The sequence below is a fragment of the Kribbella sp. NPDC002412 genome, from assembly GCF_053592935.1.
Window position 1 is genome coordinate 56,511 of the sequence record NZ_JBSFBL010000023.1, and the last position, 54,460, is coordinate 110,970.

The 54,460-nt window shown below is 69.5% G+C and carries 57 protein-coding genes, 1 tRNA gene and 1 pseudogene (2 of these 59 only partly in view); 25 read left to right on the forward strand and 34 right to left on the reverse strand.

Annotated features, from left to right (window positions below; translation table 11 throughout):
• Positions 1-783, forward strand: partial view of a hypothetical protein gene (locus ACWCOV_RS19885; protein ID WP_449830752.1) — the 3' portion only. 120 nt of this gene lie to the left of the window's left edge; 783 of the gene's 903 nt are visible here — the last part of the coding sequence; the start codon falls outside the window, past its left edge; its stop codon occupies positions 781-783.
• 25 nt (positions 784-808) lie between these two features.
• Here ACWCOV_RS19885 and ACWCOV_RS19890 read toward each other — a convergent pair whose 3' ends face one another.
• Positions 809-1,636 (reverse strand): helix-turn-helix transcriptional regulator, encoded by an 828-nt coding sequence (locus ACWCOV_RS19890; protein WP_449830753.1) that lies wholly within the window; start codon positions 1,634-1,636, stop codon positions 809-811.
• 100 nt (positions 1,637-1,736) lie between these two features.
• Here ACWCOV_RS19890 and ACWCOV_RS19895 point away from each other — a divergent pair, with 100 nt between their 5' ends.
• Complete coding sequence (locus tag ACWCOV_RS19895) at positions 1,737-2,486, forward strand: SDR family oxidoreductase (protein ID WP_449830754.1); 750 nt, start codon at positions 1,737-1,739, stop codon at positions 2,484-2,486.
• A 35-nt stretch (positions 2,487-2,521) separates the two neighbouring features.
• On the opposite strand, the gene ACWCOV_RS19900 is transcribed toward ACWCOV_RS19895, so the two are convergent.
• Both ACWCOV_RS19900 and ACWCOV_RS19905 read right to left on the reverse strand, forming a co-directional pair.
• Positions 2,522-3,397: a hypothetical protein gene (locus ACWCOV_RS19900; protein WP_449830755.1), complete on the reverse strand. Its 876-nt coding sequence runs from the start codon at positions 3,395-3,397 to the stop codon at positions 2,522-2,524.
• 1 nt (position 3,398) lies between these two features.
• Positions 3,399-4,397 (reverse strand): SPFH domain-containing protein, encoded by a 999-nt coding sequence (locus ACWCOV_RS19905; protein ID WP_449830756.1) that lies wholly within the window; start codon positions 4,395-4,397, stop codon positions 3,399-3,401.
• Between the two features lie 80 nt (positions 4,398-4,477).
• Between ACWCOV_RS19905 and ACWCOV_RS19910 the strand changes: the two genes are divergently transcribed.
• Together ACWCOV_RS19910 and ACWCOV_RS19915 are read left to right on the forward strand one after the other, a co-directional pair.
• Positions 4,478-5,161: an NUDIX hydrolase gene (locus tag ACWCOV_RS19910; protein ID WP_449830757.1), complete on the forward strand. Its 684-nt coding sequence runs from the start codon at positions 4,478-4,480 to the stop codon at positions 5,159-5,161.
• A gap of 34 nt (positions 5,162-5,195) precedes the next feature.
• Positions 5,196-5,876: an SDR family NAD(P)-dependent oxidoreductase gene (locus tag ACWCOV_RS19915; protein WP_449830758.1), complete on the forward strand. Its 681-nt coding sequence runs from the start codon at positions 5,196-5,198 to the stop codon at positions 5,874-5,876.
• Here the strand turns inward: ACWCOV_RS19915 and ACWCOV_RS19920 are convergent.
• The 10 genes from ACWCOV_RS19920 to ACWCOV_RS19965 form a co-directional block, all read right to left on the reverse strand.
• Positions 5,833-6,726, reverse strand: a complete 894-nt coding sequence (locus ACWCOV_RS19920; RefSeq protein ID WP_449830759.1) for a carbohydrate kinase family protein — start codon at positions 6,724-6,726, stop codon at positions 5,833-5,835. The two genes, ACWCOV_RS19915 and ACWCOV_RS19920, sit on opposite strands and share 44 nt — an antisense overlap.
• A 109-nt stretch (positions 6,727-6,835) precedes the next feature.
• Positions 6,836-8,791: a CocE/NonD family hydrolase gene (locus ACWCOV_RS19925; RefSeq protein ID WP_449830760.1), complete on the reverse strand. Its 1,956-nt coding sequence runs from the start codon at positions 8,789-8,791 to the stop codon at positions 6,836-6,838.
• A gap of 97 nt (positions 8,792-8,888) precedes the next feature.
• A complete protein-coding gene (locus ACWCOV_RS19930; protein WP_449830761.1) occupies positions 8,889-9,518 on the reverse strand; it encodes a CoA transferase subunit B in 630 nt (209 codons plus the stop codon).
• Position 9,519: 1 nt separating this feature from the next.
• Entirely contained in the window at positions 9,520-10,308 is a 789-nt protein-coding gene (locus ACWCOV_RS19935) for a CoA transferase subunit A (protein ID WP_360519017.1), read from the reverse strand.
• 134 nt (positions 10,309-10,442) lie between these two features.
• Positions 10,443-11,369 carry a tetratricopeptide repeat protein gene (locus ACWCOV_RS19940; protein ID WP_449830762.1) on the reverse strand — a complete coding sequence of 309 codons (927 nt, stop codon included), beginning with the start codon at positions 11,367-11,369 and terminating at the stop codon, positions 10,443-10,445.
• A 43-nt stretch (positions 11,370-11,412) separates the two neighbouring features.
• Positions 11,413-12,114, reverse strand: a complete 702-nt coding sequence (locus tag ACWCOV_RS19945; RefSeq protein WP_449830763.1) for a carbohydrate-binding family 9-like protein — start codon at positions 12,112-12,114, stop codon at positions 11,413-11,415.
• Entirely contained in the window at positions 12,107-12,523 is a 417-nt protein-coding gene (locus ACWCOV_RS19950) for a hypothetical protein (protein WP_449830764.1), read from the reverse strand. The genes ACWCOV_RS19945 and ACWCOV_RS19950 overlap by 8 nt, the downstream gene beginning before the upstream one ends.
• Before the next feature lie 9 nt (positions 12,524-12,532).
• Positions 12,533-13,162 (reverse strand): lipoyl(octanoyl) transferase LipB, encoded by a 630-nt coding sequence (gene lipB / locus ACWCOV_RS19955; RefSeq protein ID WP_449830765.1) that lies wholly within the window; start codon positions 13,160-13,162, stop codon positions 12,533-12,535.
• Positions 13,163-13,214: 52 nt separating this feature from the next.
• Positions 13,215-13,291, reverse strand: a tRNA-Pro gene (locus ACWCOV_RS19960).
• Positions 13,292-13,315: 24 nt separating this feature from the next.
• Positions 13,316-14,260, reverse strand: coding sequence for a metallophosphoesterase (locus ACWCOV_RS19965; RefSeq protein ID WP_449830766.1), 945 nt, complete (start codon positions 14,258-14,260; stop codon positions 13,316-13,318).
• A gap of 26 nt (positions 14,261-14,286) precedes the next feature.
• On the opposite strand from ACWCOV_RS19965, the gene ACWCOV_RS19970 reads away from it, so the two are divergent.
• A complete protein-coding gene (locus ACWCOV_RS19970; protein WP_449830767.1) occupies positions 14,287-14,754 on the forward strand; it encodes a GatB/YqeY domain-containing protein in 468 nt (155 codons plus the stop codon).
• A gap of 51 nt (positions 14,755-14,805) precedes the next feature.
• On the opposite strand, the gene ACWCOV_RS19975 is transcribed toward ACWCOV_RS19970, so the two are convergent.
• From ACWCOV_RS19975 to ACWCOV_RS19990, 4 genes are all read right to left on the reverse strand, one after another.
• Positions 14,806-17,208: a penicillin-binding protein gene (locus ACWCOV_RS19975; protein ID WP_449830768.1), complete on the reverse strand. Its 2,403-nt coding sequence runs from the start codon at positions 17,206-17,208 to the stop codon at positions 14,806-14,808.
• A gap of 142 nt (positions 17,209-17,350) precedes the next feature.
• The gene (gene lon / locus ACWCOV_RS19980) at positions 17,351-19,702 is read right to left on the reverse strand and encodes an endopeptidase La (RefSeq protein WP_449830769.1); all 2,352 of its coding nucleotides are present in this window, start codon (positions 19,700-19,702) and stop codon (positions 17,351-17,353) included.
• 87 nt (positions 19,703-19,789) lie between these two features.
• Positions 19,790-20,911 carry an ArsA family ATPase gene (locus ACWCOV_RS19985; protein ID WP_449830770.1) on the reverse strand — a complete coding sequence of 374 codons (1,122 nt, stop codon included), beginning with the start codon at positions 20,909-20,911 and terminating at the stop codon, positions 19,790-19,792.
• The gene (locus ACWCOV_RS19990; protein WP_449830771.1) at positions 20,908-21,858 is read right to left on the reverse strand and encodes an ArsA-related P-loop ATPase; all 951 of its coding nucleotides are present in this window, start codon (positions 21,856-21,858) and stop codon (positions 20,908-20,910) included. Before ACWCOV_RS19990 ends, ACWCOV_RS19985 begins: the two co-directional genes overlap by 4 nt.
• Positions 21,859-21,920: 62 nt before the next feature.
• Between ACWCOV_RS19990 and ACWCOV_RS19995 the strand changes: the two genes are divergently transcribed.
• The 5 genes from ACWCOV_RS19995 to ACWCOV_RS20015 all read left to right on the forward strand — a co-directional run bounded on the left by ACWCOV_RS19995 (position 21,921) and on the right by ACWCOV_RS20015 (position 25,218).
• The gene (locus tag ACWCOV_RS19995) at positions 21,921-22,082 is read left to right on the forward strand and encodes a hypothetical protein (RefSeq protein WP_170284624.1); all 162 of its coding nucleotides are present in this window, start codon (positions 21,921-21,923) and stop codon (positions 22,080-22,082) included.
• A complete protein-coding gene (locus ACWCOV_RS20000) occupies positions 22,079-22,540 on the forward strand; it encodes a RidA family protein (RefSeq protein ID WP_449830772.1) in 462 nt (153 codons plus the stop codon). The genes ACWCOV_RS19995 and ACWCOV_RS20000 overlap by 4 nt, the downstream gene beginning before the upstream one ends.
• 7 nt (positions 22,541-22,547) lie before the next feature.
• Positions 22,548-23,378 (forward strand): NUDIX hydrolase, encoded by an 831-nt coding sequence (locus ACWCOV_RS20005; RefSeq protein ID WP_449830773.1) that lies wholly within the window; start codon positions 22,548-22,550, stop codon positions 23,376-23,378.
• Complete coding sequence (locus tag ACWCOV_RS20010; protein WP_449830774.1) at positions 23,375-24,136, forward strand: MBL fold metallo-hydrolase; 762 nt, start codon at positions 23,375-23,377, stop codon at positions 24,134-24,136. The genes ACWCOV_RS20005 and ACWCOV_RS20010 overlap by 4 nt, the downstream gene beginning before the upstream one ends.
• Positions 24,137-24,279: 143 nt before the next feature.
• Positions 24,280-25,218: a type IV toxin-antitoxin system AbiEi family antitoxin domain-containing protein gene (locus tag ACWCOV_RS20015; RefSeq protein WP_449830775.1), complete on the forward strand. Its 939-nt coding sequence runs from the start codon at positions 24,280-24,282 to the stop codon at positions 25,216-25,218.
• Between the two features lie 171 nt (positions 25,219-25,389).
• On the opposite strand, the gene ACWCOV_RS20020 is transcribed toward ACWCOV_RS20015, so the two are convergent.
• Entirely contained in the window at positions 25,390-26,067 is a 678-nt protein-coding gene (locus ACWCOV_RS20020; RefSeq protein ID WP_360537801.1) for a Crp/Fnr family transcriptional regulator, read from the reverse strand.
• 133 nt (positions 26,068-26,200) lie between these two features.
• On the opposite strand from ACWCOV_RS20020, the gene nth reads away from it, so the two are divergent.
• Genes nth through ACWCOV_RS20050 form a run of 6 tightly spaced genes read left to right on the forward strand, consistent with a single transcriptional unit; the run spans position 26,201 to position 30,757 of the window.
• A complete protein-coding gene (gene nth / locus ACWCOV_RS20025; protein WP_449830776.1) occupies positions 26,201-26,965 on the forward strand; it encodes an endonuclease III in 765 nt (254 codons plus the stop codon).
• A complete protein-coding gene (locus ACWCOV_RS20030) occupies positions 26,962-27,537 on the forward strand; it encodes a TlpA family protein disulfide reductase (RefSeq protein ID WP_449830777.1) in 576 nt (191 codons plus the stop codon). Before nth ends, ACWCOV_RS20030 begins: the two co-directional genes overlap by 4 nt.
• Complete coding sequence (locus tag ACWCOV_RS20035; RefSeq protein WP_449830778.1) at positions 27,534-28,304, forward strand: NUDIX hydrolase; 771 nt, start codon at positions 27,534-27,536, stop codon at positions 28,302-28,304. Before ACWCOV_RS20030 ends, ACWCOV_RS20035 begins: the two co-directional genes overlap by 4 nt.
• The gene (locus tag ACWCOV_RS20040; RefSeq protein ID WP_449830779.1) at positions 28,301-29,473 is read left to right on the forward strand and encodes a MarP family serine protease; all 1,173 of its coding nucleotides are present in this window, start codon (positions 28,301-28,303) and stop codon (positions 29,471-29,473) included. Before ACWCOV_RS20035 ends, ACWCOV_RS20040 begins: the two co-directional genes overlap by 4 nt.
• Positions 29,474-29,522: 49 nt before the next feature.
• Entirely contained in the window at positions 29,523-30,029 is a 507-nt protein-coding gene (locus tag ACWCOV_RS20045) for a SigE family RNA polymerase sigma factor (RefSeq protein ID WP_449830780.1), read from the forward strand.
• Positions 30,029-30,757, forward strand: a complete 729-nt coding sequence (locus ACWCOV_RS20050) for a hypothetical protein (protein ID WP_449830781.1) — start codon at positions 30,029-30,031, stop codon at positions 30,755-30,757. Before ACWCOV_RS20045 ends, ACWCOV_RS20050 begins: the two co-directional genes overlap by 1 nt.
• Here the strand turns inward: ACWCOV_RS20050 and ACWCOV_RS20055 are convergent.
• From ACWCOV_RS20055 to ACWCOV_RS20070, 4 genes are all read right to left on the reverse strand, one after another.
• A complete protein-coding gene (locus tag ACWCOV_RS20055) occupies positions 30,714-31,565 on the reverse strand; it encodes an alpha/beta fold hydrolase (RefSeq protein WP_449830782.1) in 852 nt (283 codons plus the stop codon). The two genes, ACWCOV_RS20050 and ACWCOV_RS20055, sit on opposite strands and share 44 nt — an antisense overlap.
• 53 nt (positions 31,566-31,618) lie before the next feature.
• Positions 31,619-32,047, reverse strand: coding sequence for a phage holin family protein (locus ACWCOV_RS20060; protein ID WP_449830783.1), 429 nt, complete (start codon positions 32,045-32,047; stop codon positions 31,619-31,621).
• 74 nt (positions 32,048-32,121) lie between these two features.
• On the reverse strand, positions 32,122-33,336 hold the full coding sequence (gene nhaA, locus ACWCOV_RS20065; RefSeq protein ID WP_449830784.1) for a Na+/H+ antiporter NhaA: 1,215 nt from the start codon (positions 33,334-33,336) through the stop codon (positions 32,122-32,124).
• Positions 33,337-33,423: 87 nt separating this feature from the next.
• Positions 33,424-34,380, reverse strand: coding sequence for a glutathione S-transferase family protein (locus tag ACWCOV_RS20070; protein ID WP_449830785.1), 957 nt, complete (start codon positions 34,378-34,380; stop codon positions 33,424-33,426).
• Positions 34,381-34,588: 208 nt separating this feature from the next.
• Between ACWCOV_RS20070 and ACWCOV_RS20075 the strand changes: the two genes are divergently transcribed.
• On the forward strand, positions 34,589-35,347 hold the full coding sequence (locus ACWCOV_RS20075; protein WP_449830786.1) for a GntR family transcriptional regulator: 759 nt from the start codon (positions 34,589-34,591) through the stop codon (positions 35,345-35,347).
• A gap of 19 nt (positions 35,348-35,366) precedes the next feature.
• Here ACWCOV_RS20075 and ACWCOV_RS20080 read toward each other — a convergent pair whose 3' ends face one another.
• Positions 35,367-36,029: a sugar isomerase domain-containing protein gene (locus ACWCOV_RS20080; protein WP_449830787.1), complete on the reverse strand. Its 663-nt coding sequence runs from the start codon at positions 36,027-36,029 to the stop codon at positions 35,367-35,369.
• A gap of 44 nt (positions 36,030-36,073) precedes the next feature.
• Positions 36,074-36,670: an NAD(P)-dependent oxidoreductase gene (locus ACWCOV_RS20085; RefSeq protein ID WP_449830788.1), complete on the reverse strand. Its 597-nt coding sequence runs from the start codon at positions 36,668-36,670 to the stop codon at positions 36,074-36,076.
• A 77-nt stretch (positions 36,671-36,747) separates the two neighbouring features.
• Here ACWCOV_RS20085 and ACWCOV_RS20090 point away from each other — a divergent pair, with 77 nt between their 5' ends.
• Together ACWCOV_RS20090 and ACWCOV_RS20095 are read left to right on the forward strand one after the other, a co-directional pair.
• Complete coding sequence (locus ACWCOV_RS20090; RefSeq protein ID WP_449830789.1) at positions 36,748-37,101, forward strand: winged helix-turn-helix transcriptional regulator; 354 nt, start codon at positions 36,748-36,750, stop codon at positions 37,099-37,101.
• A gap of 44 nt (positions 37,102-37,145) precedes the next feature.
• Positions 37,146-37,592: a MarR family winged helix-turn-helix transcriptional regulator gene (locus ACWCOV_RS20095; RefSeq protein WP_449830790.1), complete on the forward strand. Its 447-nt coding sequence runs from the start codon at positions 37,146-37,148 to the stop codon at positions 37,590-37,592.
• A gap of 22 nt (positions 37,593-37,614) precedes the next feature.
• Here the strand turns inward: ACWCOV_RS20095 and ACWCOV_RS20100 are convergent, their stop codons facing one another.
• Entirely contained in the window at positions 37,615-37,758 is a 144-nt protein-coding gene (locus ACWCOV_RS20100; protein ID WP_449830791.1) for a hypothetical protein, read from the reverse strand.
• A 248-nt stretch (positions 37,759-38,006) separates the two neighbouring features.
• Between ACWCOV_RS20100 and acs the strand changes: the two genes are divergently transcribed.
• The 5 genes and pseudogenes from acs (at position 38,007) to ACWCOV_RS20125 (ending at position 43,385) form a co-directional block, all read left to right on the forward strand.
• The gene (acs, locus tag ACWCOV_RS20105) at positions 38,007-39,941 is read left to right on the forward strand and encodes an acetate--CoA ligase (RefSeq protein ID WP_449830811.1); all 1,935 of its coding nucleotides are present in this window, start codon (positions 38,007-38,009) and stop codon (positions 39,939-39,941) included.
• Between the two features lie 559 nt (positions 39,942-40,500).
• The gene (locus ACWCOV_RS20110; RefSeq protein WP_449830792.1) at positions 40,501-40,941 is read left to right on the forward strand and encodes a hypothetical protein; all 441 of its coding nucleotides are present in this window, start codon (positions 40,501-40,503) and stop codon (positions 40,939-40,941) included.
• Positions 40,942-41,104: 163 nt separating this feature from the next.
• Positions 41,105-41,482 (forward strand): annotated as a pseudogene (locus tag ACWCOV_RS20115) (asparagine synthase (glutamine-hydrolyzing)); the annotation flags it as partial.
• A 331-nt stretch (positions 41,483-41,813) separates the two neighbouring features.
• Positions 41,814-42,863 (forward strand): asparagine synthetase B family protein, encoded by a 1,050-nt coding sequence (locus ACWCOV_RS20120; RefSeq protein ID WP_449830793.1) that lies wholly within the window; start codon positions 41,814-41,816, stop codon positions 42,861-42,863.
• Positions 42,864-42,968: 105 nt separating this feature from the next.
• The gene (locus tag ACWCOV_RS20125; RefSeq protein ID WP_360527035.1) at positions 42,969-43,385 is read left to right on the forward strand and encodes a MarR family winged helix-turn-helix transcriptional regulator; all 417 of its coding nucleotides are present in this window, start codon (positions 42,969-42,971) and stop codon (positions 43,383-43,385) included.
• Positions 43,386-43,413: 28 nt separating this feature from the next.
• Here ACWCOV_RS20125 and ACWCOV_RS20130 read toward each other — a convergent pair whose 3' ends face one another.
• Complete coding sequence (locus tag ACWCOV_RS20130; protein WP_449830794.1) at positions 43,414-44,328, reverse strand: superoxide dismutase; 915 nt, start codon at positions 44,326-44,328, stop codon at positions 43,414-43,416.
• Between the two features lie 97 nt (positions 44,329-44,425).
• On the opposite strand from ACWCOV_RS20130, the gene ACWCOV_RS20135 reads away from it, so the two are divergent.
• Positions 44,426-45,490: an ArsR/SmtB family transcription factor gene (locus ACWCOV_RS20135; protein WP_449830795.1), complete on the forward strand. Its 1,065-nt coding sequence runs from the start codon at positions 44,426-44,428 to the stop codon at positions 45,488-45,490.
• A gap of 83 nt (positions 45,491-45,573) precedes the next feature.
• Here ACWCOV_RS20135 and ACWCOV_RS20140 read toward each other — a convergent pair whose 3' ends face one another.
• The 8 genes from ACWCOV_RS20140 to ACWCOV_RS20175 all read right to left on the reverse strand — a co-directional run.
• Complete coding sequence (locus ACWCOV_RS20140; RefSeq protein ID WP_449830796.1) at positions 45,574-45,981, reverse strand: hypothetical protein; 408 nt, start codon at positions 45,979-45,981, stop codon at positions 45,574-45,576.
• Between the two features lie 144 nt (positions 45,982-46,125).
• Positions 46,126-49,731, reverse strand: coding sequence for a galactose-binding domain-containing protein (locus ACWCOV_RS20145; protein ID WP_449830797.1), 3,606 nt, complete (start codon positions 49,729-49,731; stop codon positions 46,126-46,128).
• Positions 49,732-49,895: 164 nt separating this feature from the next.
• Positions 49,896-51,539, reverse strand: coding sequence for a solute symporter family protein (locus ACWCOV_RS20150; RefSeq protein ID WP_449830812.1), 1,644 nt, complete (start codon positions 51,537-51,539; stop codon positions 49,896-49,898).
• 5 nt (positions 51,540-51,544) lie between these two features.
• The gene (locus ACWCOV_RS20155) at positions 51,545-51,886 is read right to left on the reverse strand and encodes a DUF485 domain-containing protein (RefSeq protein WP_449830798.1); all 342 of its coding nucleotides are present in this window, start codon (positions 51,884-51,886) and stop codon (positions 51,545-51,547) included.
• A gap of 98 nt (positions 51,887-51,984) precedes the next feature.
• On the reverse strand, positions 51,985-52,848 hold the full coding sequence (locus tag ACWCOV_RS20160) for a class I SAM-dependent methyltransferase (RefSeq protein WP_449830799.1): 864 nt from the start codon (positions 52,846-52,848) through the stop codon (positions 51,985-51,987).
• A gap of 38 nt (positions 52,849-52,886) precedes the next feature.
• Complete coding sequence (locus ACWCOV_RS20165; protein ID WP_449830800.1) at positions 52,887-53,642, reverse strand: cytidylyltransferase domain-containing protein; 756 nt, start codon at positions 53,640-53,642, stop codon at positions 52,887-52,889.
• Entirely contained in the window at positions 53,633-54,445 is an 813-nt protein-coding gene (locus ACWCOV_RS20170) for a hypothetical protein (protein WP_449830801.1), read from the reverse strand. The genes ACWCOV_RS20165 and ACWCOV_RS20170 overlap by 10 nt, the downstream gene beginning before the upstream one ends.
• A protein-coding gene (locus ACWCOV_RS20175; protein WP_449830802.1) for a hypothetical protein crosses the window boundary here: on the reverse strand, positions 54,445-54,460 show its end. It continues 1,364 nt past the right edge of the window; 16 of the gene's 1,380 nt are visible here — the last part of the coding sequence; its start codon lies beyond the right edge, outside the window; its stop codon occupies positions 54,445-54,447. Before ACWCOV_RS20175 ends, ACWCOV_RS20170 begins: the two co-directional genes overlap by 1 nt.

Sequence of the window (54,460 nt, forward strand, 5' to 3'; positions counted from 1 at the left end):
GCGGGAGCGCATACCTTCAAGGTCGTCGCCACGACGACGCCGCCCTCGCTCACTCGGTCCAGCACGACGACGGGGGTGTACTCAGCTGGCCAGGTACGGACGGCGAGTCACTTCGAGGACTACCCGAAGTCTGGCGCGGGCAGCGTGCGGTTCGGGTACGTCGTCATCGGGGACGCGTTGTACGGCAGCTCCTACGCGGTCGACGGCAACGAGGAAGTCGAGCCGCCGGGGCCGAACCTGCAACGGATCGGCGGTGGCTGGTCGAACTTCAGCCTGGTCGAGTGGTCGGCGTACAACGCCGGTGCGGTCGGGCCGCGGACCGAGCTGTACGGGCTGCGGAAGGACGGCGTTCTGTTCCGCTGGCATCGGCAGGACAACGTGTGGCGCAGCACCGGCTCGTACCCGGGATTCGGCGCGGTCAAGACGATGACGCTGATCAGCAAGCAGCCGACGTACGACACCTTCCTGGCGAACACCAAGGGCGGCGCGCTCTACAGCGTCCGGATCCCGGTGAGCTCGCCGATGAAGCCGGTGGTGACGCCGGTCCGGACGCGCACCTGGCAGGCGTTCGAGACCCTCACGGCGAGCAAGTGCGGCCAGTACGGCACGTTGCTGCTCGGCATCGACAAGGACACCAAGACGGGCTTCCTGTACGCCGTCGGTCACGCGAACGGGACCGCGACGGTCATCAAGGGCCTCGGTCAGGTCGCGACGACGTTCCCCGACCCCGTCGACTTCCGCTGGGCGCCGGTCTCCTTCGCCGACGATCTCAACGGCGACTGACCGCTCACGCCGCCCCGCCCCCCTCCTACGACCCCCTCAACGGGGACTGAGTGGTGAGGAGGGTTTCGAGGGCGGCTTGGGTGGTGGGGTTGGTGGGGGTGTAGGTGAGGACGTACTGGGGGTTGTCGCCGGGGACCTGGAGGGATTCCAGGGAGAAGGTCAGTTGGCCGGCGGTGGGGTGGTTGAGGGTTTTGGGGCAGTGGGTGCGGGCTGCCACGTCCTGGGACGTCCAGAAGCGGTCGAAGTCGGGGCTCGCGGTGCGTAGCTCGTCGACGAGTGCGGTCAGCTCGGGGTCGGCGGCGTACTCGGCCGAGGTACGCCGGAGGAGTGCGACGGCGTCCCGCGCGACGGTCTCCCAGTCGGCGTAGAACTCGCGGGCGTGCGGGTCCAGGAAGTAGAGCCGGGCCAGGTTCCGGTTCTGCGGGTCGTCGAAGTCCGCGATCACCGCGGTGGCGCCGCGGTTCCACGCCAGCACGGTGCTCAGCCGGTCGACCACGATCGCCGGTACGTCGCGCATCGCCTGGATCATCGCCTTCAGCTGCGGCCGTACGGCGGCCCGCGGCGGCACCGCCGGCGGCGTGCTGCACGCCAGCGTCCGCAGGTGCTCGCGCTCGGCCGGACTCAGCCGCAACGCATCCGCGACCGCGCTCAGCACCCCCACGGACGGGTTCTCAGCCCGCCCCTGCTCGAGGCGGATGTAGTAGTCCACGCTGACGTTGGCCAGCAGCGCGACCTCCTCGCGGCGGAGGCCGGCGACGCGGCGGTCGTGCCCGGGTGGCAGGCCGATGTCCTCCGGCCGCACTCGAGCCCGGCGGGTCTGCAGGAACTCTCCCAGCTCTGGTCGCGCGCTCACCCGACCAGTATTCCTGGCACCTCAACGACCTGGGTGGTACTGCCAGACCTAGGCTGAAGCGACCCTTCTGAGCTCAGGCCGCCCGCCGGAAGGTGGGCGCATGACAAACACTTCGCGCATCGCGCTCGTCACCGGGGCCGCCAGCGGGATCGGCGCCGCCATCGCTACACGCCTAGCCGCGGACGGCGCGTCCGTCGCGCTGCTCGCTCGCCGTCGCGACCGCCTGGAGAAGGTGGCCGCCCAGATCGCCGAGTCCGGCGGTACGGCGCTCGTCGTACCGGCCGACGTGACCGACGCCGACTCGGTGGCGGCGGCCGCGGAGCTTGTGCAGGAACGCTTCGGCGATCTCGATCTGCTGGTGAACAACGCCGGGTTGATGAACGTGGTCCCGTTCGCCGACGGGCCGGCCGACGACTGGCGTCGTACGGTCGACGTCAATCTGTCGGGCGTCATCACCGTCACGCATGCGTTCCTGCCTGCGTTGAGGCGGTCGGCCGCGACCAGGACCACCGATCTGATCAACGTGTCGTCGCTCGCCGCGGACCGCTTCCAGCCGGGCATGGCGGCGTACGGCGCATCGAAGGCCGGCGTCAGTTACCTCACCCGGGCGCTGCGCACCGAGCTGGCCGCCGAGGGGATCCGAGTCACCAACCTCGAACCCGGCATGATCGACGGCACCGAGCTGGCCGACGGCTTCCCGCCTGAGCTGCGCACCATGGTCGACGACCTCCGCGCCACGCTTCCCGCGGTCCCGGTCAGCGAGGTCGCCGAGCTGGTCGCGTACGTCGTCAGCCGGCCCCGGGAGGTGAATCTCCCGGAGCTGATCATCCAGCCGTCGAAGGAGCTCTAGCGTGACCCGGCCGGATCCGACCGGTCGACCGAACGTCACACGACCAAGTGCAGCTTGACCGGGGCGATGCCGACCTCGACGCGTTGACCCCAGCCGACGGCGAGCGTGTCCGACTCCATGCCGTCGCCGAAGACCACGAGGTCCGACTCGGCGGCGATGGTCAGTACGTCGGGCGCCTTCACCAAGCCCTCGGTGTTGTCCGTCCCGGTCGCCGGCGACGGCCAGGCCTCGCGGACGAACCAGCACAGCGTCGGGTCGGTCGGCGACGGCAGCGCCAGCGGGCTGCGCCGTTCCTGCCAGGCCGATCGGCACCAGCCGGTCGACCCGGTGCCCGTGCCGACCAGGATCCCGGACGAGGACTGCCGCTCCGGCAGGCTGTCCGGCGAGGACAAGCGGTAGCGCGCGGACTGATGCGTCCGGTGCCCGATGTACACCTCGTTCAGCGCGATCAGCTGCTGCCCGTCATCGGTGCTTGCAGCAACCATGGTGCGTTCGACGACCTGACGCTCGTGCAGCAGTACGGCGATCGCGGCCGGCTCGTGCGGCACGAGTACGCCGGGATTGCGGGCCGGCTCGGGGTTGATCCCGATCACCGGCTGGCCGTCCAGGTACTTCGCCACGTTCGCGACCAGGCCGTCCTGGCCGACCGCGATCACCACGTCCTCCGGGCCGAACCCGAACCGGTCGAGGTCGTCGCGCTCGGCCACAGCACGCCGCCAGTCCAGCGGGATCGCGGCCGACACCGTCGCGAGCGCTTCCTGCTGAGCCTGGTGCCGGGCGTCGAGCTCGGCCAGGTCCCGGCCGCGGCCGGCCAGGAAGAAGCCGGCCTGCTGACGGGTCCCGTGCCGGGCAACCAGCTCCGTCAGCTCGGTTGCCCGGTGCACCAGCACTGCCCTGGGTGGGAGGCTCATCTCAGGCCCGCTCTCCCGCGGTCAGCTTGGCCAGCAGCGGGGTCAGCAGGTCCGGAGTGAGGTTCAGCGTCCCGATGTCGGGCAGCGAGCCCTGCTTGATCGCCATCGCCAGGATCGTCCCCTGGTCCAGCTCGGCGTACGCGTCCAGCATCGCCTTCTCCGCGGCGGCTTCGGCGGCGCCGATCACCCGCTTGGCATCCGCCTCGGCCTCGCTCAGCGCCCGCTTGCGACCCGCGGCGGCCGTGGTCTCGATCTGCCCGGCCGCGGCCGCCTCGGTCGCCCGGCGCCGCTCGTTCTGACCGCGCTGGTTGACCAGCTGCTCCTCGCGCCGGGCAAGCTCGATCTGGTTCTGCAGCTCGTTCTCCGCGATCGAGCGCTCCCGCTCGACGGCCATCGCCCGGCGCTCGTACGTCGCCTTGTCCGCGGCCTGCTGCACCATCTCCCGGGTGGGCGTCTGCAGGGCCTTCTCGACGTCCCGCTCAGCCCGTACGGCGACCACGCGGACGTCCTCGATGCCGATCCCGAGGCCGGTGAGGCGCTGGTCCTCGCGCAACCCGGTGCTCATCGCCCGGCGGAGCCCGGTCATGCCCTCGGAAAGCGCCTCGGTGAGGCTCATCCGGGCCAGCAGGTCGAGCGCGGTCTGCTGCGCCAGCTCGGTCAGCAGGCCGCCGAGCTGCTCCAGCGGCGTCGACCGCCACAGCCCGGTGTCCGGGTCGATGCCGAAGTCCAGCCGGACGGCGGCCAGGCCCGGGTCGGTGACCCGGTAGGTCACGGTCGCCTGCACGGCCACGTCCTGGAAGTCCTGCGTCCGGCCGTGGAACAGCAGCGGCTGCTCGCGGTCGTCGACCGGGATCTCGCTCAGCGACGAGTTCAGCGCGCGGAACCAGAACGCCTGGCCGGCGCCGTCGTGCACCAGCTTGCCGTTGCGCAGGTGCCGCACGTGGGTGGTCGGGTTGGCCCGCAGGTGGCTGATGAAGCGGAACCGGGTGATGTCTGCCATCTCGTCTCTCTCCTTGTCGTCAATCTGACGATAAGGGGTTGAGTGATTTTTCGTCAAGATGACGATTAGAGTATGTTGCCATGGACTTCGTACCGCTCGGCGTGGCCGCCGACCTGGTCATCCTGACCGTCCGCGACGGTGCCCTGCAGGTGCTGCTGATCCGGCGCGGGATCGCGCCGTACCGGGGTCGCTGGGCGTTGCCGGGTGGGTTCGTGCGGCCGGACGAGGACCTCGAGCAGACCGCCCGCCGCGAGCTCGCGGAGGAGACCGGCCTGTTCTCGGACCGCATCCACCTCGAGCAGGTCGCGACGTACGGCGCTCCGGGTCGAGACCCACGCGGTCGGGTCATCAGTGTCGCCTACCTGGCGCTGGTGCCCGATCTGCCCGCGCCGGTCGCCGGGACGGACGCCGCGTCGGCGAGTTGGGTCGGTGTTGCCGAGGTGCTGGACGATCCGGGGCGGCTGGCGTTCGACCACCACCGGATCCTCACCGACGGGGTCGAGCGTGCCCGCGCCAAGCTCGAGTACTCCCCGCTGGCGACCGCGTTCTGCCCGCCCGAGTTCACCATCTCCGAGCTCCGCGGCGTCTACGAAGCGGTCTGGGGCACCCCGCTCGACCCCCGAAACTTCCACCGCAAGGTCACCAAGACCCCGGATTTCGTCGAACCGTCCGGCGGCACTACCAGCCGCGACGGCGGCCGCCCCGCCCAACTCTTCCGCCGCGGCAGCGCAACCACCCTGCACCCCCCGATGACCCGCGGTTGACTTCTAGTCGGGTTGAACTGGTTGCATCCGGCGCATGGACTTTGGCGGACTGGATGTTCTGGTGACCGGGGCCGGTCGGGATACCGGGCGGAAGCTGGCGCTCGCCTTTGCCGATCGTGGGGCTCATGTGCTTGCGACCGCGCGGACCCGGGCCGCGGCCGAGGAGACCGTCGCCTTGATCGAGGCAGCCGGCGGCAACGCGACACCTGGCGTCTTGGACCTCGCCGACCCGGAGTCGGTCGAGCGACTGACCGTCGATCGCCTCGACGTTCTCGTGAACAGCGGTGCCCGCTACCTGGCGGGCACCCCGTCGCCGGCCGATGTGGTCGACACGATCGCGGGCGGCGCGACCGGCACGATCCTGCTCACCGAACGGCTCCTACCGTTGCTCAGGGCCTCCAATCGCCCCGACATCGTCAACCTGATCTCCGCCGCCGGCGAGGTCGGCCACCACCGCTCACCAGCCCACCCGGCGTTCTACGCGGCCAAGCACGCCGAGGCCGGGTACGCCGAGATCCTGTCGGAGCGACTGCGTCCGGACGGGATCCGGGTGATCTCCCTGTTCCCGCCGGACTTCGTCCAGGACGGCCCGCGGGACACCGGTGCAGACCTCACCGCGCAGTCCGTCGTCGACTGCGTCCTGTTCGCCGTCGGTCAGCCGCGCGACTGCTTCATCCGATCGTTCTGCTTCGAACAGCCAGCTCCTCGGCCGTGATCAGGTCGGTATGGGTGCCGGGGGACCCGCAAGCCCAGGCGCCCGCGATGGATCCGGCCAGGGCGGCGTCGTACCAGCTGACACCGTCGAGCCGGCGGGCCAGGAACGCGGCGACGTAGGCATCGCCGGCGCCGTTGGAGTCGACAACGGGCCGGTCGGGGAGCTGGACGGCGCCGATGTGTCGTGGTGCCTGCTCCCGGACGTGCAGGTAGCTGCCGTCGGCACCGGCCATCGCGACCACGACCTCGGCGCGGCCGTTGGCGAAGATCCAGTCGACCGCGTCGTCCGGCAGTTGGCTGGTAGAGACGAACACGATGTCGGCGGTGGTCGCGAAGTCCTTGTGGTAGTCGTTCCGCCCGTCCCAGTCGTGCAGGTCGGTGGAGATCGTGCAGCCCGCGGCGAGTGCGTCGGCCAGGGCGCGCCGGGCGAAATCCATGATCGATACGTGCACGTGGTGGGCCCGTTCCACGCTGGGCCGCCAGAGGTCCGGGTCGACTCGCAGGCCGTCAGGGTGCCGGCCGTCGTACAGGGCGAGGCGGCGGCCGTCCGGGGCAACCAGGTTGACCGATCGACGGGTGCCGCTCGGGTGCAGTGTCACGTGCAGCGGCATCCGGAGGTCGTCGTACAGCCGGCGGATCCGGTGGCCCTCGGGATCGTCGCCGATCACGTCCGCGAGGCCGGCATGGAGGCCGAGCAGGTGACAGCCGAGCGCCACGCCGTGGCCGGTATGGCCGACGTACGACTCGATCGGCTCGACGCGGATCGTCTCGGTCGCACGCAATGGCAACTCGGGCACCCGCACGATCGTGTCGACCCCGACGCCACCGATGACGAATACGTCCAATTCCATGCGTTCCGTCCTACCCGAATTTCGTCCTGTGTGTCAGGTGGCTTTGGCGTCATGTGTACAGTCCGGCGGCGGCCAGGCGAGCGAGAGTGCCTGCCTGGCCGCCGGGTTGCTACCGGGAGGTCTCGACGAACTGGCGGATCAGCTCGGCAGGGTCCTTCTCCGGCTCGGGGTGTGCCTTCTGCCGGGCGGTCACCGTCTCGGCCGGACCGGGGGTGCGAAGGGTCGTCGTCGCACCGGTCAGCGGCAGGGTGAGCGATGACCCCGCCGGGTCGATCGTCAACGCTCTGCGCGTCTCTGTGTCGTCCGGGTTGCCTGGCTCGACCGTCAGCACGAGTCCGATCCGGTGGCCGGCGGCGAACACCGCGTCGTCGGCGTTGAGCTCGAAGGTCAGGTCGTACCAGACGCCCCGCTTCAACGGCTCCAGCTGGCTCAACGAGCGGTAGTGCCCGATGCTCGCCATCGTCCGGGCCACCACGTTGAGATCGGACTGCGCCGTCGCGATCCCGGTGTCGGCGTAGCAGCCGGTGTCGGTCGTGTTCCCGTCACCCCAGCAGGTCGTCGTCGGCTTGTTGAAGTACGACGTGTAGCGCGTGGCCGGGCCGTAGTCGACCAGCCGTGCCTTGATCGCCGCCGACGGCTGCGACGACTGGACCCGGACCTTGACCGTGCCGGTGCCGGACAACCGCACCGCACTCGTCAGCTCGTTCGTCAGGAATACCGCCCGGTCAGACCGCAGCGTCGTCGGATCGAGCACATGATCGTCGTCGGAGTCCTTCCGGTCGGCGAACTCGACCGTGCCCGATCCCGTGACCGCGTCGGTCGTCAGCGTCCCCGCCGTCCGGCCGGCCGGGGCGGCCAGCGACAGCTTCGTCTGCTGGGCGCCCGCCGCGGGCCACGTCGCCTCGCTGGTGAACGTGCCGTCCTCGCGCTGGATCGTCGCCATCGGCGTGTCCATCACGCCGTTGTCGAGGCCCTGCAACCAGTGGTCGAACCACGGGTGCAGCCGCTGCACCCAGGTGTCGCGGTAGCTGAAGGAGTCGATGTGGACATCCTGGTGCAGGAAGATCTTGCGCGGTACGCCGTTCTTCGCCAGTTCGTCCCACCACTCGCCGAAGTGCCGGGTCTTGACATTCTCGTCGTTCAGGCCGTGGACGACGTACACGCTGGACTTCACGTTCGCGGCGTCGAGGCGGTAGTTGCGTGGGTCCCACCAGGGGCTGTAGCTGCCGGTTGCCGAGTCGGACGCATTTTCCAGTTCCTTGGTCAGCTCCGGGCACCTGGGACTGACGTCGTTGCTGACGTAGTCGTGCAGGAATCCGACGTACTTGCCCCAGAACGGGACGCCGTAGCTGCGGGTGTAGTCGTACCAGCTGGAGATGGCCGCGATCGGCACGATGGTCTCGAGGCCCTCGACTCCCGTGCTGGCCACCGAGTTGGCGATGGTGCCGTTCCAGGACACGCCGATCATGCCGGCCTTGCCGGTGGACCAGTCCGCCGTCGCCGGGGCACCGGCGGGGGTGAAGCCCTTCGCCCGGCCGTTCAGCCAGTCGATGACCGCCTTGCCGCCGGCCACCTCGTAGTCGCCGCCGACGTCGTCACAGCCGGACGAGCGGAAGGTGCCGATCAGGTCCACGAAGGCGACCGCGTAGCCACGCGGCACGAAGTAGTTGTCGAGCCAGGTGTTGAAAACCTTCCGGGTTCCATTCGCGTCGAAATAGGTCGCCGGGGCCGACGCGTAGTACGGGGACGCCTGGATGATGACGGGTACGTCGACGCCGGTCTGCGCGGCCTCGCCGGGCCGGATGATGTCCACCGTCACCCGGTCGTTGACGCCGTTCTCGTCGGCGTCGAGCGGCACCTCGACGGAGACCCGTTCCCGGATGGCGTTGTCGTATTCGTAGACGGGTGCCGTCTGGGTGCCGGTGACGAACGGCCGGGTGTCGGCGGGCTGGGCGGGTGGCGCCGCACTGGACGTGAGTGGGCTGAGGGCGATCGCGGCGAGAGCCGTGGCCGCTGTGGCGACCGCGATGGTACGGCGTGGTCGCCGGGACGAGCTGAGTAGCATGGGCGGACTCCTGAGCTTGGCGGACACGCCCCGCGCTGTGGCGCGGGACGTGCCCCGAACCCTAAGCCGGGTCCTCGAGCCGCACCAGTGCTTGCCGTTACTGCTTGATGGGTGCGCCGGTCTTGGACTGGAGCTCGTCGAAGGTGACGCCGTCGGCGAGCTCGACCAGCTTCAGGCCGTCGTCGGTGACGTCCAGCACGGCGAGGTCGGTGATGATCCGGTTGACCACGCCGCGGCCGGTGTACGGCAGGTCGCAGTCCGCCAGGATCTTGTGCGAGCCGTCCTTGGCGACGTGCTCCATCAGCACGATCACCTTCTTGGCGCCGTGCACCAGGTCCATCGCGCCGCCCATCCCCTTGACCATCTTGCCGGGGATCATCCAGTTCGACAGGTCGCCGGTGGCCGACACCTGCATGGCGCCCAGGATGGCCGCGTCGATCGCGCCGCCGCGGATCATCCCGAACGACAGCGCGGAGTCGAAGAACGAGGCCCCCGGCAACGTCGTGACGGTCTCCTTGCCGGCGTTGATCAGGTCCGGGTCCTCGTCACCCTCGACCGGGTACGGCCCGACGCCGAGGATGCCGTTCTCGCTCTGCAGCACGACGGTGACGCCGTCCGGGATGTAGTTCGGCACCAGCGTCGGCAGGCCGATGCCGAGGTTCACGTAGGAGCCGTCCTCCAGCTCCGCGGCGGCGCGGGCGGCCATCTGCTCACGGGTGAGTGGCATCTCAGGCCTCCATCTTCTCGCGCTGGGCCTCGTAGGCCTCGCGGGGCTGCACCGTGCGCTTCTCGATCCGCTTCTCGATGTCCTTGCCGACAGCAACGACGCGCTGGACGTAGACACCGGGCAGGTGGATCTCGTCCGGGTCCAGCTCACCAGGCTGGACCAGCTCCTCGACCTGGGCGATGGTGACCCGGCCGGCCATCGCGGCCAGCGGGTTGAAGTTCCGCGCGCTCCGGTCGAACACCAGGTTGCCGTGGGTGTCGCCCTTGAGCGCGTGCACCAGCCCGAAGTCGGTGGTGATCGAGTCCTCCAGCACGTACGTCGTGCCGTTGATCTCCCGGGTCTCCTTCGGCTGCGACGCCTTCGCGACCGTGCCGTCGGCGTTGTACTTCTGCGGCAGCCCGCCCTCGGCGACCTGGGTGCCGACGCCGGCCAGCGTGAAGAACGCGGCGATCCCGCAGCCGCCGGCCCGCAGCTTCTCGGCCAGCGTGCCCTGCGGGGTCAGCTCGACCTCGAGCTCACCGGACAGGAACTGCCGGGCGAACTCCTTGTTCTCCCCGACGTACGACGACGTCATCTTGGCGATCCGCTTGTCCGCGAGCAGGATCCCGAGGCCCCAGTCGTCGACACCGCAGTTGTTCGACACCACGCTGAGCCCGGTCACCCCCTTGTCGTGCAGGGCGCTGATCAGCTCCATCGGGTTGCCGCACAGCCCGAAGCCGCCGACCGCGAGGCTCGCGCCGTCGCCGATGTCGTCGACCGCGGCCTGCGGCGAGTCGTACGTCTTGTCCATCCGGCTGCTCCGTTGCAGTGTCGGGGGCTTGGGTGACTCGACTCTAACCAGCCATCCGCGAGTCCGGCGAGACCCGCCTGTTGTGGCCGCTGCCACAGGTGTGTCGGCGTACCACAGGGGTGTGTGGCCTGGTGCTATGCGGAGGCCTCGGAGTTGATCAGCAGGTTCAGCTCGTGCATCGCCTCGTAGCGGGCGTCTTCCAGATCCTCGGAGTCGCGGGACAGCACGACGGCCAGGTGCTCCCGGGCGGTCAGGAGGTCGCCGCAACCGCGGGCGACTCGGGCCAGGCCGATGTGGGCGGCGGCAGCGGTTTCCGGTAGCTCGGCGTGCTCGGCCAGAGCCAGCGCCCAGCTGAAGTCCTCGCCGGCCGCATCCAGGTCACCATGGCGGCGGTAGAGCTCGCCGCGCTGGCACAGCAGCAGTCCGGACTCGTCGTCCGCCCGGAGCTTCTCGGCCAGCTCCAGGGCCTCGCTGATGACGTCGACCGGGTCGTCCACGATCTCTCTGAGCGCCGTCAGCGCCAGGAACATCCCCCAGCGGTCGTCGAGCATCCGGAAGCGTCCCAGCGCCGTACGGAGCGCCTGAGCGGCGTCGCCTGGGGTGGCGGTGGTCAGGCCCGGGTAACCACGGCACAGCTCGACTGCGGCCCTGGTCCAGGCGTCACCGCCCTCGTTCCGCGCCAGGACCTCCTCGACCACGGCGGCGGACTCGAAGGGCCCGAACACGAGTGACCACAGCAGCACGGTCACGGAGTACCGAAAGGGGCCTGTGGTCGCCAGCACGATCTGCTGGGCCAGCTCCAGCTGCTCCTGCTCGGCAGACCCGGCTCCGTGCAGTACGGCGAGCAGGTACTCCTCGTCGAGTCCGACAGGCACGCTCCGGCCCAGGATGCTCAGCACACGCTCCGCAGCGGCGGCGGCCTCGTCCTGCAGGCCCTGCGACCACCAATGGCTCGAGTACTCCGCGACAAGCCGCAGCGCCGTCCGGGGGTCGCTCTCACAGGCACGCTCGATCGCGCTCACGACCTCGTCGCCGTACCTGTCGTCACCCCCCAAGTCCACGTACCTCATTGTCCCCCTGGCCTGTTGACGCCAGGTAGTGGGGTCAGAACCGGAGGATGCCCCAGCGGTCCGGGCGGTGCATGTCGACCACGTACTGCGGTGACCAGACCCAGAAACTCAGGTCGTCGCCCTTCACGTACGCGCCGTCGACGACCTCGTGCGGCCACTGGCAGCGCATCAGGTTCATCCGCCACTCGTCACCCGGGTTCGGCGGCGTCGCCCGGCCCTCGTTGTACGTGGCCAGGTCGGCCCACGGTACGGCGAGTTCCACCGACCAGCCGTTGTCGGTGTCGGACGGGTCGTTCAGCGTGCCGTCGATGTGGATCGCCGTCCGCAGCCCGGGCAGGTTGGTCGGGTCCACCGGCACGCCGCCGTCGACGTACGGCTTCGGCAGCGTCAGCTCCCAGATCGTGCCGAGCGGGTTGATCTCGAACTCGTAGTAGTTCAGCCCGTCGCCGTCCGGGTCGAGGAACAGCTCGAAGTTGTTCTCCTCGAACAGCTTGGTGTTCTTCTCGGCCATCGTGGACCACACGTGCGGCTCCTCGAGCAGGCCGCCGACGTAGAGGTACTGGTCGTCGTACATCAGCTTCGCCCGGGTCCGGTACGGCGGGACCGGGCCGTCGCCGCCGATGTCGACGAACGGGGTCGTCCACGGCGCGATGTCCCAGGCCGGATCGGTCAGCGTCCCGTCCAGGGTGGGGGCGACCGGCGTACGCGGGCAGTCGTAGACGGGCAGGTCAGGCATCGGCACGCTCCAGGAGTCGGGCGACGAGGTTGGCGACGAGGAAGGTGATCGCGGTCAGCACCGGGACGACGGCCAGTGTCCACGGTGACGACAAGTTCTCGGTCAGGAACGCCAGGACGACGATCAGCATGAAGGCGACGCCGAGGAACGCCACCACGCGCGGGTTCGGCATCGCGAGCCGGCTCAACGCGAGCCCGCCGAGCACGATGGTGACCGCGACGATCAGTACGAGTAGCGGGAGGCCGAGCGCGCCGCAGTTCGTGGTGTCGCGGAACCGCTCGCAGCCGCGCTCGCTCAGCCACACCAGCGCGATGGTCGCGAACCCGCACAGCAGCCCGACGACGGCAAGGATCACCACCGGCGGCAACGGCGGAGCGTCGTACCGCCCTTCGTCCTCCTCCTGGCTCATTGCCGCAGGTTATCGGGATCCAAGGGAGTGGGCGATCGCGTCACGTACGGCGGCTTCTGTGGGCGCGGGCACTCCGCGCTCGGCGGCGAGCTCGGCCAGCGAGACCATGGTCACGTCGTGCAGCCCGCAACTCGTGAACGTGTGAAACACGGTCATGTCCGGGTCCACGTTCACCGAGAAGCCGTGACTGGTCACGCCGCGCCGGATCCGCATCCCGATCGAGCACAGCTTGCGGTGGTCCTCGGTCCACACCCCGACCAGGCTGCTCGCGCCCTTCGGCGTGTCCCGCCGCACCAGGGGGAACCCGAGCGAGCCGAGCGCCTCGATCAGGCCGTTCTCGACCCAGCGGACGATGTCCACCGGCCCCCGCCGCTTCAGGTCGATGACCAGGTACCCGACCAGCTGCCCCGGTCCGTGGTACGTCGCGAACCCGCCGCGATCCACCGCCACCGTGGGAATCCCCGCGGCCTCCGCCGGCAGGTCGTCCAGCACGGTCCGCGGCCCGTAGGTGATCACCGGCGGATGACTCAGCAGAAACAGCCGGTCCGGAGCCGCGTCCCCGACCCGCTCCTCCACCCAGCCGCGCATCTCTTTCGCGGCGACCTCGTACTCGACCTCACCCAGATCCACGCGCTGCACGAGAACCAGCGTAGACAGCACGAGGGCGGTGACCGGAGTCACCGCCCTCGATTGGTCGGGCTGACAGGATTTGAACCTGCGACCTCTTCGTCCCGAACGAAGCGCGCTACCAAGCTGCGCCACAGCCCGAAGCCTCGGACAGCTTACATGCGCCTACGGCTGGGACGAAATCGGGTTAATCCGGGGGACCAGAGTGAGCAGTGTGGCCTCCGGCCGGCAGGCGAAACGGACCGGCGCGTACGGCGACGTGCCGAGCCCCGCGGACACGTGCAGAGCGGCCTGGCGGCCGTTGTGGCCCCACGTGGACAGGCCCTTCACCCGTGACGTGTCCAGGTCGCAGTTCGTCACCAGGGCGCCGTACAGCGGCACTGCCAGCTGGCCGCCGTGGGTGTGGCCGGCCAGGACCAGCGGGTATCCGTCGCCGACGAAACCGTTCAGGACCCGCTGGTACGGCGCGTGCGTGACACCGATCGAGAGGTCGGCCGACGGGTCGATCTCGCCGGCGACCTCGTCGTACCGGTCTCGCTTGATGTGCGGGTCGTCGGTGCCGGCGAAGTCCAGCCGCAGGCCGTTCACCTTGAGGGTCGCCTTGGCGTTGTTCAGGTCGGTCCAGCCGGCTCCGGTGAAGGCGCTGCGCATCTCCTCGTAGGGCAGGTCCGGGCCGTGCGGCTTGTGCCGCTGCTTGTGCGCGGGCAGCAGGTACTTGCCCGGGTTCTTGAAGTGCGGCTTCCAGTAGTCGTTGGAGCCGAACACGAACACGCCGGGCAGGTCGAGCAGGTCGCCGTACGCGCGGAGCAGCGGGCGGACCGACCGCTCGTGCGCCAGGTTGTCGCCGGTGTTGACGATCAGGTCGGGCTCGAGCGCGGCCAGGTCGTTGACCCAGTTGATCTTGCGCTCCTGGGACGGCATCAGGTGCAGGTCGGACAGGTGCAGCACCCGCAGCGGCGAGGAGCCTTCCGGGAGCACCGGGACCGTCACTCTGCGCAGCGTGAACCAGCGCGCCTCGATCCCGGCCGCGTACGCGACGCAGGCGGCGCCCACGGCGCCGACGACCGCCGTGGCCTTGAGGGTGGTGGTGGCAAGCCCGCTCAAACTCATTTCACCAGCCTGCCACAATCATGGTCATGTCCAACTCCGGTATGAAGCAGCGGCTGCACGACGACATGACCGCCGCCCTCAAGGCGCGTGACGAGATCCGCAAGTCCACCCTGCGGATGGCGCTCACCGCGGTCACCAAGGCGGAGGTGGCCGGCAAGGAGGCCCGCGAGCTCACCGACGCCGAGATCGTCGACGTCCTCGGCTCCGAGGCGAAGAAGCGCCGCGAGTCCGTGATCGCCTACCGCGAGGCCGGCCGCGCCGAGCTCGCCGACAAGGAGCAGGCCGAGGCGGACATCCTCGCCGAGTACCTGCCCGAGCAGCTCAGCGAGGAAGAGATCGTCGCCCTGGTCACCGAGACCATCGCCGCCACCGGCGCCGCCGAGCTCGGCCCGCGCGGCATCGGCAAGGTCATGGGCGCCCTGCAGCCCAAGGTCAAAGGCAAGGCCGACGGCGCCGTCGTCTCCGCCGAAGTAAAACGCCAACTCGGCGCCTGACCCCGGTACGGCGAAGGGCCTCGTCCGTGTCGGACGAGGCCCTTTCGCGCGCTATCTGCCGCCGCAGTTGGGGTACTTCGGGTTCCACGGGGGGCAGTTGGGGTTGATCGTGGGTGGGTTGTTGTTCGGCGGCTTGGTGGTCGCCGGCGGCTGAGCCGTGTTGGCCGGCGGGGTCGGCTGGTTCTTCTGGCTGCCGTTGGAGATGTAGATGGTCACCTTCGAGCCCTCGGGTGCGCCGTCGCGCTGGCGCGGGCTGGTGTAGGCGACCGTGCCGGCCGCCTCCACCGAGTTGACCGTCCCGGACGCGATCTCGACCTGGAAGCCCGCCTGGCGGAGCTTGTTGGACGCGTCCTCCGGGTTCATCCCGTTCACGAACGGCAGGTCCTTCACGTCACCGCGGACCGTCTTGTCGGACGGCGCGACGAACTTCGTCGTCGGGTAGCCACGCAGCGCGCCCTGCATCGCGGTCATCCACAGCGGACCCGCGGTGCCCGAACCGGACGCGTCGTTCATCTCCCGGCCGTCGAGCGTCTGGCCGATCAGGTTGTCGTACGGCAGCGAGGCGTCGGCGACGACCGAGGCGGCCGCCAGTTTGCTCGAGTAGCCGGCGTACCAGACCGCCTCGTTGTCGGTGATCGTTCCGGTCTTGCCGGCCAGGTCGCTGTTGCCGAACTTCAGCTTCGAACCGGTGCCGCCCGGCTCCATCACCTGGTGCAGCACGGCGTTGACGCCGTCGGCCACCTCAGGGGCCAGGGCCTGCTTGCAGTCCGCGCCCCGAGTGTTGACCGCCTTGCCCGTCGGGCCCTTGATCGCGGTGACCACCCACGGGTTGCAGTACATGCCGCGCGCGGCGAAGGCGGCGTACGCGCCGGCCATCTGCAGCGGGGTGACGTAGCCGACGCCCAGGGTCATGGAGATGACCTGGTTGAGCGGAGCGCCGGACTGGGCGTCGTGCAGGCCGAGGGACTGGGCGATCTTCGCGATCGGGCAGAGACCGGTCTGCTGGGACAGCAGCAGGAAGTAGGTGTTCGTCGACTTCTGCGCCGCCTGGATCATGGTCGGTTCCGGCACGTTCTTGGTGGAGTTCTTCGGGTTGTAGCTGTCCACCATCGTGGTGCCTTCGCAGGTGCTGAACTTCTTGCCGCCGAGGCTCACCGGGCTGGGCGAGTTGATCTTGTAGTTCAGCGGGAAGCCCTTCTGGATCGCCGCTGCGATCGTGAAGGCCTTCATCGTCGAGCCGTTCTGGAAGCCGCCGTACCCACCGGAGGCCTTGTCGGTGTTGAAGTTGTACGACGTCTGGTTCTTCTTGTTGCCGTACGGCTTGCTCTGCACCATCGCCTTCACCAGGCCGGTGCCCGGCTCGACGATGGTGATCGCGGCGACGGCCTGGTCGGTCGGCCTGGAGTGCTCGTTGATCGACTTCTGCGCGGCGGCCTGGATCTTCGGGTCCAGCGAGGTGCGGATGGTCAGGCCCGCGGTCTTCAGGAAGTTCGACCGGTCCGCCACGGTCTTGCCGAAGGCCGGGTTCTTCTCCAGCTCGGAGACGACGAACTCGCAGTAGAACGGGAACTTGCCGTTCGCGCAGCCGAGTTTGTTCGAGCTGACCTTCGCCGGGTCGATGACTGGGGTCTTCAGGGCCGCGTTGGCCTGGGCGAGCGAGATGACCTTCAGCTCGAGCATCCGCTTGATGACCACGTCGCGGCGGTCCTTGGCGCGCTTCATGTTGTTGGTCGGGTCGTAGCCGGTCGGGTTCTTCACCAGGCCGGCCAGCAGCGCGGCCTGCGGCAGGGTGAGCTGGGACGCGTGCACCCGGAAGTAGTGCAGGGCGGCGGCCTCGATCCCCCAGGCGCCGTCGCCGAAGTTGGCCAGGTTCAGGTACTTCTCGAGGATCTCGTTCTTCGAGTACTGCTTCTCGACCGCGATCGCGTACCGGAGCTCGGCGACCTTGCGCTGGTAGGTCTCGGCCGTCGCGGCCGCGACCTCCTCGGGCGTGTTCGCCTTCTCGACCAGGCTCATCTTCACGTACTGCTGGGTGATGCTCGAACCACCCTGCTGCACCGAGCCCTCGGTCTGGTTCCGCATCAGCGCGCGCAGGGTGCCCTTGAGGTCCAGCGCGCCGTGCTCGTAGAACCGGTCGTCCTCGATCGCGACGATCGCCTTCTGCATGATCGGCGCGACCTGGGTGAGCTTGACCGGCACCCGGTTCTGCTCGGCCAGGGTGGCGATCAGCGATCCGTCGGCGGCCAGGATGGTGCTCTTCTGCTTGAGCGGCACCTCGTCGAACTGCTGCGGCAGGTCCTGCAGCGTGTCGTGGGTCTTCTCGGTGGTGAAGCCGGCGAGCCCGGCGAACGGGATCGCGAGACCGGCGGCCAGGGCCCCCGACAACACGCTCACCCCGAGGAACAGAACCACCGACTGGACGACTCCCCGGTCGCCCTTCTCCCTGACGCGCATGATCATAGAGACTACGGGATCGGTCTGGCGGATTACCGCGGCGAGTGTGACCTCGGTCACGCTCTGCGGCGCGTTGCCCCGAAGTTCATCCAAAAGGATGAGGGCCCGGGCACAATGCCCGGGCCCTCGGTCCGTACGGCGGTCAGGCGGCGTACTGGCGCGCCGCGACCTGAGCCGGCTCCAGCGCCAGGTCCAGCACCTCGCGGACGTCGCTGACCGGGTGCACCGTCAGCTCCGCCAGCACCGACTCCGGCACGTCCTCCAGGTCCGGCTCGTTCCGCTTCGGGATCAGGATCGTGGTCAGCCCGGCCCGGTGCGCGGCGAGCAGCTTCTGCTTCACCCCACCGATCGGGAGGACCCGTCCGGTCAGCGACACCTCACCGGTCATCGCGACCTCCGAGCGGACCGGCCGCCCGGACAGCAGCGACGCCAGCGCGGTCGTCATCGTGACCCCCGCCGACGGCCCGTCCTTCGGTACGGCGCCCGCCGGGACGTGGATGTGGGCGTTCCGCTCGGCCAGGTCGCCGACCGGCAGCCCCAGCTCCGCGCCGTGCGAGCGCAGGTACGACAGGGCGATCTGCGCCGACTCCTTCATCACGTCACCGAGCTGCCCGGTCAGCGTGACTCCGGTCGGGCCGGTCTCCTTGTCGGCCAGCGACGCCTCGACGAAGAGCACGTCGCCACCCGCACCGGTCACCGCCAGCCCGGTCGCCACACCCGGAAGCGCCGTACGCTCGACCGACTCCGGAGTGAACTTCGGCGAACCCAGGTACCCCTTCAGGTCACCCGAGCCGATGGTCAGCGAGCCCGGGTCGTCGCCCAAGGCAAGCTTCGCCGTCACCTTCCGCAGGACGCGGGCGATCGACCGCTCCAGCTGCCGTACGCCGGCCTCACGCGTGTACTCGCCGGCCAGCACCCGCAGCGCCGAGTCGTCGAGGGCCACCTCGTCCGCCGTCAGGCCTGCCCGCTCCAGCTGACGCGGGAGCAGGTGGTCACGGGCGATGACGACCTTCTCGTCCTCGGTGTACCCGTCCAGCTGCACCAGTTCCATCCGGTCCAGCAGCGGCGCCGGGATGGAGTCCAGCACGTTCGCCGTGGCCAGGAAGACCACGTCGGACAGGTCCAGCTCGACCTCCAGGTAGTGGTCCCGGAAGGTGTGGTTCTGCGCCGGGTCCAAGACCTCCAGCAGCGCGGCCGTCGGGTCGCCCCGGTAGTCCGCACCCACCTTGTCGATCTCGTCCAGCAGTACGACGGGATTCATCGAGCCCGCCTCGGTGATGGCCCGGACGATCCGGCCCGGCAGCGCACCGACGTACGTCCGCCGGTGACCGCGGATCTCGGCCTCGTCGCGGACGCCGCCCAGCGCGACCCGGACGAACTTCCGTCCCATCGCACGGGCCACGGACTCGCCCAGCGAGGTCTTGCCCACACCAGGAGGACCGACCAGGGCCAGTACGGCGCCACTGCGGCGACCGCCGACCACTCCGAGACCACGGTCCGCGCGGCGGCGCCGTACGGCCAGGTACTCGGTGATGCGCTCCTTCACGTCGTCCAGGCCGGCGTGGTCCGCGTCCAGCACGGCCCGGGCCTCCCGGATGTCGTAGCTGTCCTCGGTCCGCTCGTTCCACGGCATCTCGAGCACCGTGTCCAGCCAGGTCCGGATCCAGCCGACCTCGGGGGACTGCTCGGCGGTCCGCTCCAGCTTGTCGACCTCGGCGAGCGCGGCCTTGCGCACGTGCTCGGGCAGCTCGGCGGCCTCGACGCGGGCCCGGTAGTCCTCTTCCTCGGACTCGGCCTTGCCGTCCAGCTCGGCCAGCTCCTTGCGGATCGCGGCCATCTGCTGGCGCAGCAGGAACTCCCGCTGCTGCTTCTCCATGCCCTCCTGGACGTCCTTCTGGATCGTCTCGGAGACCTCGAGCTCGGCCAGGTGGTCCTTCACCCAGCCGATCAGCTTCTCCAGCCGCTCGGAGACATTCGCGTTCTCGACCAGCCAGGACTTCTGCTCGTTCGTCAGGTACGACGCGTAGCCGGCCAGGTCGGACAGCTCCGCCGGGTCGTTCACCTGCTTCACGGAGTCGATGACCTGCCAGGCGCCGCGACGCTGCAGCACCGACGTCACCAGGGTCTTGTACTCGCGGGCGAGCTCGGCCGACCGGCTGTCGGTGATCTCGTGCAGCACGGTCGCGCCCACCCAGAGCGCGGCGCCCGGACCGGTGGTCCCGGCGCCGATCAGGACCCGGGAGGTCCCACGGATGACGGCTGCCTGGGCTCCGCCCGGCAGCCGGCCGATCTGCTCGATCTCACCGAGCGTCCCGGCCTTGGCATATTTCCCGTCCAACCGCGGCACCAGCAGGACCTGGTCCTGGCCGGAAGCCTGCGCGGCGTCGATCGCGGCCCGGGCCTCGGCGTCGGCCAACCGGACCGGCACGACCATTCCCGGCAGGACCACGGCGTCGTCCAGCGGCAGAACAGGAAGATTCAACGTATCGGTCACGCTGTCACACCCTTATCCAAAGATTGAGTCTGACAGGCTCAACCGTGCGTGTAAGCAAGTAATTCCCGGCGTTCGCTGACGGTGAAATCAGGCTGTCAGCAGGTCGGCGATCTGGCGTAGACCGGTGAGGTCGTGGACGTCGTCGGCCAGGGCCGGGACCTCCACAGCCGGGATCGAGCGGTGGCCGCGGCGGAACCGGTCGGCCCGCTTGTGGTCGCCGACCACCTGCTGCATCTTGCCCGCGTGCAACCGCAGTACGGCGGCTGTCAGCGGCGACTTGCCCGCCTCCTCGAGCCGCTCCGCCGCGGCGAGCGACCGCTCCGCCGAGAGCTCCGGAGCGTGCGTGGTCGTCACCCGGTTCAGGACGACGCCGGCCAGCGGCATGCCCTCCTCACGCAAACGCTCCGCGAAGTACGAAGCTTCCCGCAGCGCGTCGTTCTGCGGAGCGGCCACCACCAGGAAGGCTGTGTGCGGCTCGCGCAGCAGCGCCACCGTCTGCTCGGCCCGCTGCCGGAAGCCGCCGAACAAGGTGTCGAAGGCAGCCACAAAGGTCTGTACGTCGGTCAGCACCTGAGCGCCGAGCACCTTGTTCAGCACGGACATCGCCATGTTCACTCCGGCCGACATCAACCGGAACGGCCCGCGGGCAGGCGCCAGCAGCAACCGCAGGAACCGTCCCTCCAGCAGTGACGCCAGCCGCTCCGGCGCGTCCAGGAAGTCCAGCGCGGACCGCGACGGCGGGGTGTCCACCACGATCAGATCCCAGTCACCCGACCGCTCGGCCTGCTTGTGCAGCTGCCCGAGCTTCTCCATCGCCATGTACTCCTGCGTCCCCGCGAACGACGACGAGAGCGCCATGTAGAAGGGGTTCGCCAGGATCTGCTCGGCCTTCTCCGGCGTCGCGTGGGCGAGCACGACCTCGTCGAAGGTCCGCTTCATGTCCAGCATCATCGCGTCCAGCCGGCCGCCGTTCGCGACGTCCACGTGGGCCACGGCGCGCGGCGTGTTGTCGAGCTCGGTCAGCCCGAGCGACTGCGCCAGCCGCCGGGCCGGATCGATCGTCAGTACGACGACCTTCCGTCCGCGCTCCGCGGCCCGCAGACCCAGCGCGGCAGCCGTCGTCGTCTTGCCGACCCCACCCGCCCCACAGGTCACGATGATGCGCGTCCCCGGGTCGTCGATCAGGGCGTCCAGATTCAGGTCGGTCACGCGCGCAACTCCTCGGCCAGGTCGAACAAGGCGCCTTGGTCGATTCCTTCCGGCAGCAGCGGCAGCTGGGTGACCTGCTTGCCCAGAGCATCTATCCGGTCGCGGTTCTCGCGTTCCAGCCCGACCCGGACGGCGTGGTCGTGCGCCTCCGCGGCCAGCGTCGCGACCAGTTCCTTGCTGACGGCGACACCGGCCGAGCGCAACCCCTTGCTGATCTCGGTCGTGGGCAGTTCTTCCTTCACCGCAAGGGCGAGCGCGTCGTCGTCCAGCGGGCTGTTGCGGACCATGTTCACCACGATCGACCCGATCCGCAGGTCGAGCGCCTCCAGGTGCTCGACCGCGTCCAGCGTCTCCTGGACCGGCATCTCCTCGAGCAGTGTGACCAGGTGGATCCGGGTCACGTCCGAGCGCAGCATGCCCATGATCGCGTCCGCCTGGTTCCGGATCGGCCCGACCTTGGCCAGGTCGGCGACCTCGTGGTTCACGTTCAGGAACGGCGCGATCCGGCCGGTCGGCGGTGCGTCCAGCACGACGGCGTCGTACGCGAGCCGCCCGTGCGACTTCCGCCGGGTCGCCTCGTAGACCTTGCCGGTCAGCAGTACGTCGCGCAGGCCAGGAGCGATCGTGGTGACGAAGTCGATCGCGCCCACCTTGTCGAGCGCTTTCCCGGCGCGGCCGAGGTGGTAGTACATGTCGAGGTACTCCAGCAGCGCCGCCTCGGCGTCCACGGCCAGCGCGTACACCTCGCCGCCGCCCGGACCGTGGGCGATCCGGCGCTCGACGTACGGCAGCGGCGGCACGTCGAACAGCTGGGCGATGCCCTGCCGGCCCTCGACCTCGACGAGCAGGACGCGCTTGCCCTGGTCGGCCAGCGACAGCGCCATGGCGGCCGCAACAGTCGTCTTCCCGGTGCCACCTTTGCCGGTGACCACGTGCAGCCTCGCCATACGGTCCAGGGTAGGACGTGGCCCACAGCACACTGTCTCTGGAGCCAGTTAGAGTCCACCTCATGAAGAAGTTCGAGTACTTCACCGCGCCGCTGCTGGTCCACTCGACCAAGGAGATCCTGGACAACTTCGGCCAGGACGGCTGGGAGCTGGTCCAGGTCGTCCAGGGCCCGAACCCGGAGTCCCTGGTCGCCTACCTGAAGCGGGAGATCGAGGACAAATGAGCCACCCCGAGGAGAAGCTGGCCGAGCTCGGCCTGAAGCTGCCCGAGGTGGCCAAGCCGGTCGCCGCCTACGTCCCGGCCGTCCGGACCGGGAACCTGGTCTACACGTCCGGCCAGCTGCCGCTGCGCGAGGGCACCCTGATCGCCACCGGCAAGGTGGGCGACGCCGTCACCGCCGAGGTCGCGAGCGAGTGCGCGCAGCAGTGCGCGCTGAACGCGCTGGCCGCGGTCAAGGCCGAGATCGGCGACCTCGCGAACGTGCGGCGGGTCGTCAAGGCGGTCGCGTTCATCGCGTCCACGTCCGACTTCACCGGCCAGCCGCAGGTCGCCAACGGCGCCTCGGAGCTGTTCGGCCAGGTGTTCGGCGAGGCCGGCCAGCACGCCCGGAGCGCGGTCGGCGTCCCGGTCCTGCCGCTCGACGCGCCGGTCGAGGTCGAGCTGATCGTCGAGGTCGCCTGACCTTCGCATGGTCCGCAACCTGAAGTCCGAGTTGCTGTCCGGCCGGATGGCGTCGGCTGCGCTGGAGTTCGCCCGCGAGGGCCGGACGGCGGCCGAGCCGCGTCCGGCCTCGACGGTGATCCTGCTCCGCGACACTGCCGCCGGACCGGAGGTCTACCTGCTCCGGCGGCAGCGGACGATGGCGTTCGCGGCCGGTATGACGGTCTTCCCGGGCGGCCGGGTGGACCCGACCGACGCGACCGTGGCCGACTCGTGGTCCGGGCCCGCGCCGGCCTGGTTCGCGGACCGGCTGGGGTGCGACGAGCAGACGGCCTCGGCGTACGTCGCGGCCGCGGTGCGGGAGACGTTCGAGGAGTCGGGGGTGCTGCTGGCCGGCCCGTCCACCTCGTCCGTCGTCGGCGACACGACCGGCGACGACTGGGAAGCCGACCGGGTCGCGCTGGAGGCGCGGGAGCTCGGGTTCGCCGACTTCTTGCACCGGCGTGGGCTGGTCCTGCGCGCCGACCTGCTGGGGCCGTGGGCGCACTGGATCACGCCCGAGTTCGAGCCCCGGCGGTACGACACCCGCTTCTTCGTCGCCGCGCTCCCGGCCGGGCAGGTGACCCGCGACGTGACGAGCGAGTCCGACCAGGTCGCCTGGATGCGCCCGGCGGACGCGGTCACGGCCGTCGAGGCGGGCGATCTGCTGATGCTGCCCCCGACGTACGTGTGCTGCCGCGACCTCACGCCGTACGGCGACGTGGCGGACATCCTCACCGCCGCCGGTGAACGCGAGATCCGCCCGGTCCTGCCGACCGTCCGCATCGACGGCGACCAGGCCTACCTGGAGACGACATGACCGACTACGCGACGCTGGTGCGTGCGGACAACCCCGGGCTGATGACGCTGGACGGGACCAACACCTGGATCCTGCGGGCGCCGGGGGCGGACGAGTCGGTCGTCGTGGACCCGGGCCCGATGCTGGAGGACCACCTGCGGGTAGTCCTCGACCAGGCCGGCAAGGTGGCCGTCGTACTGCTGACGCACAAGCACCCAGACCACTCGGAAGGGGCTGCGTGGTTCGCGAACCAGGCCGGGTGCGGGGTCCGGGCGGTCGACCCGGCGTTCCGGCTGCCCACCGATCACGCCCACGGCCTGAACGAAGGGGACGTGATCATGGTCGGCGGCCTCCGCATCGAGGTCCTGCCGACGCCCGGCCACACGATGGACTCGGTCTGCTTCTGGCTCCCGCAGGACGGCTCCCTGCTGACCGGCGACACCGTCCTCGGCCGCGGCACGTCGGTGGTCGCCCACCCGGACGGTGCCCTCGGCCCCTACCTCGACTCCCTCGACCGCCTGCTGGCCTTCGCCAACTCGGCCGCCGGCGTCGAGCGCCTGCTCCCCGGCCACGGCCCGGTCATCGACGACCCGACGGACGTCCTCACGTACTACGTCGAGCACCGCAAGGAACGCCTCGACCAGGTCCGGGCGGCGCTCGCGGCCGGCCACACCACACCGGAAGCGGTCGTGGCACACGTCTACGCCGACGTAGACCGCTCCCTCTGGCCCGCCGCCGAACGCTCGGTCCGCGCCCAACTGGACTATTTGAGGGGATAACCCCGGGTATTGGGGGTTCTCCCCTCGTATGCGAGCAGAGAACCCACGCTTCAAGGGGACATCCCCTCGAAGGGATTTCCACAGATTGGGGGATGGGGGGCAGATCCGGCGCTGGGTGGCAGATGCTTGGTGGGGTGAATCCGATGCTCAAGCTGCTCGCGGCGCGACAAGGCGGCGTGTTCAGTCGTACCCAAGCGTTGGTCTGTGGCTACTCCGCCGACCAGATCGTCCGCCGGCTCAGCGATGGGCGCTGGCAGCGGGTCCGGCGTGGACAGTACGCCGAGAAGGTGGACCTCGCCGCCCTGCAACCTTGGGAGCGGGCAGAGTGGAATCATCGCCGGCAGGTCCATGCGGTGATGAATTCGCTGCGCACGGGATCTGTTGCGGTGAGCCACCAGTCGTCGCTCCTGCTGCACCGGCTACCGGTCTGGGGGCTGGATCTCAGCAGAGTGCATGTCACGCGTCTGGATGGGCAATCGGGTGGCCTCGTCGCGCACGTCCAGCATCACCTCGGGAAGCTGGCAGCTGCTGACCTTGCCGAGGTCGAGGGCCGCCTGGTGACCAGTCCACTTCGTGCTGCCGTCGAATCGGCGTGTGCGACGTCGTTCGAGGTGGCCGTCGTGGGTGTCGATGCTGCACTCCGTGAGTACGACGTCAGCGATGCGGACATCCGGAGCCTGCTGCACGTCTTCGAGTTCTGGCCCGGAGGTACCAACGCGCGGGCGGCTCTGCGCTTCGGGAACCGGTTGTCGGAGTCGGTCGGTGAGTCGCGCCTGCGGGTCCTGCTGCACGAGCATGGTCTGCCGGCACCAGTTCTCCAGTCAGAGCTGCACGACGCCGACGGGCTTGTCGGGCGCGTCGACTTCCACTTCCCGGCGTACGACACGGTGGTCGAGTTCGACGGGATGCTGAAGTACGGCGGCGGATCGCCTGAGGTGCTGGTCCGTGAGAAGCGCCGTGAGGACCGGTTGCGGGCTCTAGGCCTGACCGTGGTCCGGGCCGACTGGGCGGACCTCGATCGCCCGGCACACCTGGCGGGCACCATCGGGAGAGCCCTCACCGGCCGCGCCCGAGCCGCCTGACGCCGTACGCCCCGACCTCGCCCGGCCGCGCCCAGCGGTCCGGCTGTGCGCGCCTCGGCGTACTCCCGTTCGAGGGGATATCCGGACGGCTCGGGGGTTCTCCACTCGTATACGACAGGAGAACCCGCACTTCGAGGGGATATCCCCTCGAAGTGGGTGGGGAGGGCGGGGCTAGCGGGCGCGGCGTTGGAGGCGGTCGACATCCAGGAGTACGACGGAACGCGGCTCCAGGCGGACCCAGCCACGGGAGGCGAAGTCGGCCAGCGCCTTGTTGACGGTCTCGCGGGAGGCGCCGACCAGCTGGGCCAGCTCCTCCTGGGTCAGGTCGTGGTGCACGTGGACGCCGTCGTCGGCGGTCCGGCCGAACCGGCTCGCCAGGTCGAGCAGCGCCTTCGCGACCCGGCCCGGCACGTCGGAGAACACCAGGTCGGCCACCACGTCGGAGACCTTGCGCAGCCGGGACGCCAGCTGGAGCAGCAGGCCGCGGGCCACCTCGGGGCGGCCGGCCAGCCAGCGCAGCAGCTCGTCGTGGGTCAGCGACATCATCGAGGCATCGGTCACCGCGGTCACGGTCGCGGACCGCGGACCCGGGTCGAACAGCGACAGCTCGCCGAACATCTGGCCCGGGCCGAGCACGGCGATCAGGTTCTCCCGGCCGTCGGCGGAGGTGCGGCCCAGCTTGACCTTGCCCTCGACCACGACGAACAGCCGGTCACCGGAGTCGCCCTCGTGGAACAGGACCTGGCCGCGGCGCAGCCGGTTCTCGGTCATCGACGCGGCCAGCGCGTCGGCCGCCTCGTCGTCGAGCTGACTGAACAGCGGTGCCTGTCGGAGCACTGCGGCATCCACTTTGGGCCTCCTCGGACCTTCGACCACGGCTGACGGGCGGGGTCCGGCCTCGCCCGGCACCGGGCCGTTACCACCCGGTTGCCCCAAAACCGTAGCCCCTCGGGTGTCGGCCCCGCCACGTAGGCTTGCCTCCATGCCATCCCAGCGTGTCGCGGACCCCGTCGTCGAGGTGCCGCTGAAGCTGCCCCGCAAAGCCCCGGTCCACACCGGTGAGACCCACACCCAGCTGGTCCGCCGGGCCCGCAAGATGCACAAGGTGCTCACCGAGACGTATCCGGACGCTCACTGCGAGCTGGACTTCACCAACCCGCTCGAGTTGCTGGTGGCCACCATCCTGTCGGCCCAGACCACCGACGTGATGGTGAACAAGGTGACTCCGACCCTGTTCGCCAAGTACCCGACCGCCCAGGCCTACGCGGAGGCCGACCGGGAGGAGCTGGAGGCGATCCTCAAGCCGACCGGCTTCTTCCGGGCCAAGACCAACAGCGTGATGAAGCTCGGCCAGGCCCTGGTCGACGACTACGACGGCGTCGTCCCGGGCAAGCTGGAGGAGCTGGTGAAGCTGCCCGGCACCGGCCGCAAGACGGCGAACGTGGTGCTCGGCAACGCCTTCGGGGTCCCCGGGATCACCGTCGACACCCACTTCGGGCGCCTGGTCCGCCGGTTCGGCTGGACCACCGAGGAGGACCCGGTCAAGGTCGAGCACCTGATCGGCGCGCTGTTCCCGAAGAAGGACTGGACGATGCTGTCGCACCGGCTGATCTTCCACGGTCGCCGTCGCTGCCACGCCAAGAAGCCGGCCTGCGGCGCCTGCCCGATCGCCCAGTGGTGCCCGTCGTACGGCGCCGGCCCGACCGACCCCGTGGTAGCCGCGAAGCTGGTGAAGGTCCCGGCGTGAGACTCCGTACGACGCTCTGCGCGACCAGCTGGCTCGTCGCCGGACTGGTCCTGGCGTCGTGCGGATCCGAGCCGGCCGACGGCTCCCAGCCCGCGGCGACCGGCGGCGCGGCCACGGTGTCCGCCTGCCCGTCGACGCCGTCCAAGCCGCCGGTCAGCAACGGACTGCCCGACGTCAGCCTGCGGTGCCTCGGCGAGGGGCCGGACATCCGGCTCGCCGACCTCCGCGGGCCGCTCGTCGTCAACATCTGGGCCCAGTGGTGCGGTCCGTGCCGCGACGAAGCGCCGTACCTGGCTGCGCTCGCGAAGACCGGGAAGGTGCAGATGCTCGGGATCGACTACGCCGACCCGCGGCCCGAGCTCGCGGTGAAGTTCGCGACCGAGGAAGGGCTGGCCTACCCGCACCTGGTCGACCAGGACAAGACGATCCAGCAGGCGCTGCGGATCGGCGGCCCGCCGCTGACCGCCTTCGTCGACAAGGACGGCGCCGTCGTCTACGTGCATCACGGGGTGCTCACCTCGCAGCAGCAGCTCGACCAGCTGGTGAAGGACAAGCTGGGAGTGCAGCTGTGACGTTCGAAGGTGTCGAGATCCCGGAGTGGCTGAAGCCGCTGGCGCAGGCGTCCGAGGAGGTGGACCCGGCGCAGCTGTCGAGGTTTCTGCCGCCGGACGATCCGTCGGTGCGCAAGTCCGCCGTACTGATCTTGCTTGCTGATGGCAACGACGGGCCGGAGGTGCTGCTCACCGAGCGGGCCTGGACGTTGCGCCGGCATGCCGGGCAGATGGCGTTCCCCGGCGGCGGTGTCGATCCGGAGGACGGCACCGGTGAGCCGGGCCTGGTGCGGACCGCGCTGCGCGAGGCCGAGGAGGAGACCGGGCTGGACCCGGCCGGAGTGGTGCCGTTCGCGGTCTGGCCGGCGCTGTGGGTGCCGGTGAGCAACTTCGGCGTGTCGCCGGTGCTGGGCTGGTGGCGGGAGCCGTCGCCGGTGGCAGTGGTCGACTCGGCCGAGGTCGCGTCGGTCCACACCGTGTCCGTGCGGGCGCTGGCCGATCCGGCGAACCGGATCAGCTGCCTGCACCCGTCCGGGTTCACCGGACCGGCGTTCACCGTCGGTGACCTCTACATCTGGGGTTTCACCGCCGGTCTGCTGGGCAAATTGCTCGTTCTGGGTGGCTGGTCGCGCGACTGGGACCCCTCCGTCGTCGTACCGTTGCCCGACCGACTGGTCGAGGCGGCCTGGCGGAGTGAGGGACGGCGGCCGGAGGAAGTGCGGCGGATGACCGCCATCGAGCACGACCTCGGCCGGTCTGAGGGTGTCCAGTCGGAAGGTGTGGAGTGAGCAAGCTCGACTACGCGCTGCTGATCATCACCGGGCTGGTGGCGATCTCCGGGTACATCGAGGGTTTCGTGCTGGGCGCGTGCGCCACGCTGGGCCTGCTCGGCGGCGCCGCGGTCGGCGTCTGGGTCGTGCCCCGGGTGCTGGACAACTTCTCGCCGAGTGTCTCGGTGTCGTTCGCGGCGCTGGTGCTGGTGGTGATCCTGGCCTCGATCGGCCGCACGATAGGCGCCGTACTCGGGTCGAGACTGAGAAACAAGATCTCCTGGACGCCGGTGAAGGCGGTCGACGCGCTCGGCGGAGCCGCGCTGGCCGCGGTCTCGGTGCTGATCGTGTCCTGGGTGCTCGGCGTGGCGGTGAGCGGCGCCCGGATCCCGAGCGTGACGTCCGCGGTGCGCGGCTCGCAGGTGCTCGCGAAGGTCGACGAGGTGCTGCCGAACCGTGCCGACCAGGCGTTGCAGGCGTTCAACGACGTGGTCAACACCGATCTGTTCCCGCGGTTCCTGGACCCGTTCGTGCCGGAGCGGATCCGGGAGACGCAGCCGCCGGACGGCGAGATCTCCCGGCAGCCGGCGGTCCGGGCGGCGTACACCCGGATCGCCAAGATCACCGGGGTGGCCAACTGCTCGCGCGGCCTGGAGGGCAGCGGGTTCGTGTACGCGCCGCAGCGGGTGATGACGAACGCGCACGTGGTCGCCGGCGTCGGCTCGCCGCAGGTCGAGGTGAACGGGCAGTCGTACGAGGCGTCCGTGGTGGTGTTCGACCCCGAGGTCGACATCGCGGTGCTGTATGTGCCGAAGCTGACCATCCAGCCGCTGCCCTTCGACTTCACCGGCAAGGCGGACGACCCGGCCGTCGTCCTCGGCTACCCGGAGAACGGCCCGTTCGACTCCGAGCCGGCCCGGATCCGGTCCGAGGAGCGCCTCCGCGGCCCGGACATCTACGGCGACCGGACGGTGACCCGGGAGGCGTTCTCGATCTGGGCCTCGGTCCGCCCCGGCAACTCCGGCGGCCCGCTGCTGTCCAACAAGGGCACCGTGTACGGCGTGGTGTTCGCGGCCTCGGTCGAGGACAACCGCACCGGCTACGTGCTCACCGCCGAGCAGGTCTCCGACGACGCCCGCGAAGGCGCGACCGCGACCCAGGAAGTCTCCACCAGAACCTGCACCTGAAGCTCCACGACCATGCAGCAGAACCGCGCCGCCACCGCGTTCTAGGGATATGACGGTGACGACGGAGGGGACGTTGTCGTTCGACGAGTTGGTGGTCTCGACCGAGCGGCGGCTGCTGCGGCTCGGTCTGATGCTGACCGGTGGCGTACACAGCGCCGAGGACCTGGTCCAGACGGTGTTCGCCCGCGCGCACCGCAAGTGGGAGCGGATCCAGTCGCTGGACAACCCCGAGGCTTACCTGCGGACGATGGTGGTCAACGAGTTCCTCAGCTGGCGCCGCCTGCTGAAGAACCGGGAGCTGCCGGTCGCCGAGCCGGTCGACCTGCCCTCCACCGAGGACATCGGCGCCCGCCAGGCGCTGCGGGACACCGCCTGGCGGTTGCTCGCGACGTTGCCCCGGCAGCAACGCGCCGTACTGGTGCTGAGGTACTACGAGGACCTGCCGGACGACGAGATCGCCGCCGTGCTCGGGTGCGCGCCCGGAACGGTCCGGTCCAACGCGGCCCGCGGGCTGGCGACGCTGCGGAACACCCTGCCTGCTGAGGAGGAGCGCTGATGGCCAGGCTGACCGACGAAGAGCTCGAGCAGCTGCTCCGGGAGACCTTTGCGGACCAGGAGGAACTGGCCGACAGTTTGCCGTCGGCAACCAAGCGCCGGCGCCCGCTGGCCCCGATCCTGATGGCCGCGGCGGCGGTGCTCGTCGTCCTGGCAGGCACCTTGTACGGCGTCAGCCGCGACCGCGACGCGGACCCGGTGGCGAGCTCTTCCGCGACCGGAAGCACCGACGCCCGGGCGACCGCGGGTGCGTCCGAGAACGCCGAGATCTGGGCGGCCGCGGTCCTGGCGGGCGCGAAGCAGTACGAGCCGCCGCAGGGCTGGCAGTCGCTGGTCTTGCTGGATGAGACTGTCGCCGTCACGCAGGCGAAACGGCTCAGCACCGTTCCCACCTTCTCCGTGGCGGACAAGAACAGGATCGTGGAGCTGGTCGGCAAGGTCTTCTCCGTCACCTGGAGTTCGACGTACGCGAGCCGTGATGCGTGCTCCGGCAAGGCGCTCGGCGACATCGCGGTCGGGCCGGTGATCGACAAGGGTGGCCACAAGGAGGTCGCGGTCAGCATCGAACGCGAGTGCGGTTACGGCCACTGGCTGACCTACCGGCTCGAGAAGCAAGCCGGCGCCTGGGTGGTGACCGGCACGGCCGGCCCGGTGCACGGGAAGATCCCGGCGGGGGCCGGCTGCGCTATGTCGAACACGACGCCAGCCAGTCCACGACCAGGGTGTTGAACAGGTCCGGGGCCTCTTCGTGCGGGAAGTGGCCGGCCGGGGTGACGAACTCGTGCCGGAGTGGGGCCGTGACCAGGTGTGGTGGGGTGACCGCGGTCGGGGACACCGCCGGGTCCTGGGCTCCGTGGATCTGCAGCACGGGTACGGCGACCGGCGTACGCATCCGGGCCGAGTACTTGCGACCGTCAGGCCGGAGCCGGGAGCGGGCGAACCAGCGGTGGTACTCGAGCGCGCAGTGCGGCGCCGGCCACACCTGCAGCGCGGCGCGGTACCGGCGGGAGGACTCGGCGTCCGGGAACGTGCCACCGGGTGCGGACCAGGTGCGGAGCAGCCGCTCGATGTGGAGGCCGTCATGCGCGAGCAGGCGGCGCTCAGGCAGGATCGGCAGCTGGAACCAGGCGGTGTGAGTCAGCGCCTTCGCCTGACCGGACCTGGCCAGCAGCAACGGGTGCGGCGCCGAGACGACCGCGAGCCCGCGGACCTGTCGCGGGGCGAGTACGGCGGCCGACCAGCCGATGAACCCGCCCCAACCGTGCCCGACGACGACGGCGTCCGTGGCCCCGAGCGACCGGATGACGCCGGACACGTCCGCGGCGGCGGTGTAAGGGTCGTAACCACGAGGAGGCTTGTCACTGGCGCCGTACCCGCGTAGGTCCATCGCGACGGCGCGGTAGCCGGCCGCGGCGACGACCGGCAGCTGATGGCGCCAGGCCCACCAGAACTCGGGGAAGCCGTGCAGGAACAGCACCAGCGGTCCGTCCGCCGGCCCGCACTCCGCGACGTGGAACCGAGCCCCGTTGGCCGCCACCAGCGAGTGTGACCAGGGCCCGTCGACCAGCAGGTCGACGACACCGGCCGGGCTCAGCGCCGCACGCTCGGTTCGGTCTCGTCGCCCCTGCCGATCGCCTTGAGGACCTCGACCGACTCCTTCGACGTCTCGATCGCGCGCTGCGGCCCCTTGGCCTTGCCGAGCGAGCGCTTGCCGAGCAGCACCAGCACGGCGGCGATCAGCAGGTAGAACACGGCAACCAGCAGGAACGCCAGCGCCGGGTGCAGCCCGAGGGCGGTCAACCCGTACGCCGCGGCGATGGACAGCAGGATGATCGCCAGCAGGGCCAGGAAGGCGGCGCCGCCGAACATGCCGGCCCCGGTCCCGGCCGCGGCCGCGGTCTTCTTCAGCTCGGTCTTCGCCAGCTCGATCTCACCGCGGACCAGGCTGGACAGATCCTTGCTGGCGTTCGCGACGAGCTGCCCGACCGTGGGCTCACTCCCGTTCGGCCCCATCGACATGGCACTCCTTCCGCTGCGTCCCTTGACACTACCGCCGTCCGCCCCGAACTACGGGTACCCCCGACGAAGGAAGGTCAGTCGGCGTACTCGCGATTGCGCCGGAACAGCAGCACCGCCGCGATCATGGCGGCCAGCAACGACGCGACCAGGACGGCGGCCTTCGCCCGCTCCACCTGGGCGGGGTCGTCGCCGAACGCCAGCTGCGCGATCAGCAGCGCGACCGTGAACCCGATCCCGGCCAGCACCGACACCGCGCCGACGTCCCGCCAGGACAGGTCGGAGTTCAGCTCGGCCCGGGTGAACCGCGCGGTCAGCCAGGACCCGCCGAACACCCCGGTCATCTTGCCGAGCAGCAGCCCGGCGACCACTCCGATCGCGACCGGGTCGGTCACCATCTGCCGTACGGCGCTCCCGCTCAACGTGACGCCCGCCGCGAACAACGCGAACAGCGGCACGGCGACGCCGGCGGACCACGGCCGCAGCCGGTGCTCGATCCGCTCGGCCGGCGCGTGCTCCTCACCCGGGTCCGCGACCACCCGGGTGACCAGGCCGAGCGCGACCCCGGCGATGGTGGCGTGGATCCCCGACTCGTGCATGAACCACCAGGCCGCGACCGCGATCGGCACGTAGAGGAACGGCGTACGGATCCGGCGGCGCTGCAGCAGGAACCAGACCGCGATCAGCGCGACCGCGGCGAGCAGCGCGAGCGGGTCGAACCCGTGCGAGAAGAACACCGCGATCACCAGGATCGCGCCGAAGTCGTCGACCACCGCCAGGGTCAGCAGGAACGCCCGCAGCGCACTCGGCAGCGACGAGCCGACGATCGCCAGGACGGCGAGCGCGAACGCGATATCCGTTGCCATCGGCACCGCCCAGCCGTGCGGCTTGCCGTTGTCGGCGGCCAGGTTCACGACCAGGTAGATGATTGCCGGGAGCACCATTCCGGCGAGCGCCGCGACCACCGGCACGACCGCCTCGTTGAGCCGGGACAGCGTGCCGACCACGAGCTCGCGCTTCAGCTCGACGCCGGCCAGGTAGAAGAACAGCGTGAGGGCGCCGTCGGACGCCCACGCCTCGACGGTCAGCGGGCCGAGCTCGGTGTCGCGCAGGTGGTGGTAGGCGTCCTGCCAGGGGGAGTTCGCCCAGGCGAGGGCGACGACGGCGGCCGCGAGCAGCAACAGGCCGCCGGTGGTCTCGGCGCGCAGCGTGTCGGCGAGGATCGCTCGCTCGCGTCCGAGGATCCGGGGAAACGCGCGCTTCTTCTGCCGGATCCGCGGCGGCTGGCTCATCGGCGGCCCTTCGATCGGGGTCGTTCGGACGACGCCGACCAGTCTTCCCGGCACACCTTCGCCACCCGGCGGGCGGCGCACACGATTCTAACGGGTCGAAGCCGCCCACGCCTTCGGATCGGGGCCCTTGGGGACGATGCGGTTCGGGTTGATGCTGTCGTGGGTGAGGTAGTAGTGCCGTTTGATCTGGTCGAAGTCGACGGTCTCACCGAACCCCGGGCGCTGGAAGAGGCGGCGCGCGTACGACCACAGGTTCGGGAACTCGGTGAGCTTGTTGCGGTTGCACTTGAAGTGGCCGTGGTACACCGCGTCGAAGCGGACCAGCGTGGTGAACAACCGGATGTCGACCTCGGTCAGCGCGTCGCCGAGCAGGTACTCGCGGTCCGCCAGCCGCTCCTCGAGGACGTCGAGCCGCTCGAACAGAGCGTCGTACGCCGCCTCGTACGCCTCCTGCGTGGTCGCGAACCCGCACCGGTAGACGCCGTTGTTCACGTCGCGGTAGATCTCGTCGATCAGCCGGTCCAGCCCGGCGCGGTCGTCCGGGATCAGGCTGGGCGCGTCCGGGCGGTGGAACTCGGTCCACTCCGTCGAGAGGTCCAGCGTGATCTGCGGGTAGTCGTTGGTCACCACCAGCCCGGTCACGGTGTCGACGATCGCGGGCACCGTCACGCGGCCGTCGTACGACGGATCGGTGCGCAGGTACGCGTTCGACAGGAACTCGATGCCGAGCACCGGGTCGCGGTCGTCCGGGTCCAGGGTGAACCGCCAGCCGCGCTCGTCCCGGACCGGGTCGACGACCGCCAGGCTGATCGCGTCCTCCAGGCCGAGCAGCTTGCGGACGATCACCGCCCGGTGCGCCCACGGGCAGGCCAGGCTGACCACCAGCCGGTACCGCCCGGCCTCGACCGGCCAGCGGCCGCGCTCGTCCGGACCCTCGCCCGGCCGGGCGGCGGAATCGCGGGTGATCCGGTCGGTGAACCTGTTGCCCTGCCGCTTCCATTCACCGCTCGGTGCGCTTTCCTTCACGAACTGTGCAGGGCTCATGACCTTCAAAGTACCCACTTGCGGGAATCGCCCACGCCGCCCCGTCACTAGCAGTGCGACCGCGCCGGACGTTACAGTCTGGCTGACAAGGTCGTCCGCGCCAGCGGTGTCGCGGCCGGCCGGCACAACCGAACGATCAGGAGCAACGCCCCGGCTCGCGTCCCCCGGCAACCGGTTTGCCGGGCACATTCCCAGGGATACTGACCTCATGGCCCGCCCAAGGAACAACCCCGGCGACCTCGCCGAACTCCCCACGGAGCTTCGGACCGATCGGCCCAAGGGTGACCAGATCCGCGAGATTCTGGAGAAGCTCACCCGCTCGCTGGCCGTCGGCACCGTGCTGCCGTCCGAGCGCGTCCTCGCCGAGCGCTTCGGTGTGGCCCGGATGACGGTCCGGCAGGAGGTGGACCGGGTCGTCGCCGAGGGCCTGGCCGCCCGCCGCCCCGGTGGCGGCACCTTCGTCGCCGAACCGCGGCCGTCGCGGATGCTGGCCTCGTCGTTCAGCCAGGACATGATCAACCGCGGCATCAAGCCCGGCGCCAAGGTCCTCGAGCACCGGGTCGGCACCGCCGACGAGGACCTCGCCCGCGAACTCGAGGAGCCGGTCGGCACCCCGGTCCTGCACCTGATCCGCCTCCGCACCGCCGACGGCGATCCGATGGCCGTCGAACGCACCGCCCTCTCCCTGCACCGCTACCCCGGCCTCGACGAGGTCGACTTCACCGAGAACTCCCTCTACAAGGAGCTCGCCTCCGGCTGGGGCGTCACCCTCGGCATGGTCTCCGCCTCCATCGTCGCCGCCCCACCGGACCCGGTCGACGCCGAACTCCTCGAGATCGACTCCGCCACCCCCTGCCTGATCATCACCTCAGCCCCCCGCACCGCCTCCGGCGAAGTCATAGAATTCGGCCGCTCCGTCTACCGCTCCGACCGCTACGACATCACGGTCGCCTACCGCGCCACGTAGCCGTTCCCCCGCGCGGGTACTAGAAGTTCAGGCTGCGCAGGACGTTGGGGGAGTCGCCGCGGGTGGTCAGCTGGGTGACTATTTCTACTGTCAGGGCCTGGGCCAGGAGGGCGCCGACGAGGGTTGAGGTTGCGCCGGTTGGTTCTGGGCTGCCTTCGACTTCGATCAGCGCGTCGCCGGGTTCGCCGCAGTTGTCGATGACCACGTCGGCGACCTCGAAGAGGCGTTGGCCGCCGGGTGCGCGGGAGCCGACCGCCGTACTGTGCGCGAGCGACGTCAGCGCGATCACCTTCGCCCCCTTCGCCCGCGCCCCGACAGCGAACTCCACAGGTACGGCGTTCCGCCCGGAGTTCGAGGCGATCAGTACGACGTCCCCCGCGCCGATGTCATTGGTCTGCAGCAGTACGTCGGCCAACCCCGGCAACCGCTCCAGCAACGAGCTCTTCAGCAACCCCTCGTGCAACATCAACCCCGGCTCGAGCACCGCCCGCACGTCCGCCAACCCGCCGGCCCGCCCGTACAGCTCTTCCGCGATCAAGTGGCTGTGCCCGGTCCCGAACACCCAGAACACCCGGGCGTCCACCACCAACTCGGCCGCCCGCCTGATCGCCTCGACCTGCGTCGCGGCGGCCCGCTCCGCGATCGCCAACGCCCGCCGCATGAACTCCTCAGCCCCGGTCATACCGCCGAACCTACCGGCGCCGGCCCTCAGACCACGAAATCCGGCTAGACCACTCCGACGGCGACCCGGTGGTGCGTCGGACGCTCGTACTCGTCCACGAGCGCGATCGCGAAGTCGGCGTACGACGTCAACGCCCCAGGATCACCAGGTGCGAAGCGGTAACTCCCGGTACGGCGAGGATCGGCGTGGTTGAAGTCGCCGGCAGGGGCGACCGAGACCCAGTCGAGTGAGGACGCGGCGAAGGTGTCGAGCGCGGCCTGATGCGCGAGGAAGAACGGGCGGTACTCCTGTGGATAGACCCCACTGTCCATCAGCGGTACGCCGTCCGGACCAGGCAGGATCGACGCCAGACCGACCCAGATCAGCCGCGTCTCCGGCAGCCCGTCGATCAACGCCTGCGCCGCCTTGGGGAAGAACACGGCCGGATCGGCGCCACCGTCGTACACCGCCGCGATGACGGCATCGTGACCAACCGCAAGCTCGGCGATCCGGCCGGCGTCCGTCACGTCGCCCGCGACCAGGTCGGCGCCGCCGTCCGTCGTACGCGCGACTGGAGTCACCTGATGGCCGCGGCGGCGGGCCTCCTCGACGGCGGCCCGGCCGGCTCGCCCGCGGGCGCCGATGACCAGAATCTTGCCCATTGCAACCTCCTAGGTTTCGCTGACGCAGCGACCGTAGGAGGAGGCCTGGTTACCAGTTGGGTACTACGCTCCAGGGCATGGAGGCGCTGCGGGCGGACATGTTCGAGGAGATCTGCCCGTCGTCGTTGCTGCCGTTCCGGATCGGTGCGGACAAGTGGGCTGCCCTGGTGCTCGTTTGCCTGGAGGACGGTCCGCGCCGGTTCTCCGAGCTGCGCGTGCCACTGGCTCGGGTGACACCCAAGGTGCTGACCCAGACCCTGCGCAACCTGGAACGCGACGGCTTCGTACGGCGGACGCAGTACGACGAACCGGTACGACGAGTCACGTACGAGCTCACCGGCCTCGGCCGCAGCCTGCTCGAGCCGATGCGGCTGATGTGCGACTGGGCGGCCGACCACTGGGACGAGCTCCTGGACGCCCGCGATGCGTAGGACCGGCCGGAATCGTAGGTTTCGCCAACGGTAGACTGCCGGTCGTGGACGAGCAGACGCCGACCGTACTGATGCAGACTCCCAGCTGGCTGCTGACCCAGAGCGCGGCGCATGCGAGCCGGATCGTGAGCGAGGCGTTCGCGAAGGCCGGCGCCCGGGGATACCACTTCCGCCTCCTGGCGACGCTGGTCGAGTTCGGCCCGGCCAGTCAGGCAACGCTCAGCCGGCACACCGGCATCGACCGCAGCGACGTGGTTGCCGCCCTCAACGAGCTCACCGCCGGCGGGTACGTCGACCGCACACCGGATCCAACGGACGCTCGCCGCAACGTGGTCACCCTCACGGCCGCGGGTCGCCGCCAGCACAAGCGCCTCGCGACCCTGGTCGCCCAGGCCCAGGACGAGATCTTCGCCCCGCTCACCCCAACCGACCGGGCCCGCCTGACCACCCTCCTCACCCGCCTCCTGACCCACCACCAGGCCGGCGACTGAGGTCAGCAGGCAGCCGGTCGGATCACCAGACCGGCAGCTGCGCCCGCGCCGCCTTCTGAGTACGGCGGACGCGGTGCTCGCGGGCGTGGACGCGCCGCTTGGCCGCCCGGGAGATCTTCCGCCGGGAGCGGTCCATCGTCTCGGCCGGCTGCTGACCCGTCTGCATCGCGTTCACATCTCTACCGATGCACGGCCGGCCCGATCGGTTCCGTCGTACGGTGGAAATGTGCCGTTCGGCCAAAAATCCGCTCTGTTGAGCGCAGAACGGGGGCTGCTGGGCGATACGGCGGTTCCGCGCCGCGGGCCGCATTGGTAGAAAGGGGACCGGGCGCTCCAGCGCGCCGAAGCTAGCGAGGAGGAGTCCGCGACGTGACGAATGCAGAGTCACCCCAATCCGAAGCCTTGTCGAACCTCATGCACGAGGAGCGCAGGTTCGAGCCGCCCGCCGACCTGGCCGCGAACGCCAACCTCAAGGCCGACGCCTACGAGCAGGCCGCGGCCGACTTCGAGGGGTTCTGGGCCGAGCAGGCCAAGCGGCTGACCTGGGCGGTCGAGCCGACCCAGACGCTGGACTGGAGCAACCCGCCGTTCGCCAAGTGGTACGCCGACGGCAAGCTGAACGCGGCGTACAACTGCGTCGACCGGCACGTCGAGAACGGCCTCGGCGACAAGATCGCGTACTACTTCGAAGGTGAGCCCGGCGACACCCGCGAGATCACCTACGCCCAGCTCAAGGACGAGGTGAGCAAGGCGGCCAACGCGCTGCTCGAGCTCGGCGTCCAGGCCGGCGACCGGGTCGCGATCTACATGCCGATGATCCCGGAGACCGTGGTCGCGATGCTCGCCTGCGCCCGGGTCGGCGCCCCGCACACCGTCGTGTTCGGCGGCTTCTCCGCGGATGCGCTCAAGGGCCGGATCCAGGACTGCGACGCGCGCGTCGTGATCACCGCCGACGGCGGCTACCGCCGTGGCGCCCCGGCCGCGCTGAAGCCGGCCGTCGACGCGGCGCTGGAGGAGTGCCCCGACGTACGGAACGTCCTGGTGGTCCGCCGTACCGGTCAGGACACCAACATCGTCGAGGGCCGCGACCTGTGGTGGGACGACTTCGTCGGCAAGCAGTCGTCCGAGCACAGCCCGGAGGCGTTCGACGCCGAGCACCCGCTGTACGTGATGTACACCTCCGGCACGACGGGCAAGCCGAAGGGCATCCTGCACACCACCGGCGGCTACCTCGTCGGCACGGCGTACACCCAGTGGGGCGTGTTCGACCTCAAGGCCGACACCGACGTCTACTGGACCGCGGCCGACATCGGCTGGGTCACCGGCCACAGCTACATCGTGTACGGCGCCCTCGCGAACGCGACCACATCCGTGCTGTACGAAGGCACCCCGGACACGCCGCACCAGGGCCGCTGGTGGGAGATCGTGCAGAAGTACAAGGTGTCGATCCTGTACTGCGCGCCGACCGCGATCCGGACCTTCATGAAGTGGGGCGCGGACATCCCGGCGAAGTTCGACCTGTCCTCGCTGCGCGTCATCGGGTCGGTCGGCGAGCCGATCAACCCGGAGGCCTACATCTGGTACCGGGAGAACATCGGCGGCAACAACGCGCCGGTCGTCGACACCTGGTGGCAGACCGAGACCGGCATGCACATGATCTCGCCGCTGCCTGGCGTGACCGCGGGCAAGCCCGGCGCCGCGATGAAGGCGATCCCGGGCGTCAGCGTCGACGTCGTCGACGACGCGGGCAATTCGGTGCCGGACGGCTCCGGCGGGTACCTCGTGATCACCAAGCCGTGGCCGGCGATGCTGCGCACGCTGTGGGGCGACGACCAGCGCTTCGTCGACACCTACTGGTCGCGCTGGCCGGGCGTGTACTTCGCCGGTGACGGGGCGAAGAAGGACGAGGACGGCGACCTCTGGCTGCTCGGCCGGGTCGACGACGTGATGAACGTGTCCGGCCACCGGCTGTCCACCACCGAGATCGAGTCCGCGCTGGTGTCGCACCCGAAGGTCGCCGAGGCCGCGGTCGTCGGCGCCTCCGACCCGACCACGGGCCAGGCGATCGCCGCCTTCGTGATCCTCCGCTCGGAGGCCGGCGACGGCGGACCGGACGTCGTCCAGGAGCTCCGCAACCACGTCGCCAAGGAAATCGGCCCGATCGCCAAGCCGCGGCAGATCATGGTCGTCGCCGAGCTCCCCAAGACCCGCTCCGGCAAGATCATGCGCCGGCTGCTCCGCGACGTCGCCGAGAACCGCGAGGTAGGCGACGTCACCACCCTCGCCGACTCCACCGTCATGGACCTCATCAAATCCAACCTGGAGTCCGGCAAATCCGACGAAGACTGATCGTTTTCGGTAACAGGCCCCCGGGTTTCCGGGGGCCTGTTGTCTTTCCCACGCGTGCTACGCAGCCGCTCCTACGTCGCGCCCGCTACGCCCGCTCCCACCCCACCCCACCTACTCACGTTCTCGGCCGGGGCCGACGCTGAGTGTGCACCGTCGTACCGCAAGTCTTCTATTGCCTTCAGCAACGATAGCGTGATTTGTGGGGGGCGTGGCGTGGACGTCCTGCCATCGCGGGGACAGGGTGGGAGGTATGGGGCCTGGTGTTGTGACGTACGAGTGTGTGATCGTGGCGTCGGAGCCAGGACCCGTGCGGTCGAACATGGGGCTGCCGCGGAACGGGACGACTCGGTCGAGAGCATCGCCCGCCGGTACGGCTTCGGCACCGCCGAGACTCTCCGCCGCTCGTTCCACCGGATCGTCGGCATCGCCCCCTCCGACTATCGCGACGCTTCCGCACCGCGTACGACACCCGTCACCACTGACACGCCCAGCGCCCCTGCACATCAAGGACATGGTCGACGGTCTGGTTGCACAGTGGCGGTGATCTAGGCTGCCGGGCATGACCGTTGTCGTTGCGATCGTGCATGCGGGGCTGGCGGCGGCGTGGGTGGGTGGGATGGCCTACTCGCTGTTCGTGGTGCGGCCGAAGCTGGCGAGGTTCTTCGGGCCGGACGAGGAAGCGCGTGAGGCGCTGACCACGGTGATTGCCTCGGGCAACCGGTGGAAGGTGCTCGGCCTGATCGCGGCGATCGCAGTCACCGGCGGTCTGCTTCTCGCGCTCGAGCCGGGGCACTGGTGGATCCACGCACTGAAAGGCGTTCTGCTGCTCGTCGCGAGCGTGATCTTCTGGTACGTCTCCTGGCGCCACTGGCCGCGCCGGGTCTTCGCCACCGCCGCCGAACTGCCCACCCTCCAGCGCCGCCTCGTGCAACTGGCCGGCACCATGCTCGTCCTCACCGGGACCGCGTTGGCCCTCGGAGTTCTCGCCGTCCACACATGACATTCGTCACGGATGCGTCCGTTGTCGTCACGTATCGTCAGAAATACATCAGTAACGAATGTATCTCCGACGAGGAGCGGCCATGTGTGGCATCACGGGATGGGTGGCGTACCGGCACGACCTGAGGGCTGAGCAGGCAACCGTCGACGCGATGACGGAGACGATGGCGTGCCGCGGACCGGATGCTCGAGGCACCTGGTTCGCGCCGTACGTCGCGCTCGGCCACCGAAGACTCGCCGTCATCGACCTCCCGGGCGGCGAGCAGCCGATGACGACCGACGTCCGCGCCGACGGTCGCGACGTCACTCTCGGCATGGTTTACAGCGGTGAGGTCTACAACTACGTCGAACTGCGCGACGAGCTCCGCCGCCGCGGTCATACGTTCACCACCGACTCGGACACCGAGGTCGTGCTGCGTGCCTACGTCGAGTGGGGTACGGCGTTCGCCGAGCAACTGAACGGGATGTACGCGCTGGCCATCTGGGATCCGCGGACCGAGAGCCTGGTGATGGTCCGCGACCGGATGGGCGTGAAGCCGTTCTTCTACTACCCGACCGACGACGGTGTCCTGTTCGGCTCCGAGCCAAAGGCGATCCTGGCCAACCCGGCCGTACCGGCCGTGGTCGAGATCGACGGCCTGCGTGAGGTGCTGACGGTGTCGAAGACGCCAGGGCGGTCACTGTGGGCGGGCATGTCCGAGGTCGAGCCGGGCACAGTCGTCACGGTCGACCGTGCCGGGATCCACACCAGCACGTACTGGCGGCTCGAAACGTGGGAGCACACCGACGACCAGGACACGTCCGTCGCCCGGGTGCGGGAACTCCTGGACGACATCACCCGCCGCCAACTGGTTGGCCGACGTACCTCGGTGTGTGCTGCTGTCCGGTGGGCTCGACTCCAGCGCGATCACCGCACTCGCCGCGGGCCAGTTGGCCGAGGAGGGCCGCAAGATCCGCAGCTTCGCGGTCGACTTCGTCGATCAGGAGGCCAACTTCCGTCCGGACGAACTGCGAGCCACCCCGGACACGCCGTACGTGCACGACGTGGCGAACTTCGTGCACTCGCAGCACTCGGATATCGTGCTGGACAACGCCGTACTGACCGATCCGGAGCTCCGGCGGAAGGTGATCCGGGCGAACGACGCCCCGCTCGGCGGTGACATCTACAACTCGCTCTACCTGCTGTTCAAGGCGATCCGCGAGCAGTCCACGGTCGCGCTGTCCGGCGAGTCGGCCGACGAGGTGTTCGGCGGCTACCTGTGGTTCCACGACCCGGAGGTGCGGACGCGGCCGGTCTTCCCGTGGATCGCCTACCTGGTGTCGCGGCGCGGCGACGGTCCGGCGAGCGTACTGCGCCCGGAGTTGCTGAAACGCCTTGATCTGGGCGGTCATCTGCGCGACCGGTACGCCGAAGCCGTCAGCGAGGTCGAGCGGCTGGACGGGGAGTCCGACGACGAGTGGACGATGCGCAAGATCTGCCACTTGCACCTGACCCGGATGGTGCGGATCCTGCTGGACCGCAAGGACCGGATGAGCATGGCGGTCGGGCTGGAGGTCCGGGTGCCGTTCTGCGACCACCGGCTGGTCGAGTACGTCTACAACACGCCGTGGTCGCTGAAGACGTTCGACGGCAAGGAGAAGAGCCTGCTGCGCGCGGCCGCCCGGGAGGTGCTGCCGGAATCGGTTGCCGAGCGCAAGAAGTCGCCGTACCCGCAGACCCAGGATCCGGCGTACGCCGAGGCGCTCGCCGGGCAGGTCCGCGGTCTGCTGGCCGACCGGCACCCGGTCTTCGAGCTGGTCGACCGGCAGGCGGTCGAGCCGCTCACCCGGGCGCCCGGCCCCGGTGCTCGCCGGCACCTGGAACAGACGCTGTCGCTGGCCACCTGGCTGGATCTCTACCACCCCGACCTCCAGCTGACCTGACGCTCGTCGCCCCGAGGCCTTGGTCCGGCCTGCTTGGCAGGCCGGACCTAGGCGATCGGTCGGACGTGTGCCAGGATGGCGCTTCCTTCGGAGGAGGTGATCGCGATGGCACACGAGACTCTGCAACTCCTGGTCAGCATGCACCGGATCGTCCGGCACCTGCGCCGGAGTCGTACCACCACGGTCCTGCACCCGACCCAGTTCCTCGCGCTGATGCTGATCGCCGACGAGCAACCGATCCGGATCGGCGAGATCGCGACCCGCGTCCCGTGCTCGCAGCCGACCGCGACCACGACGGTCGCCGCCCTGGAGGACGCCGGTCTGGTCCGGCGCGAGCAGGACCCGGTGGACGGCCGGGCGACCGCGGTCGTGCTGACGAAGGCCGGCGCCGAGATGGTCGAGGCCTCTGGACGGCAGGCCGCCGACGAGCTCGGCAAGCTGCTGCGCCGCCTCGACGACGCCGACCGCGACCTGGTTCTCCGGGCCGGCGTCGTCCTCGCCCGCATCGCCGACGACCTCTGACTCAGCGGTTCCGCTCCTCCACGTCCATCTACCGCAGGCCGGGTACGACGGACACCGTGTACGGCGGGATGCCCGGAGCGACATCCAGTTGGCTGTTGACCCAGAGCAGCCGGCCGCGGTCGCGGGCGATGGTGGTCGGGGTCGCACCAGGTGCTCCGGGCTCCGAGTCGGCGACGATGGTGGCCTTCGTCAGGTCCCGGCTCAGTACGGCGAGCCTCGCGACGTACTTGCCTCCGCCGGCGTTGTAGACGGCGTACAGGCGGCGCCCCTCGAGCAGGTAGCCGTCGCCGGACAGGATGCCGTTGGTGACCTCCAGCGTGCTGACCTGCTTCGTGCGGAGGTCGATGCGGTACGTGACGTCCTGACCCTGTTCGCCGACCAGGAGGGTCGTGCCGTCGGTGACGATGCCGTTGAGGAAGTACGGCGTGGGCTGGATCTTGTCACGGGTGATCCAGGGCTCGAGTTCGCCCAAGCCGTGGCGGGTGAGCGGGGCGCGCCAGATCTGGTTGTGGGCCGAGTCGGTGACGTACACCGCGTCCCCCGCGAACGTGAAGTCGTTGAGGAACGAGCCGTCCGCGGCCTTGCGTACGGCGAGCAGCTTGCCGCTCGCGTCGTACAGAAAGAGCTTGGAGGTGCTCGCGCCGGCGACGAGGACGCGGCCCCAGCGGTCGACGTGGATGCCGGTCGCGGAGGTCCGGCCGTCGTTGCCCGCGGAGAGGAAGGGCTGGAGGCGTGGGTTGCGGGTGGTGCCGCGGTACACGGCGCCGGTGCCGACGCTGGTCACGTAGATCGTGCCGTTGCGGGTGACCTCGATGCCTTCGAGCGTCTCGCCGGGTGTGGTGGAGACGACGTACTCGGTGGGGCGTTGGGGTACGGCGTGGGCGGTGGCGGACTGAGTGGTCGCGGCGAGGGCGAGGACCGTGAGGGCTGCCAGGAGCTTCATCCGGTCAGACTGTGGTTTGCGGGGTGGGAGCGGCGACCGGATTCGGTCAGAACCGAAGAGGTCGGCGGGGTGGCCTTGGACTGGGCACAATCGGGGGATGATCCGGATCCACTTCACGGCGGAGGACCTCGGCCGGGTGACTTTTCCGGCCGACCCGGAGCCGCTGTGGGAAGCAGCGCTCGCGGCCCGCGCGCTGCGTGGGCGGGCGTTGGGCTCGGGCGGTCGCGCGCTCGGCGATCGGGTCGTCGGCGACCTCGCCGTGCCGCCGGTCGCACGGCGCTGGCGGCGCGAGGCGAGCCGGCGGCTCCGTCCTTCGATGCGGCCGCTCTTCAAACTGATCGCTCCGGCCGGTCAGTTCCCGGACTTCCTCACGCCGGAGGTGCCGGCGCCTGGTCTCGAACCGGCTGTCGAGACGTTGATGAACACGCCGGCCTCCGTCGTTCACGACGAGCTGGCGCCGTGGCTTCCGGCTGAGGTCGACAAGTTCATGCAGGGCCTGCTCGCCGGGCGGGCCGGATCGCGCCGGGCGCTCGGCAACGCCGTACGCGACTTCCACACCGAGGTACTCGCGCCGTCGTCGAGCGAACTGGAACGGCGGTATGCCGCGGACCTCGCCCTCAGATCGCGCACGCTGCTGCACGGCGGGGTCGACGCGTTGTTGGAGTCGCTCCACCCCGACATCGAGTGGTCCACTCCGATCCTGACCACCTACGGCCTCACCGCCGGCCCAGTCCTCGACATCCACCTGAACGGCCGCGGTCTGCAGCTGTACCCGTCACCTCTCACCGCCGAATGCCTGGCCCTGGACGCGCCCGACCGCCGCCCCGTCCTCGTCTACCCCTGCGCCGACCACCCCACGGACGACCTCCCCGACACCGACGCCCTGGCCGACCTCCTGGGCCGAACCCGAGCCACCGTCCTCCGCGCCCTCACCCACTCAGCCACCACCACCCAACTCTCCCGCCGCACCGGCATCTCCCTCCCCTCCACCTCAGACCACACCCGAGTCCTCCGCAACGCCGGCCTCATCACCACCCACCGAACCAACGGCACCGCCCTCCACTCCCAAACCCCCACCGCCCGGCACCTCCTGCTCGGGGCAACCCAGGGCAACCTGGGGCAGATCCCGAAAACAGCAGCAATCACTGCCGACGAGGGGTAAAGTTCTTGTTGCCGGGGGACACGAGTCCCTCGGAAGTGGACCCGGCAGCCTACCGGACGGTGGGTGAGCCGGGTTTCGCGCGTTCAGAGCTCCCTGAGCTGGCAAAATGCCTGGACGGCATGCCGCCATTCGCCGCCGCGGACCCAGCTCCACACGACGGCATCGGGTACCCACAGCAGTGGATCTGCCTTCGGGACGAACAGGTCCCACCGAAGCGTCTCGTGGCATCCGTGGCGACGAGTTGCAGCTCGGAGAACGTCGCGATCATGGTCCATCACCGACTCGTCGCGCTCGATCACGAGCCGCTCGGCGGTTGCCGCGGTATCCCGAACGATGGCTTCCAGGCAGCGACGTCGGTCGGGCAGAGATTCCGTGTCGGCGCGGTAGAGATCCACCAGCAGATGGAAGGACTGGATGACGTCCAGGATCTGCCGTCGGCGTGCGCGGTTCTCGTGGCTGAAGTGGAGCCGCTCCTGGCCGGGTAGCAGCAAGGTTTGACCTTTACACGTGGATAGGCGGGGCAACGGCTGTAACACCGGGGCATCTCGGGGCAGCTTGGGGCAGATTGCAAAGGACGCAGAGATTGCGCCTGAATAGGAGCCGCCGAGAGCGGGTCTCGGCGGCTCCTGGGTGGGTCAGTTCTGGGTGAGGGTGAAAGTTGTGGTGGGGTTGTGGATGTTGGTGTGGTTGTTGGTGAGGGTCAGGTTGGTGAAGGTGGCGGTGCCTCGGGCGGGGCCTTCGCCTGGTTCGGGCAGTTCGTTGGCCCAGATGCCGTAGCCGGACTTGGCGTCGAAGGCGTCGCCGGACTTCTGGGCTCCTGAGATGGTGGTGTTGGTGAAGATCGTGTCCGCCACCGGGAACAGCGGCTGCCCGCCCACGTAGTCGGTTTGGAACATGATTCCGGAGTACGTCGGATCGACGATGTCCAGATCATTGACCCGGATTCCCTGGAAGATCTTCGTGGCCGAGTAGATCCACAACGCGGGGAATGTCTGGTTGCCCCAGAAATGCCCGCCCGCGCGTACCAGGCTGACATTCTCGAACCGCGTCGGCGGGGTCGCGCCGAAACCGTTCATCGGGATTCCGAAGTCGAGCGACGAGATCGTCACCCCGGGATAGGTGAGCATGTCCGCGGCGTACAGGTTGCGGAACACGTTGTTCGTCCCGCCGTACACCGCGAACCCGGCCGCCCGCCACGTCAGCGTCGCGGTCAGGTTCTCGAACACGTTGTCGCGGACCTCGCCGCCGCCGGAGTCGGTGGCGTTGAAGAGCGCGAAGCTGTCGTCGCCGGTGGCCCGGGCGTCGTTGTTGCTGACCAGGTTGCCGGCCGACCCGTTCGTCATGTTGATGCCGTCGGCAAACATGTTCCGGATCCGCGAGTTCTTGATCGTCGAGGAGTCGGTGTTGGCGCCCCAGTACAGGCAGACCATGTGCTCGACCCAGATGTTGTCGATGGTCATGTTCGCGGTGTTCGCGAAGTCGAACACCTTCCCGGGCCCGTCGATCCTGGATGTGTAGTTGCCGAAGTACGCGAACCCGGTGAACGTCGACCCGTTCGCCGACGCCTCGCTGCGGAACCCGACGTCGGTGTTGTCCTGCCCAGCAGGCGCGTGGAACCGCGTGTACCAGGGACCGGCCCCGACCACCCGGACCGCCTTCCCGTACACCTGGAACTTGGACGACGTCTGGTAGTCGCCCGGCGGCAGGTACACACCCTGCAGCGCGCTGTTCTGCCGCACCTGGTCGAGCGCGTTCTGCACGTCCTGGTGCGTGAACCCGGCCGGCGTCACGTATCCCGTGCCCGGGTTGGCGGCCGGCGCGACCTCCTCGGTGTCGATGAAGTCAACCGTGTACGTCGTGCTGTTCGCCGGATCCTTCTGCAGCCTGATCTTCGTACCTGCTGGGTAGCTGGCGTCGAGCATCAACTGAGCTTCGTCGTAGATATGCCGGGCCGGTCCGGAGCCGGGCGAGTTGTTCGGGCTCGCCTCCGCGCCGTACAGCCAGGCGTACCGCGAGGTCAGCGGCAACGCCTTGTGGAAGGCGCCGTTCACGTACACGTTGACGGTCGAGTTGATCCCGCCGCCACCGGCCGAGTCCGGGATGGAGAACCGGGTGACGAGCGTGTTGGTCCGCGCCCGGGTGGTGAACTCGACGAACGAGCCGTTCGAGTTCAGCGTGACCGCTCGCCGGTCGGACGCTTCACCGGCGAGATCGCCGATGGCCCGGTTCGGCCCGACCACGACCGCGCCGCCGCCGATGGACGCGTCCTCGGCCTCCAGGTGGTCGTACGGCATGTTCGCCCCACGCCCCACGAAGAACGGCCGCTCACTGGTGTTGTTCGCCCGCTTCACCGGCAACTCGTTGGCGTCGTCGGCGAGTACGACGCGGACGGAGTACCGGCCGTTGGCCGCAGTCCAGTTGCCCAGCGCAACGGCCGGCGTCGTCGCCCCGGCTGCGATCGCGCCGTTGTAGGACCCGGTGAGCGTCGCGACAGTAGTGCTGCCGTTCAGGATCGTCAGCGTGATGCCATGTGCGCCGGACGCCGACGCCACACTGCCCTGGTTCTTCACAGCGACCGAGAAGGCGACACTGTTCCCGGCCGACGGGTTGTTCGGCGTCCAGTTGACCGCTGCCGCCACCAGGTCGGAGCTTGCGACTGGGGTGACGACCAGCGGACTGGACGCGTTCGCGGTGTTGTTCGCGTCGTTCTGCTCGATGACCGTGTTCGACTCGTCGACCTTCGCGCTCAACGCGTAGCTTCCGGCATCCCGAGTGCCGATCGAGGCGCTGACCGTGGCCGACGCTCCGGCCGCGAGGGCGCCGACGGCCGCTGTACCCACCTTGGTCTGGCCGAGGTAGAAGTTCACCTCGGTCGCCGCGGACCCCGCCGTACCGGAGTTGCCGACCGTCGCCCGCACGGTGATCGCATCGGTCTCCACCGGCGAGGTGGGCGTCCAGGACACGTTGGACAGCGTGAGATCCGGGTTCGGCGCCGGCACGCCCATCACCTGGAACTCGGCGACCTGTCCGGCCGGCGCGCCGGTGTTCGCGGTGAAGTTCAGCCGTACGTCGGCCACCCGCGCACTGACCGGGATCGTCACACTGTTCCCACTGCCCGGAGCGAAGTTGTACGGCGCACCCGGCACGATCGTCGTGAACGCCGACGACCCCTGCTCGCGGCCGAGGACCGAGAACGTCTGCGTCCGAGCGCCCCACACCGGGTCCGGGTTCAGCCGGATCACGACCGAGCTCAGATCCGCGTTCGCGCCGAGCGAAGTCGTGAGCGTCGCCGGGTTGGCGTTGCCCTCCCAGTACGTCGTCACGTTGTCGTCGTTGGCGTTGGTCGCGACGAAGGTGTGCACGGACCCGGACGCGGTGATCGGCTTGCCGAGGGCGAGGTTGCTGCCGGGACCGGAGCTGCCGCCCCGGGTCACCGTGTTGCTGTTCGCCGATTGGTTGCCAGCAGCATCTTTCGCGCGGACGAAGTACGAGACCGGCACGCTGGCCGGCTGGTTGTCGGTGTAGGTGAGGACGCTGCCGGCCAGGCTGGTCCGCAGTTCGCCGTTGGCGTAGACGTCGTACCCGGTGACGCCGACATTGTCGGTCGAGGCGGTCCAGGTCAGCCGGATCTGGCCGGCGGCGGGCTCGGTGAAGGCCAGGCTGCCCGGGGCGGTGGGAGCCTGGGTGTCGCCGGTCGCCGGTCCGTAGACCTCGAGCTCGGACAGCTGCCCGGCCGGCCAGCCGGTGTTCGCGGTGATCCGGATCCGCACGTACCGCGTGGTCGCGGTGCCGTAGTCGATCGTCACGGAGTTGCCCGGCGGGTTGAACGCGCGGGCCGCGGACGCGGAGAGGTCGGTGAAGTTCTGCCCGTCGGTGCTGCCCTGGACGGCGAGGGTCTGGGTGCGAGCGCCCCAGTTCGCGGTCGGCAGCTTCAGCACGACCTGGTTGGTGGCGACCGTCGAGCCGAGGTCCACCTGCACCCACTGCGGGAAGGCGTTGTTCGCGCTCTCCCAGTAGGTGCCCTGGTTGCCGTCGGTCACGTTCGACGCGATGTAGGTCTGGGTGACGCTGCTGGCCGACGCGCTCTTGCCGGCGGCGAGGTTGGGTCCGGCCTGAACGGCGGCCGTCGCGGAGTCCGCCGGTGTCTCGCGGACGAGCGGACCGGCCGACAGCGCTAGACCGGCGGCCAGCGCAGCGGCGAGCAGCCGTCTCGCTGAAAGTCGGGACTGCGGAAGTCTCATGGCCTCTCCTGGGTGGGCGGGTGAGAGTGGCCGACGCGCACGTTCAAAACTTGCGGTGACTTGCCAGATTCTTGCGCGAGGCTGCCTCATTGTTACGGCATGCCAAACCCAGCGTCAACGGCTCGCGACGCTTGGTTGCCGAACCCTGGACCCACCAGGGGCTGTCAGTGCTTGGCTGGGCCTTCCGCGCCGGCGCCGGTGAGGGCGCGGACGGACAGCTCGTTGTAGCGGTCTTCGCTGGACCGGTCCTTGCCGAGGTACGTGCCGAGCACCCCGAACAGGAAGCCGAGCGGGATCGACACGATGCCCGGGTTCGACAGCGGGAACCAGGAGAAGTCGGTCCCGGTGATCATCGAGGTGGGCGACCCCGACACGACCGGCGAGAAGATGACCAGTACGACGGCCGACACCAGACCGCCGTAGATGCTCCAGACCGCGCCGGAGGTGTTGAACCGCTTCCAGAACAGGTTGAACAGCAACGCCGGCAGGTTCGCCGATGCGGCGACCGCGAAGGCCAGCGCGACCAGGAACGCGATGTTCAGCCGCTGCGCCGGGATCGCCAGCCCGATCGCGACCGCGCCGATGACGAGGGCTGCGATCCGGGCCACCCGCAACTCGTCCTTCTCGGACGGCTTCTCCTTGGCGATCACGTTGGCGTACAGGTCGTGCGCGAACGACGAGGCCGACGTCAGGGTCAGTCCGGCGACCACCGCGAGGATGGTCGCGAAGGCGACCGCCGCGATCAGCGCGAGCAGGATCGAGCCGCCGAGCGAGTCGGCGCCACCGCCGACGGACTCGGCCAGCAGCGGCGACGCCACGTTGCCCTTCGACGTCTCGACCGCGGACCCCTTGGCGGTGTCCAGCAGCGCGGCCGCGCCGAACCCGAGCGCCAGCGTCATCAGGTAGAACGCGCCGATCAGGCCGATCGCCCACTGCACCGAGCGGCGCGCGGACCGCGAGTCCGGCACGGTGTAGAAGCGGATCAGGATGTGCGGCAGGCCCGCCGTACCGAGGACCAGGGCGAGGCCGAGGGACAGGAAGTCGATCTGGCCGACCAGGTCCTTGCCGTAGAGCAGTCCGGGCTGCAGGAACGCCTCGCCCTTGCCTGACTTGTCCGCCGCGGCGCCGAGCAGCCGGGAGATGTTGAAGTCGAACTTCAGCAGCACCAGGAACGTGATCACGATCGTGCCGGACATCAGCAGGACGGCCTTGACGATCTGCACCCAGGTTGTGCCCTTCATCCCGCCGACCGTCACGTAGATGATCATCAGCGCGCCGACCAGGACGATCACGCCGGCCTTGATGCCCTCGCTCTTCACCCCGAGCAGCAGCGCGACCAGCGCGCCGGCGCCGACCATCTGGGCCAGCAGATAAAAGATCGACACCACGATCGTGGACGTCGCGGCGGCGGTCCGGACCGGCTTCTGCTTCATCCGGAACGCGAGCTGGTCGGCCATGGTGAACCGGCCCGAGTTCCGCAGCAGTTCGGCGATCAGCAGCAGCGCCACCAGCCAGGCCACCAGGAACCCGATCGAGTAGAGGAAGCCGTCGTACCCGTAGAGGGCGATCGAGCCGGAGATGCCGAGGAAGGACGCCGCCGACATGTAGTCGCCGGCGACCGCGAAGCCGTTCTGGGCGCCGCTGAAGGACCGGCCGCCGGCGTAGTAGTCGGCGGCGCTCTTGTTCTGCCGGGACGCCCACCAGGTGATGTAGAGCGTCACGGCGACGACCGCGGTGAACAGCGAGATGGTCAGTGCCCGGTTGCCCGGCTCTGCGTCGGCAAGTGGGACCAGCGCGGGAATGGTCAAGACGTTCACCGGCGGCGCTCCCTCTTGTACTTGGCGTTCAGCCCGCTGGCGAGCGGATCCAGCTTCCGGTTCGCGAACCGGCCGTACAGGGCGGCGATCACGAACGTGGAGACGAACTGCAGCAGGCCGAAGATCAGCGCGACGTTGACATGGCCCACCACCTGCTGGCCCATGAAGTCGCGCGCCCAGTTGTTGCAGGCGACGTAGGCCAGGTACCAGGCCATGAACGTGATCGTCCACGGCACGACGAAGTTCCGGTAGCGCCGCTTCAGCTCGGTGAAGTCGGCCGCTTCGTGTACGGCCTCATACGCGCGGGCGTCCCGCTCGCGTACCACTTCCTCGTCCATGGGTTCGAGTTCCCCTCGTACTTCGACACAAACACGTGCACGTTAGCCCCTGGTGAGGCATTTGTGACCTACCGCAACCAAAACGTTTCGCGCGGATTTCAGAGGTGCGGTGCCACCGGGGCGTCGAGAGTACGGCGGTAGTTCGCCAGGTCGCTAGGGCGAGTGCGGTAACAGCCGGTGAAGTACGGCATCCGGAGCGGCTCCGGCGGTCGCGCGGTGTTGTCGTAGATGGCGTCGATCTGCTCGAGCACGGACTCGCGGCGGGACTCGGTGAGGATGGCGATCCGGGAGTGTGACAGGGCGAGTTGCCGCAGCCCGGCGCGATCCAGGTCCTGCCAGTGCCGGAACCGGGCCGTCTCCACTCCGGCGAACAGGTCCGACTGCAGGAGGATGGGCATCGGGTCGAACTGGTCGCCGCCGAAGTCGTCGCCCATGATCGCGCGATCCAGCCGCCGGACCCAGGGGACCACCCGGTCGGCGTCGTTCCAGAGCAGGCCGAGGACGCCGTTCGGCCGCAGCACCCGGGCGATCTCGGGCAGGGCGCGGGAGTGGTCGAACCAGTGGAACGCCTGGCCGACGATCACCGCGTCGACCGAGGCGTGCGCGAGCGGGATCGACTCGGCCGCGCCGACCATCGTGTCGATACCCGGCCGGCGACGGCACAGCGCGAGCATCTCCTCGGACGGGTCGACCGCGACCACGTCGTGGCCGAGGCCGGCCGCGACCGCGGCCAGCTTCCCGGTGCCGGCGCCGAGATCCAGGATCTGCAGCCGGCCGGGACCGAGGATCCAGGTCAGCGCCTCGGCGGGAAACGTCGGCCGGGCCGCGTCGTACGCGGCCGCGACGGCGCCGAACGACTTGGCCCGGGCCGCGTCCATGGCCCGGCCGCCGTCGCTGCCGGCGCCGCCGTTCGGCGGGTCCTGGCCGGTCGACGGCTCGGGTGCTGGATCATCGGTGGTCATCACCGTAAATCATGCCGTAGCGGCAGGCTGCTGCGCTGTCACTCGCCGAGCTTCTTCTGCTCGATGTGTGCGTTGAGCGTGGCCAGCTCCGGTCGGGAGTCCAGCAGCGCGACCAGTTCGGCGCAGTTCAGCTTGTCCGCGGCGAAGTCCTCGATCAGGGCGCTGAGCAACTTCCGGTCGTCCTCGGTGTCCAGCGTGAGCCGGTACTGCGCGCCGCCGCCGGCCCACGGCAGGCTCACCAGCCGGACGTCGCCCGCCCGGTTCTGGTGCAGGTACGGCGTGACGTGCTCGCGGTCGACCTGGAGCGTCGCCCGCTCGTCCGCCTCGAACAGCCGGGCCGCGGAGAACACCTCGTAGTCCATCCCGCGCGGATGGGTGCGCTCCAGGCAGTTCGACAGGTAGACGCTCTCGTCGCCCTCGGCCCGGAACCGTTCGACGCCGGAGGCAACGATCTCCGGGTCGATCAACGGGCAGTCCGACGTCACCCGGACCACCCCGTCCAGCCCGTACTCGCGGGCCGCGTCGGCGAACCGGCTGAGTACGTCGTCCTCGCTGCCGCGGAAGTACGGGATCCCGGCCCGCTCGGACAGGGCGACGATCGGGTCGTCGTCGGCGTTCGTGGTCGTTGCCACGATCACCGGCAGCCCGGTCCGCCGCAACCGGTCGACGTGGTGCTCGAGGTAGGTGCGGCCACCGGCCTCGAGCAGCACCTTGGCCGGCAGCCGGGTGCTGGTCGCCCGCGCCTGCGTGACGACGGCAATCTTCAGGCCAGTTGTCGATTTGATCAGGGCCACCGGAACATCTCCCGGATCTCGGCCGGGCAGGCGACGTGGTCGACTCCCAGCTCGGTGTCGGTGAACTCGCGGGCGGTCGCGAGTGGGACGAAAGGCTGGTCCATCTCGGGCCAGAGCCGCTTGATCCGGGCCTGGCCGCCGAACGAGGGGTGTTCGTTCTCCAGCACCATCGGGTCACCGTAGACCCCGGGCTGCAGGCCGAGCGAGGCGCCGTACAGAACGGCGGAGCTGAGCCGGTTGGAGGCGACGCGCCGATGTTTGCGGAGCTCGCGCAGTTGCTTGACCAGGAACTTGGCGTCGGTACGGCGCCAGTGCAGCCCCCGGTAGCCGTGGGTGATGACCCGGAACCCGGCGTCCTTGTAGACGTTGCGGATCGCGGGCTTGTCGTACTCGTTCCAGTACAGGCAGACCGTCACCGGCCCGGTCTCGTGCTCGTTGATCGAGGCAACGATTCGGCCGTGGTCGCCGAGCACGTGCTGGCCCTCCCAGCCGTGGAACGGGTAGAAGATGGTGCCCTCGGCCCGTTTGGCGGGGGTCGCCAGCTCGGGGTGCACCTTCAGCAGGTACAGCCAGACCGAGCCGATCACCGAGTAGTTGCGCAGGCCCATCGAGTGCCCGCGCCGCCGGACGCTGTCGGACCAGACGTACTTCGGCAGCCCCGGAGCGAACGCGGTGCCGTGGGCGAACCCGTCCAGGATGTTCCAGCCGTGCTGGAGGTATCCCCAGATCCGCGGCGGCTTCGCGAGCCCGGCGTACGACGCCATGATGTTGGCGTGGCCGTAGAAGTGGTTGGCGTGGTGCATCAGCGCCGTACCTTC

What these genes read in the sequence shown, in the direction of transcription:
- ACWCOV_RS19895 (WP_449830754.1), top strand. Translation starts at nt 1,737, where the DNA reads ATGACAAACACTTCGCGCATCGCGCTCGTCACCGGGGCCGCCAGCGGG.
- ACWCOV_RS19900 (WP_449830755.1), bottom strand. Translation starts at nt 3,397, where the DNA reads ATGAGCCTCCCACCCAGGGCAGTGCTGGTGCACCGGGCAACCGAGCTG.
- ACWCOV_RS19905 (WP_449830756.1), bottom strand. Translation starts at nt 4,397, where the DNA reads ATGGCAGACATCACCCGGTTCCGCTTCATCAGCCACCTGCGGGCCAAC.
- ACWCOV_RS19910 (WP_449830757.1), top strand. Translation starts at nt 4,478, where the DNA reads ATGGACTTCGTACCGCTCGGCGTGGCCGCCGACCTGGTCATCCTGACC.
- ACWCOV_RS19915 (WP_449830758.1), top strand. Translation starts at nt 5,196, where the DNA reads ATGGACTTTGGCGGACTGGATGTTCTGGTGACCGGGGCCGGTCGGGAT.
- ACWCOV_RS19920 (WP_449830759.1), bottom strand. Translation starts at nt 6,726, where the DNA reads ATGGAATTGGACGTATTCGTCATCGGTGGCGTCGGGGTCGACACGATC.
- ACWCOV_RS19925 (WP_449830760.1), bottom strand. Translation starts at nt 8,791, where the DNA reads ATGCTACTCAGCTCGTCCCGGCGACCACGCCGTACCATCGCGGTCGCC.
- ACWCOV_RS19930 (WP_449830761.1), bottom strand. Translation starts at nt 9,518, where the DNA reads ATGCCACTCACCCGTGAGCAGATGGCCGCCCGCGCCGCCGCGGAGCTG.
- ACWCOV_RS19935 (WP_360519017.1), bottom strand. Translation starts at nt 10,308, where the DNA reads ATGGACAAGACGTACGACTCGCCGCAGGCCGCGGTCGACGACATCGGC.
- ACWCOV_RS19945 (WP_449830763.1), bottom strand. Translation starts at nt 12,114, where the DNA reads ATGCCTGACCTGCCCGTCTACGACTGCCCGCGTACGCCGGTCGCCCCC.
- ACWCOV_RS19950 (WP_449830764.1), bottom strand. Translation starts at nt 12,523, where the DNA reads ATGAGCCAGGAGGAGGACGAAGGGCGGTACGACGCTCCGCCGTTGCCG.
- ACWCOV_RS19965 (WP_449830766.1), bottom strand. Translation starts at nt 14,260, where the DNA reads ATGAGTTTGAGCGGGCTTGCCACCACCACCCTCAAGGCCACGGCGGTC.
- ACWCOV_RS19970 (WP_449830767.1), top strand. Translation starts at nt 14,287, where the DNA reads ATGTCCAACTCCGGTATGAAGCAGCGGCTGCACGACGACATGACCGCC.
- ACWCOV_RS19975 (WP_449830768.1), bottom strand. Translation starts at nt 17,208, where the DNA reads ATGCGCGTCAGGGAGAAGGGCGACCGGGGAGTCGTCCAGTCGGTGGTT.
- ACWCOV_RS19990 (WP_449830771.1), bottom strand. Translation starts at nt 21,858, where the DNA reads ATGGCGAGGCTGCACGTGGTCACCGGCAAAGGTGGCACCGGGAAGACG.
- ACWCOV_RS19995 (WP_170284624.1), top strand. Translation starts at nt 21,921, where the DNA reads ATGAAGAAGTTCGAGTACTTCACCGCGCCGCTGCTGGTCCACTCGACC.
- ACWCOV_RS20000 (WP_449830772.1), top strand. Translation starts at nt 22,079, where the DNA reads ATGAGCCACCCCGAGGAGAAGCTGGCCGAGCTCGGCCTGAAGCTGCCC.
- ACWCOV_RS20005 (WP_449830773.1), top strand. Translation starts at nt 22,548, where the DNA reads ATGGTCCGCAACCTGAAGTCCGAGTTGCTGTCCGGCCGGATGGCGTCG.
- ACWCOV_RS20010 (WP_449830774.1), top strand. Translation starts at nt 23,375, where the DNA reads ATGACCGACTACGCGACGCTGGTGCGTGCGGACAACCCCGGGCTGATG.
- ACWCOV_RS20015 (WP_449830775.1), top strand. Translation starts at nt 24,280, where the DNA reads ATGCTCAAGCTGCTCGCGGCGCGACAAGGCGGCGTGTTCAGTCGTACC.
- nth (WP_449830776.1), top strand. Translation starts at nt 26,201, where the DNA reads ATGCCATCCCAGCGTGTCGCGGACCCCGTCGTCGAGGTGCCGCTGAAG.
- ACWCOV_RS20045 (WP_449830780.1), top strand. Translation starts at nt 29,523, where the DNA reads ATGACGGTGACGACGGAGGGGACGTTGTCGTTCGACGAGTTGGTGGTC.
- ACWCOV_RS20050 (WP_449830781.1), top strand. Translation starts at nt 30,029, where the DNA reads ATGGCCAGGCTGACCGACGAAGAGCTCGAGCAGCTGCTCCGGGAGACC.
- ACWCOV_RS20060 (WP_449830783.1), bottom strand. Translation starts at nt 32,047, where the DNA reads ATGTCGATGGGGCCGAACGGGAGTGAGCCCACGGTCGGGCAGCTCGTC.
- nhaA (WP_449830784.1), bottom strand. Translation starts at nt 33,336, where the DNA reads ATGAGCCAGCCGCCGCGGATCCGGCAGAAGAAGCGCGCGTTTCCCCGG.
- ACWCOV_RS20070 (WP_449830785.1), bottom strand. Translation starts at nt 34,380, where the DNA reads ATGAGCCCTGCACAGTTCGTGAAGGAAAGCGCACCGAGCGGTGAATGG.
- ACWCOV_RS20075 (WP_449830786.1), top strand. Translation starts at nt 34,589, where the DNA reads ATGGCCCGCCCAAGGAACAACCCCGGCGACCTCGCCGAACTCCCCACG.
- ACWCOV_RS20080 (WP_449830787.1), bottom strand. Translation starts at nt 36,029, where the DNA reads ATGACCGGGGCTGAGGAGTTCATGCGGCGGGCGTTGGCGATCGCGGAG.
- ACWCOV_RS20085 (WP_449830788.1), bottom strand. Translation starts at nt 36,670, where the DNA reads ATGGGCAAGATTCTGGTCATCGGCGCCCGCGGGCGAGCCGGCCGGGCC.
- ACWCOV_RS20090 (WP_449830789.1), top strand. Translation starts at nt 36,748, where the DNA reads ATGGAGGCGCTGCGGGCGGACATGTTCGAGGAGATCTGCCCGTCGTCG.
- ACWCOV_RS20100 (WP_449830791.1), bottom strand. Translation starts at nt 37,758, where the DNA reads ATGCAGACGGGTCAGCAGCCGGCCGAGACGATGGACCGCTCCCGGCGG.
- acs (WP_449830811.1), top strand. Translation starts at nt 38,007, where the DNA reads ATGCACGAGGAGCGCAGGTTCGAGCCGCCCGCCGACCTGGCCGCGAAC.
- ACWCOV_RS20110 (WP_449830792.1), top strand. Translation starts at nt 40,501, where the DNA reads ATGACCGTTGTCGTTGCGATCGTGCATGCGGGGCTGGCGGCGGCGTGG.
- ACWCOV_RS20125 (WP_360527035.1), top strand. Translation starts at nt 42,969, where the DNA reads ATGGCACACGAGACTCTGCAACTCCTGGTCAGCATGCACCGGATCGTC.
- ACWCOV_RS20130 (WP_449830794.1), bottom strand. Translation starts at nt 44,328, where the DNA reads ATGAAGCTCCTGGCAGCCCTCACGGTCCTCGCCCTCGCCGCGACCACT.
- ACWCOV_RS20135 (WP_449830795.1), top strand. Translation starts at nt 44,426, where the DNA reads ATGATCCGGATCCACTTCACGGCGGAGGACCTCGGCCGGGTGACTTTT.
- ACWCOV_RS20145 (WP_449830797.1), bottom strand. Translation starts at nt 49,731, where the DNA reads ATGAGACTTCCGCAGTCCCGACTTTCAGCGAGACGGCTGCTCGCCGCT.
- ACWCOV_RS20155 (WP_449830798.1), bottom strand. Translation starts at nt 51,886, where the DNA reads ATGGACGAGGAAGTGGTACGCGAGCGGGACGCCCGCGCGTATGAGGCC.
- ACWCOV_RS20160 (WP_449830799.1), bottom strand. Translation starts at nt 52,848, where the DNA reads ATGACCACCGATGATCCAGCACCCGAGCCGTCGACCGGCCAGGACCCG.
- ACWCOV_RS20170 (WP_449830801.1), bottom strand. Translation starts at nt 54,445, where the DNA reads ATGCACCACGCCAACCACTTCTACGGCCACGCCAACATCATGGCGTCG.